Source organism: Acinetobacter nosocomialis NIPH 2119 (assembly GCF_000368085.1).
Classification (GTDB): Bacteria; Pseudomonadota; Gammaproteobacteria; order Pseudomonadales; family Moraxellaceae; genus Acinetobacter; species Acinetobacter nosocomialis.
In genome coordinates this window covers 2,225,749-2,283,419 of the sequence record NZ_KB849239.1, presented here as the reverse complement: position 1 = coordinate 2,283,419, position 57,671 = coordinate 2,225,749, and the positions used below count along the sequence as shown (strand labels likewise).

Here is a 57,671-nt window from a genome sequence, read left to right as displayed (position 1 = left end):
GGTCGAACATCACTGGTTAAGTGATAATCTAGTCCACAGGCAACCAGAATCAAGAACTCTGCAAAAAGTAAGTGGAAGATAATTCGTTCGCGTGAAAAAGTCAGTGCACTAAATAATGTTCCGCTTAAAATCCCGATGAATATCACAACATAAAGAGGTACAAACTGATCAGGCCCCATTCCCATGGCTTTTAAGAAGTTAACAGCAGCATAGCTTTGCTCTGACATTAGAAGCCGAATCGCAAAAGCACCAAAAATAAAACGTAGTGTCGAAGCAGTACCTAACCAACGTGTCATAATTAATGGATTGGCACGGTAGTGTTCGTAAAGTAAACCTAAAACAACTAAGCTAAAACCTGCAATTAATATATAAGCAAGCCATTCGCTATTAAACCACCACAGAATTGGGCCTTGTGTAAGCACAATACATAAGCATGCAAAACCAGGAGCCAGTAAAGCAAAGGTAAAGAAATCCTGCTTCTCAAACACATAAATACGTAAGCTGCGTGGTAGTTTCAATGAAACAACCATGGCTAAACAACAAAGTGCTAAACCAAGCTCAAAGGTATATAGAACAGACCAACTGTCTGTACTAACAAGAAATGGAGAAATAATCCAAGCGAGAGGAACACCTAACTGCTGAAAACCAAAGGCAATGTATATACCTTTTGCCATGTCAGCTTTTTTAAAAGCTTGCATGGTGTAATACATACCTAAGGAGCTTAGTGGTGCACCTGCTAAACCAGCTACAACCCGTGCGAACAGCGCCATTTCATAGGTATGTACAAAAATATGTAAAACAAGAACCGCAATAAAAATGACGAGACCTATTTCTGAAAATACTCTCAGGCCATATTGTTGACGGGCCTTAAACAAAATCAGGTTTGAACTGACATTTGCCATAACATATGCAGCAGGCAGCCATGCAGCTTCGGAAGGGGTTAGACCATACTCACCTTGAATTAAAGGCAAATTTGCCGTGATAAAGCCATTACTTAAGCTTGCCGAAAGAGCAACGAATAGGCCAATGAAAAAATAGATAAAACGTTTAGGTACAGAATGTGCAATCGCTGCTGGTGAACCAGGTAGAGTCGGTTGTTCCTCTGGTGTCCAGTCGGGTGGTGTTTCTAAATAACGAGGCGTTTTACTCATTCTATCCCTCGAATTTTTTGTATTTGAATACCATTAAATAGTAATTCAATTGCTCGTTTTGCTAAGCGAGTCTGTTCTTCTGGCTCATGTCCTTGAAATGAAGAACCTAACATTGCAGTGACCATTGCATAGTCATTAGCAGTCAGATCAGCTCGACACAATTTTTGTTCTATCGCATTTTCAATCAGTGGTTTAAGTGCATTATTTCGCCTTTCATAAATTTTTAACATAATTGGATCTTGTCGATCAATCACTCTCCAAAAATCTTGCAAAATTGCGAGTTTGGGAAGCTGTGCAATATGTCCTTCAATTAAACGAAATAATCCATCCTCGAATTGTTGAAAATGAGCAGCTTTTTGCTCTAGCTGTGTAATCGCGCGCTCTAAAAGGGCGCTAATTAAAGCCTTTCGATCACAAAAGTTTCGATAAAAGGTTGCTCTACCTACACCTGCATGGTCAATGACAACTTGTAAAGGCACATTAATGCCATGAATACGGAAACATTCTTCGGCTGCAGTGAGTAATTCATCCCGATTATGGGCTGCAATTTTTTGACGCTTACTCATGTCATGGATTGGGGGAGATTTAAAGATGATATATTTAACGGACATTTTTGTCCGTTGTGAAGAGATAAATTGTAAAAACATGAAAATTCAATTTTTATCATTTATATTTTTCCATTTTTATATGTGTCATAAAAAGCTGCTAGAATATCGCCAAATTGCATGATGCTAGGTCAATACAATGTTTGAGTCCCTTATTCCTCTTTTTTCAATTGCGATGGCATTGATGCTTGGAGCAATAAGCCCTGGGCCGAGCTTTATTTATGTAGCACAAAATTCAATTTCTAAATCACGTAAACATGGTTTGTTTACTGCTTTAGGTACAGGTACGGGGGCTGCTCTTTTTGGTTTTTTAGCTGTCATGGGATTGCAGGCAGTTTTGTTGGCAGTGCCTTCAGCTTATCTAATTTTAAAAATTGGTGGTGGACTGTATTTACTTTGGCTTGCTTTTAAAATTATCAAACATGCCAAAGAACCAATTGCCATGGAAAATGATGGCAAATCAAAAATGACCTATAAACAGGCATATCGATATGGCCTGATTACACAGTTAAGTAACCCGAAAATTGCTGTTGTATTGGCGAGTGTATTTACTGCTTTATTGCCCAAAGAAATCCCAAATTATTACTATGTTGCATTGCCAGTGATTTGTTTTATGATCGATGCGGGTTGGTATTCATGTGTTGCAATGCTGCTATCTTCAGAGAAGCCAAGAACAATGTACCTAAAAGCAAAAACTGGCGTTGACCGGGTAGCTGGAAGTATTGTGAGTATATTGGGCTTAAAGTTAATTTTCTTCAAATGATAAGTCTTTAATTAAAATATCTAAAAAATGCAGAGCCAGCTATTTATAGACTGGCTTTATTTTTGAGTAAAATATATACAAATTGAAATATCTTTTTTAGTTCTTAACCATTTAAAAAGTGGTAACTTAATAAATAAAACAAAAAGAAATGAGGGTCACGCTATGAAAAAATTAATAGTGAGCATTTCTGTAGCTTTTCTTATCTTAACGACAGGATGTGAGATGAGAACAATGAGCAAGCAACAGCCAGCCAATGAGCGGACTATGAGCATAATTGGTACTCCTGTTCATGAAAAAGATTACAAAATTTCTGATTTACAAGCCAACAATCATGAGCAATCTAACTATTAAGTTACTCATAGGCTGCATCACTTACTGCATTTTAAATGTAGTAAGTGCCTGTGAGCCTGCATCTTTAGATTGGAAGCTTTTTCAGGAAAAATATGATGTAAATCATGATGGTTTGTACAGCTTAAAAGAGTTTCAACAGGTACAAGATTTCTATCCTTATCGTTGGCCTACGGATAAGCGTTTTCAGGGAGAGAATAAGCAAACAGAACTATTTCATTATTTAGATAAAAATAAGAATGGTTATTTAACAAATGAGGAATTGGGGAATATACACGTTTTACTTAGTAACCCTTGTGAAGGGCGGCCATGGACATAATTTAAATCTTCTTATAGATGTTTCTAGAAAATTTATAGTTAAAAAAAGCTCCCAAATTAGGGAGCTTTTTTATGAAGGCAAATTAAGACACTTTATCGCCAGGTTTTGCACCACTATCTGGAGAAATAATGAAAATACCTTCACCATTTCCAGCAGCAAGTACCATACCGTTTGAAATACCAAAACGCATTTTACGTGGTGCGAGATTAGCAACCATCACGACTAATTTGCCTTTGAGGTCTTCTGGAGCATATTGGCTACGAATACCACTAAATACATTACGTGGTTCAGCTTCACCTACGTCTAACGTCAGTTGTAGCAATTTATCTGAACCCTCAACTGTACCTGCTTCAATGACTTGAGCAACACGTAAGTCAACTTGCAAGAAATCTTCAATACCGATAATTTCAGCTTCACCCACTGCTGGAGTAGGAGCTGCCTTTTTCTCGGCAGATTTCTCTTTTTTTGCTGTTGCTTTAGTTGCTTGTGGAGCAGGAGCACCTAAAGACTCTTTCGAAGCATCAACCATAGCCGCAACAGCTTTTGGATCAACACGCTGCATAAGAGGTTGGAACTGCGCAATCTCATGACTTACAAGAATTTGTTTGCGTGACTCGAAATCGAAGCTTTCAAGTTTTAAGAAATCTTGAACTTGCTTTGCCAAAGTTGGAAGAACTGGCGCCAAGTACACTGCGAGTTGACGGAATAAGTTGATACCAACAGAGCAGACATCAAGAACTTGTTGTTCTTGACCTTCTTGTTTAGCAAGAGCCCAAGGCTTTTTCTCATCAATATATTGGTTTGCGCGGTCAGCAAGCGCCATAATTTCACGAATGGCTGTAGAGAATTCACGTGCTTCATATGCTTTAGCAATTGAATCACCAGCATCAATAAAGCTTTGTACTAAGTCAGATTCTGCACATTTAGCAGATAACGTATTGTTAAAGCTACTATTAATGAACTTCGCACAGCGACTTGCAATATTGACGACTTTACCAACTAGATCTGAATTTACTTTCTGAACAAAGTCATCAAGGTTCAAGTCAGAGTCTTCAACTTTATCTGAAAGTTTAGAAGCGAAGTAGTAACGTAAATACTCTGGGTTTAAATGCTGTAAATATGTCTCGGCCTTAATGAAAGTACCGCGAGACTTAGACATTTTTTGTCCATTTACAGTCAAGAAACCATTTACGAACAAGCCTGTTGGAGTGCGATAGTTCGCACCTTCAAGCATTGCAGGCCAGAATAAAGCATGGAAGTAAACAATATCTTTACCAATAAAATGGTAAACCTCATTTTGACTATCTTTTTTCCAGAAATCATCAAAGTTTAAGTCTGGACGTTTAGTTTTGATATAGTTTTCAAAACTAGACATATAGCCGATTGGGGCGTCTACCCACACATAGAAATATTTATTTGGGGCGTCTGGAATTTCAAAGCCAAAATATGGTGCATCACGAGAAATGTCCCAGTCTGCTAAACCCGCTTCAAACCATTCGTCTAATTTATTGGCAATTGAAAGAGGTAGACGACCTTCATCACGCGTCCATTTCTGTAAATATTCAGAGAAGTTTGGTAGTTTAAAGAAATAGTGATCTGATGATTTTTCAACAGGTGTTGCACCACTTAAAGTCGAACGTGGGTTAAGTAATTCGGTTGCGTTATAAGTTGTACCACACACTTCACATGAGTCGCCGTATTGATCTTCTGATTTACATTTCGGGCATGTACCTTTAATGAAACGGTCAGACAAGAACATACCTTTTTCTGGATCAAATAATTGAGTTACAGGGCGAACTGCAATATTTCCAGCTTCACGGTTTTTAATATAGATATCTGTTGAACGAGCTTTGTTTGCATCACTATGAGTTGAATCATAATGATCGAAATGTACGCCAAAACCGTCAAAATCACGAATGTGCTCTTTTTGAACATTCGCAATTTGCTCTTCTGGGCTAATACCATTTGCTTCGGCACGTAGCATAATCGCTGTACCATGAGCATCATCCGCACATACATAAGTCACGTCATGACCCATTGCCCGCATGGCACGAACCCAGATGTCTGCCTGGATATAACCGAGTAAATGACCCATATGAATTGGGCCATTGGCATAAGGGAGGGCATTGGTGACTAAAATTTTACGCACGGATCTCATTCTCTCATTCGTATTTATAAGGTGGAAGATTTTAACTGATGCAGGGAGATAAGCAAAGATTAATAATCTTTGTCTAAACATAAGAGGTAGCTACAGAAATGGGCATAAAGCCAGAAAGGATTTCTCTTTAGAACAGATAAACAAATCAAAAAATATTTGAATCTTCCTGTATTGTCTTTGTTTCAAATTGCAGTTACGGTCAGAAAACAAGCCATAACGATGTATAACTAATAACTTATTCAGGTAATTTTTTTAATTAACGATGAGGATAACAACGATGACTACTGAAAATAAATTAGATGAATTAAAGGCAAAAGCGGCTGATGCAAAAGTACAAGGTGAAAAAGCTTTGGAAGATTTAAAAGAAAATGTAAAAGAGAAACAAGCTGCTGGCAAAGAAGCAGTTGAAGATAAAGTAGATGAATTGAAAGCGAAAGCAGCAGATGCAAAAGCACAAGGTGAAAAAGCCTTGGAAGATTTAAAAGAAAATGTAAAAGAGAAACAGGCCGCTGGTAAAGAAGCAGTTGAAGATAAAGTAGATGAACTAAAGGCAAAAGCAGCAGATGCAAAAGCCCAAGGTGAAAAAGCCTTAGATAATTTGAAGGATAATGTAAAAGAGAAACAGGCGACTGCAAAAGAAGCAGTGGAAGAGAAAGCCAGTGATTTGAAGAGCAAACTTGATGATGCTCAGCATAGTCTGCAAGACAAATTTGATCACCTGCGAACTGAAGCAGCTCATAAACTTGATGATGCTAAAGCAAAAGCAGCAGAATTAAAGGAAGAGGCTGCATCAAAATTAGATGAGTTAAAAACTCAAGCAACTGCAAAGTTTGATGAATTGAAGAAAACGGCAACAGATAAACTCAATAAATTGAAAAATCACGATTCTGCTGAATAAGCTGATTTAAACAAAAATTCGTGCTCCTCACTCAAATGATGAGGCTTTAAAATTAGCAATTATTCATTTCGAGTTGAGCGAGTGCGGATCAATACTGTTACACTAGCTCCAACAAGCTGTAATGATCTGTTTTTGGAGTAAACAATATGTCTTGGCTTTCTTCATTAAAGTCTGTTTTTTCACCCGCACAAGAAGTGAAAGAAGATGAAATCCAAACCGTACTCCAAAACTATTTACTACCCCATTCAAAAGATGCCTTAAAAGAGCGCATTAGTCAGCTTCAGGTACAAGGCCGAGTTTTACAACTCACCATTAATACCTTTCCAGATGAAAAAGAGTATTTGCAACAAGTTCATGATGATTTGGCTGGAGCTTTGCAAAAGTGTGGTATTGAAGAACTTAACTTACATGTAGTTCAACAAAAGCGTCCTGCTCAAGAAATTTCAGGCCAAGGCTGCTCATCTAAAGCACCTAAAGAAAGTGCGAACTTACCCCCTGTGCTTGATGCCTCACCTAAATCTGAACCTGATCCAAACAATCCTCCGATTCAAAAAGCTGCTCCACAACAAAGAGATGTTCCACTTCATCCTCGGATTAAAAACGTCATTTTAGTTTCATCGGGGAAAGGTGGAGTTGGTAAGTCAACAACTACTGTCAATTTAGCACTTGCCTTACAGAAAATGGGGCTTAAGGTTGGGGTATTAGATGCCGATATCTATGGCCCAAGTATTCCAACCATGCTGGGTAATGCAGGCAAAACACCTCTTATTGAAAGTGAAAATTTTGTACCTTTGGAGGCATATGGTATGGCTGTGCTTTCTATTGGACATTTAACAGGCGACAACAATACTCCTGTTGCATGGCGTGGACCAAAAGCAACCGGTGCTTTAATGCAATTGTTTAACCAAACACTTTGGCCAGATTTAGATGTACTCATGATTGATATGCCGCCGGGTACCGGTGATATTCAACTTACGCTTGCACAGCGTATTCCGGTTACAGGATCAATTATTGTCACTACACCACAAAATGTTGCTTTACTGGATGCGACCAAAGGAATTGAGCTGTTTAATAAAGTTGGCATACCTGTATTGGGTGTAGTTGAAAATATGTCGACTCATATTTGCTCGAATTGTGGACATGAAGAACAAATTTTCGGCATTGGTGGTGGTGATAAGCTTTCCGAGCAATACCATATTCCATTATTAGGTCGTTTGCCTTTAAATGCTCAAATACGTGAACATGCTGATGAGGGTAAACCAAGTGTTATAGCAATGGATGACGCAGCCGATAGCTACATTGATATTGCGAAAGCTGTGTGGCAACAAATTGAAAAAATTCCTCAACGCACGCGTGATGATAAACGAATCTTTTGATTCAACTGACCCAGCTTTAAGCTGGGTTTTTTATTGGTTGGTTAAAAGAAAAAATTAAATTACTGAATCTAAATAACAAAGCTGAACTTGAAATTGGCATATAGATTGCTACTTTACGCTTTTAAAAAGAAATAGGTGAGAAATGCAATTTAAATATACTTTTGGCGTTATCAGTTTATGTAGCGCTTTATTTTTTGTTGGATGCAACGATGATCATTCAACAGTGTCCCAAACAACGCCAGTTGAAGAGCAAAAACAGAAATTACAGCCGATTATTATTCAAGGCGCCTTACCTGTAGAGTCAAAACAGATGGCTTCTAAATTACAGAATGTGACTGTTGAAACAGTAGGTGGGTGGACGTTCTGGAAAGGAACCTACAATGGTTACCCAATGGTGATTTCTAAAACACGCATGGGCATGAGTAACTCTGCTGCTGCAACAGCTTTGGCCATTGAGCGCTATAAGCCGATTGCAATTATTAATCAGGGGACGGCAGGTGGTCATGACCCAGATTTACACGTTTATGACATTGTTTTAGGAAAATATGCAACTAATATTGGTGCGTTTAGAACGCCTAAAGAGCCATTAGGTGGCGGTTCAAACTCACTTACATGGGTTGAGGCCTTTGATGTTTTGCCAACAGATGAATCTGACCCAGAACCGATCGCAATACGCAAATTTGAAGGTGACCAAGAGCTCTTAATGGCGGCGCATAAAGTCCGTTATGATAAAGGTGAGGTAGTCGAAGGAACGATTGGCTCGGCAGATGTTTGGAATAATGAGCTTGACCGAATTCAATTTTTCCATCAGCGTTATAGTACTTCTGTTGAGGAAATGGAAGCAGCATCTGTTGCACAAATCGCAAGTCAGTTTAATGTTCCTTTCTTAGGAATTCGGATTTTATCTAATAATATTACTAATAATGGAGCGTATGATCCTGGTACAGGAGAGGCTTGCCAAGACTATGTGCTTAATGTGGCAGAAGAATATATGAAATCTAAACTACCAAAATAATAATTTAACTATAGGCAAGAAGATGGGTTCTTATAGGGCATCTTCTTGTCTTTTATGACCAGGTCTACTTTTCCAATTTCGGATGACCATCCAACGCCAGAAAATTTCAGTCACTATGTACAGTATCATTGCAAAGACAAAAGCTTCAACTATAAGCCCGGTCATTAAAATTTTAGCGAGGCTGAAATCTATATGACCATGACCCAAATGAGTAATCCATCTAGAAATCTGATGAAGTACGCCTAGGAGCATCTTTTTATTGATCATATGTACATGATAAATATGCGAACCAAACCAGAATCCAACATATAAAATAGGAACTAATGTGAGAGGGTTACTAAGCCAAGCAAGCATTAGGCTGATGGGTAAATTCACCTCAAACAGCAATACGGCCATCACAATAAAAACGCTATGAAATGGAATAGGCAGTAAACCAAAAAATGTTCCTACAAAAACCGCTCTTGTAATCGATTTACGGTTGACATACCAAAGCACTGGATTAAGGGTTTTTTGCCCAAAAATCCTTAAAAATTTCATATTTGAAACTTTCTCTGGAGAAGGAAGCCAAGACTGAAAAAATTGCTTTGCCATAATCATAGAATAGTAGAGTCTGGTGACTCATATAAACACAAAAAAACAATATATTAATTGAAACTTATTAAAAGCTTAAAAATTAAACTTACTGCTGTAATAATTCATTATAGATCTTTTCAACTTAAAAATAGATTTAAAATAAAAATACTTATATTACTTAATACAATTTGGCACGCAAAGCTCGACAACTGACTCTAAAGTTTTTTAGCTTAAGCTTCTTTACTTTTTTGTATCTATTTGTTTAATAATAATATTTACTTTTACCGTGTTAGTGTTTTAAAAAATCGTCTTACAATTAGATTTTGCCTTCATAAAAGATATCTATTAATCTGAGATGACTACATTGTGAGGTCATTCAATGATTTCATGGCTTTTTATTGGCTTAGTTGCCACAATTTTACTTACCCCAGGCCCAACCAATACTTTACTGACATCATCTGGTGTACAAGTTGGTTTTAGGAAGTCTGCTAAGTTAATTCCAGCAGAAGTTCTTGGATATATAATTTCTATTTCAGCTTGGGGCATGTTAATCGGGAAAGTTTCTTCAACACTTCCTTTCTTACCTCCTATGCTTAAATTGCTAAGTGCTTGTTACATTATTTTTTTAGCGATTAAGTTATGGCACACAGCAAATCAACAATTTGAGTTAGATCAGCCAACTATTCGACCACGTGAATTGTTTTGTGCAACTCTATTGAACCCTAAAGCATTACTTTTTGCTTCTGCAATTTTTCCTGTTACAGCATGGACTGATTTTCATATTTATCTCATTCATATGCTGGCTTATTTGGCTTTAATTACACCGATTGCTTTATTTTGGATTTTTTTAGGATCAATCTTGGCGGCTAATAAAGTAAGTTGGTTAAATCAGACGAATTTACAAAAAACAGCTTCGCTGGTTTTGGTCAGCTTCTCAATTCCGATTAGCTATTCTGCTTTATTAAACCTTTAAAAGTCTTGCTGGGCTATTCTTGTCACGAAGAGTAGCCACCATTGTTTTCATAATTGCTTTTTTACGTTAAAGTACGTCGCAATCAATGAAATTACCTTTTGGATAGAAAATACATGGCTATTAAGTCTGATCGTTGGATTCGCGAAATGAGCGAAAAACACGGCATGATTGAACCTTATGCAGAGAATCAAGTCCGTTTTGATAAGAATGGCGAAAAATTGATTTCGTACGGGGTCTCTAGCTATGGTTATGACGTACGCTGTGCACGTGAATTTAAAGTTTTCACCAACGTACATTCTGCAATTGTTGATCCGAAAAATTTCGATGAAAAAAGTTTTATCGACATTGAGTCTGACGTTTGTATTATTCCGCCAAACTCATTTGCCTTGGCGCGCACAATTGAATATTTCCGCATTCCACGTAATGTTTTAACTGTATGCTTGGGTAAATCAACTTATGCACGCTGCGGTATTATTGTAAATGTGACGCCTTTGGAACCAGAGTGGGAAGGTCACGTTACTTTAGAGTTTTCAAATACGACGAACTTACCTGCACGTATTTATGCGGGTGAAGGTGTTGCACAAATGTTGTTCTTTGAAAGCGATGAAGTTTGTGAAACATCTTATAAAGACCGTGGTGGTAAATACCAAGGACAAACTGGCGTTACGCTTCCTAAAACCTAAGTTGTTTTAAATTAGATTAAATTCTAAAAAATGGGTCACTTGAAGTGGCCCATTTTTGTTGAAAAATAAAGAAAGTGGCATTCATCGGAATATTTATAAATGGACGTTTTCTTTTGTAAAAAATGATATAAAATGATCAATAATTGATTTGTTTCTTTGAGTTGTATCACACAATTTAAATGGACTTAAATCATAAAAATCAGATATCGGCATTTCTTTGTTTATTCAATTTAAGATTAGATTAAAGAAAGGGAAGCCAAATAAAAAGAAATTAAATTAGATTATGCCCCCAAGGATACGGAGGTCGGTCATGCGACAGTTTAAGTCTCTTCATTTAGCTATTCTAGCACTTGGAAGTTTATGCTTTTCTTCAGCTTATGCTACGTCTACCTTAGTTCCAATGTCTGATGCTGAACTATCTGCAACCCGTGGCCAAGCGTTAATGAGTATGTCTTATATTGCACCTACTGATTCGGCAAACTTGGAGAAACTACGCGATAACAGCAGTAATATTGGTTTTTATAAATTAGGAATGGAAGCCCAGTTAGAAATCAATACTAATATTCGAAAACTTCAGTTGGGCTGCGGTGGTGTAAATGGGGCTGGTGGTTGTGATATCGATATTGATAATTTAAGTTTAAGTGGACAAAATTTTGATACCAATGGGAACCCATTGCCCATGTCTAATGAAGATCGTGCCTCATCTTCTGCAGTATTAACGAATCCATTCATTGAATTTGCTGTTAAGAACCCAACCTCAGCTTCAACACGTGAAGTAGTTGGTTTAAGGCTAAGTGCTGAAAAATTTATTGGTTTATTAACGGCAGGTACTGAAAATACAACGACCCCGAATGGGATCAACTCCATTTCTGGTTATATGAAGGTTCAGTCTGACAGTAGTGGTTTGATTAAAGGTTATGCTACAACTTCGGCTACTCGAGATAATTTATATGGAGCAAATGCAGTAACAGGCCGATTGCAGGCTTTGGGGTTGGGGGGTGCTGCTGAGGTAAGTTTTATTACTTCTGATGGTGGATTTAATATTCCAGGTATTCAAAATAACTATTTTGAAATCGCGCCCATTCAAGTTAATGGTAATCGGGTTACCTCAAAAGTTTTATCTGCTCCAGTAAAAGTGCCTAATATTTATGTAGGACATAGCAGTTCTTATCCAGTGGATGGTACTGTGCAATATAATGCAGCAGGCCCACATGATCCAGCTTATCCTGAACCAACAGGCATTTACACTCAAGGCGGTAGAGTAGAAGCTACAGTAACAGACTGTAGCTTATTAGCATGTGTCATTGCGGGTAAAGGTGCTAAATTTCCGAATGTGTATATGAATGGTACCATTTCAAATATTACTGCAAATTTAAATTTAACCCAGTCATTGGGTCTTATTCATAATTTACCAATTAACTCGCCAATGTATCTGGCACTGCAAAATCAAATGTTGCAGTGGCCTGGAGCAAAAGCAGATGACGTAGCCCAAAAGGGCTGGTGGATGTCTTTTGCAAATCCAGTTAATGTAGGTAATATCATTCCGCAAGATGCAATTGATATTTCACCATTATTCCCGCAAATTTCAACTGCTGTTTCTGCATATTTACAAGCTAATCCTGCTCAAACTTCTGACTTGGGAGGTTTGTTAAAACTAGGGGATCTGGATGTAAATATTGGTACGATTGATTTAAAAAATAGCCCACTTACACTAAATTTAAGTAATTTACAGTTAACGAATCAAAACTTTAAACCAAACTGTCATGGTACGAATTTAACCTTTTGTTAATTGTGAGAAATTAGGTTGATCTGATTTTCATTCATCGGAAAATTAGCTTTTTATGCGCTTTCTTTTGCATTTGTGCAAATATTCCGCATAATAGAAATGTGGAAAAGTTGGCAATATCTATTTAGATTTGCCTTCTGGTCTAAGGTGAAAAGGATATATTCACCTAGCATCAAGGATTGTTAAAGAAAAATAAATATGGTGCACGGCATCGTATAAAACAGGAAGGTCAAGATGACTACACTTAATTATACGGTAAGGTTTCAAAAAACCGTTTTGGCAAGTTTAATTGGTCTTTTCATAAGCCAATCGAGTTTCGCTCTTGAAGAACTTTCTGATGCCGGTTTAAGTGAAACTACTGGTGAAGGTATCGCTATTTTACCTCAAAATACTTATATGGTATTTCGTGGGGCAGGTGCGAACGAAACCGCAAGTCAAATTTTAACTGACCGTACTAAAGATACAGGTTATATCAATTATGTACCTGTTGGGCCGTTAAGTATGACGGCGGCAGATACCAATAAAAATGGTACGATTGATTCTGGTGACCGTGCAGTAGGTAAAGCTGATATTTTTCTTTATGGTTTAGCTCTTTCTAAATCTGATAACGATACTAATAGCCGTCTTGCATCTACCGATACTGCGGCCGCGATTTCGAGCTGGGGTACTGCTGTTAATCCATGGATATTCAAAGTCGCTACTCAGAACCTTGTACCTAATTTTAGTGCTGCTACATGTAGTGGCGCGAGTGATTCTTCTTGCCAAGTAACGTATTTAGCCTTAGAAGCACCTTTATACGAGGTAGGAACAAGAGATACGGCAGGGCTTGATGCATATAAACTTAAATTAGGTTTATGGTCAGATATTTTTGTTCGCAATCCAAATAAAATTAATGGTGCGACAGATCAGTTTAATTATGGCGACTCAAATGGTTTGATTGGTACGAGTACTGATGCAAGTCGCGCGAATCGGTTACGTTTACAAGGTATCTGGAATAATTTTAGTTTAAATGGTAGTCGTCTACAGCTCTTCCAAACTTTGGGAGGTGCGACATCTGCAAATGGATTGAGTCCATTTTATAATAATACTCTAGGCTTCGCAGGTGTTGTGCGTTTAAATAGTGGTGATGCCTCTAATTTGAGAGCAACAATTACTTCAAATACTCCAACAACGACAGTAGGCCCATGGGTAAATCGTTATAGTACTCAATATACTGGTGCTCCTAGCAATAGTTCACCAAGTTCAGATTGGTTATATCGTATTCGCAGCCAGACTACTACTGTTACTTCAACTGGATCATGGACTGCTCCAACAGATAGTGCAATGGATAATGTACTGCGGTTGAGTACTCGTGAATCTGGCACTGGGCAAGGTAATCTCATTACTCCTGCTATTAATGGTGGGCTTGCACCAACCTTCGATGCTAATGAAGGTCTATATCTTTATAATCCGAATATTAATCTTGTGTTAGGTTCTTTATATCAACCACTCGTTTTAAGCTCAGATGGTAAAAACTTTAGTTTAGAGCTTGCACGTATTCCGAATAAGCCAGAAATTTATAAGAAAATCTATACTGATTACACTGGAACAGATAGTACTTACCTTGGTTCTACCTGTAATGTTTATCAATGCGGTACCAATGTAACCTTAGGTGGAAAAACTTATCAAGGTTCTAGTGCAACGCATAGTAGTATTTCTATCGGTTCAACTGTTTATAACTCGACAAATAATACATTAGAAGCCTTTAAAGGGAACAATACTCAAGATGCAGTTGGTATTTCATTTGGGAAACTACCAACAGGAACGATTGCTGCTGTAACACAAGTTAAAAATTTCTATCAATTACAAAATCAGGAACGACGTGGAGGCAGCTATAATTGTGGATTTTTAAACTTAGGAACTTGTTATGATACATGGCAATACCGTACAGCATCAGGTTGGACGGGAAATGCTGGCTCAGGCTTAAGATTTGACTCTCAAGGAGCAAACTGGGCGAATATTGATAGTACCTCTTATTATAACCCGACAACCAACACGACAGGGTATACCACTACCGATGCAGGGAATGGGGCTCAGTTTGTAGTACCAAATGGTACACCTTTACCTGATGCACTTTACAATAATGGACGTTGGTATACGACTACACCAAATGCAGATTTAAACACCTATAAATTATCAGGAGCACAAATTAGCTCTTCAATTAGCAATAATATGGGTTCAGCAGTCATTGATGGTGTTTTAATCCAACATTTAAAACTCACCACAAAAGGTCTATAAGAGGAGGATAATGCGATGAAAAAAATAACTGCTTTACTCCTCCTTACTCTTTGGGCAACTGCGACTCATGCAGAATTACAAACTTTGGACAACGACGCTTTACAGGCGATTAATGGTCAAGCTGGTGCTGATTTGTCTTTAATGCTTAATTTAAACCAGACCAGTAACGGTATATTTGATAATGGTAGTGGCGGCGTTTGTGAAAACGTAGAGTTCTGCCACATTGGTTTAGCAATTAATAAACGTTTTGTGCAAGCAGATGCAACTAAGCCAAGTGGTTGGGCTGAAAATAGTGATAGCGGTAATAAGCTTTGGTTGGTGTTTAAAGGTGTACAAGGAACTTTAAACATCCAAAAAATGGGTTTGGATGGTGCTGATTTGAAGTATCTTGATAAAACCAATACCGAAATTATAAAACCTGCTATTCAACTTAGTTTTAGTGCAGCACAACCGATTTTAATTCGTAACTTTGGTTTTAATGCTTTATCCATTGAGCAAGATAACTTTACAAGTTCAACAACGACCCAAGGTTCGAGTACGAATATGTATGATTATGCATATTTCAAAAAACCAACGTATGCTGCAACTGCAAACAGTGCGACTCAGCAAGTGGCCACAGCAACGCCTTCAGCCTATGACTATGGACGTGAAACAGGTTTTATGGGTTTAATGATGAACGGCAACTTGGCTATTCAAGGAAAAGTCATGGTGTTTAGCTGTGATGGTAGCCATCCCCGTTGTTAACGGTTAATGTAGATTTCAAAGGAACTGAAGTGATGAACAAAAATAAAGAAAGTCACGGCTCAAAGTTTATTTTAAATACATTAACAGCCAGTATGTTGTTAGTGAGTGGACAAGTTTTTGCTTTAGAAGCTTTAACCGATGCCGATCTGAGTGCAGTCAATGGTCAAGATGGGATCTCAATTCAAACGACTTTCAACGAAATTAATGTTGATAATGCTTATTGGGATGATCATGCGGGCACGCCAACAAGTGCTGATCAGGTTTTAAGAGCTCAAGCGAGCGGTGTAAAAATACAAAAAAGTAATGCCTCTACACAATCTTTAGGAACGAACTACCGTTTAGATGTGGGGAGTAATACGACTACAGGTAAAGCTGGGGTCGATTTTTCTATGCAAAGTAGTCCATCCCTCATTACGGTAAATAGCGTGAAGGTTTGTAATAGTTCTGCTACATGCTCACCTACGTTAGGGCAGTTGGCTATCCAAACAACATCACCTTTAAATCTAGCATTGACTACTCAAGATGGCCTGTTTACTCCAAATAGCCAGTCAAATATGACATTGGGTATAAATAACGCAAATATTTATTTAGGACAGTTAGATGCTCGTAGTCAACTCAACCAACTAATTTTAAAGAATTTTAACTTTAATTTTGTGGGTAAAGGTGTCATGTTTATTGACCCTATCCGTGGCTTAGTTTTACAAACTAATACTGGGTCAAATGTGGCTGCTATAGGACAAACACCAAATAGTACGTATGGCTATGTCGACTTTAATCGGGTGGCAGACTCAGCTTCGGGTTTAACGGCAGGTACCTATGTTGATAGCAATGGCAAAGTGACTAATTCAGGTCTGAACATTGAAGTAATGCTCAGTTCTAATGTAGATAAAACCAATCCTTATGGGCTAGATGCTACGAATACACCGCAAAATTCAAAAGGTTTAATTCGTGTAGGCGCAAGCGGACGTATGGTAAATAGTTATTTACAAGTCCGTGGTATGGATGGCTCTTCGGACACGACAACCTTAGGTACAGCAAATACTGCCTCAGGCACCACCTCAAGTAATAGTATTTTGGGTAATACTGGAATTGCCTTTCGTATGAAAGGTGAGTTCACTAAAGATAACGATTCTATGCTAGGCGCCGATGGCAAAGCCACGACTTTAGAAATTGGTGGGGCAGGGCTGAATGCTTATGGTTTTGAGTTTGGTAATTTAACTGGGCTGAACTCAGCTACACGTGGTTACTTTGATAGCGGGAATATTTATCTAAATCTTGCTGATACAAAAACTTTATTAATGCCGAATAACGCAACGTTAAATGCAATTCGTTTAGGATCTGGCACTTTAACAACCGCTGCCGATTATCAACATAATATTCACCGGGATACGGTGACTAATCCATTTAGTCTAATTCTTGCGATGCGTGGAGCAGAGTTTCAGGCATTTTCTAGACGTGGTCGCTTTACTACCAGTGCCAATGTCGCTGCAGCTAATCAATTTGCAGATAATGGCTTAAGTAACCAATGGGGCTTGGCTTTACCTTTTTATAACTTAAATGCCAATGCCGCAGTTTATGGGGTAGATGCACCAGCGAATAGTGCTTTTTACTATACAAAAGATGCTAATGGTAGACCTGTTCAGAATGCTGTAGGTACCTCGGGAACGACTTCGCGTTTAGGATTTGGTGTTGCTGTTGGCACAACAGGACGTGACTCAGGCGGTACAAAAACAACTTCAATTTTATTAATTGATGGTTCTCCAAATGCCAATAATGCGGGTAATCCTACCGACTACTATATGGGCTTACGTAATATCGATATGTTCTTAAAAGGTAATGGCACTATCGGTTTAGAAAATGGCAGTTTAAATATCGGTTTAAAAGATATGTTACTTGCCTTATCAACTGAAATTGCAGCGGGTTATTTACCTGGGGCTAAATATAAATCTTGTCCAGCAACAGGATCTTGTACCTCACCAATTGATAACTTTGCTCGAAATAACGATGTTTTATTTGGTTTAAAGCTGCGTTTAGGCGGAGATCTTAATTTATCAATAGTGCCAAACAGTTCAATTGCCGATGGTAGTGCGCTCACTGTTTTGGGTGATTTTACAATGCCTGCCACAGCAACCGGAAACTCAGTTCAAATTAGTGACCCGATTGATGGCTCTGCAATTGGTCTGGAGAACATGACTGGAAAGCTTGCGTTCAATACAGCATTAGTTGTTGGAAAAGACAGTGCGAGCGGACTAGGCAAAGTGGGTGTAAATACCGCAGTGTACTTTAACCCTGATAAGAACATTGATGGTGCTTTACGTGTTAAAGATATTAATTTCTATCCACCTTCAACAGGGGCGGGCGCACGTTTAGGTGAACTTGCAATTACTGGTGGACGTTTAAATAGTAACTTTAGCATTGTGCCGAGAAATGGTGCTTTTAACTAATAAATAAAAGTGGAGATATCGCCACTTTTTTTAAATTTAATTTTTGAATGTGATTGGATTTGCATTCGTCGGGTTATAGGGATAATTGTTTTGTACTCATCTATTATTCTGATAATCTGAACAAATAATAAACGTTTGTCTCTTAAGGATTAGAGCAACATGAAAAATAAAAATATAGCCTGCTGGTTATTATTTGCCAGTAGTTCAAGTGTTTTTGCGATGCAGCCTTTAGATGACCAAAGTCTGTCAGCGACGACGGGTCAAAATGGTTTAACGCTAGGCATTCAGGCAGATAAAGTTAAATTTAATCAAGTCGCCTTGATTGATACCAATGGTATTGCGTCTACGTCTTACAACAGCAAAGCTGGTCTCGTCATTGCGGGGAACTCTACTAATCCTGTTCCAAGTATAGAATTTATTAAAGCAGCTGTATCGACCAATCCGTCTTTCAATATTGCTATAGATACCGATGCAGGTGCAGGTAAGCCTTTTGTGAACTTGGCTGTCACAATGGGAAGTGACGTCAATGGTATTCGGCTTACACCATTTTCAGTTTATTTAGCGCCTAATACATCAGTTTCTAGTCCTTCGGATTATGCGGTGACTAGTTATGCACCAAAATCAATTTTCAGTTCGGGAACAACGGTAAATACAGGAGTGAAAGAACTTATTCGCTCTACCGGAAATTTAGATATTAACTTTGTACAGACCAATAAACCTCGTTTAAACATTCAATTGGGGCATGCTGCCCAGTCTGTCATGGTCAAATTTGGTGGAGCTATTCAATCGATTTGTTCTGCTGCATCTGGTTGTCCAATTACTTTAGTTTCTGATAATACCGGTGCGAATTTTGGATTTAAATTTGCGGGAACAAATACATCTACAGGATTTGTTCTTGATGGGTTTTATGCTGGAGTTGACCCAACAGGGCTAACTTTTGGCAATACAGGTGTCTCTAGTAAATTTGATGCATCACTTAACAATATAACTTTAGGAAATGCGGGAATACAAAGTCCAACAACGTTTAATAATTTACCTAATGGGTCGATGGGAAGTTTTGGAGTCACGGGTGCTTCGGTAACCGACTTTAAAATGAAAGTAAGTGGTTTTTAAAAATAATCACTGAACCTGAAATACAAAAAAGAGGGTGGTTGTCTAAACAGCCACCCCCTTTTATAAATTTTAAGTAATTAGTTATGTGATGAACTGGTTTGTTGTAACTGTTGAACAATTTCATCTAAAGCTTTAATACGTTTTACTTGGTCCCATAATTCTTTCGCTTGTGGATAGGCTTTGGTCATCATACCTAACCATTGCTTATAACGACCCACCATTCCAATTTCTGTTTTTGCTTGTCCGTTTAAAAATCGAATTTGTAAGTCAACCAGTTGCTCCCAACTAAATAATGCCTCATCCATATTATTACGAATGCATTGTGTTAAATCTGGAGTCGTCACAGCACCACGGCCAATCATTAAATCTTCACAACCAGATTGTTGTTGGCAGGCTTTGGCATCGGCATTGGTCCAGATTTCGCCGTTAGCAATCACATTAATTTTTAAAGCTTCTTTAATCGGTAGAATTTTTTCCCAATAAGCTGGTGGCGTATAGCCATCTGCTTTCGTTCGCGCATGTACTGTTAGCCAGCTTGCGCCAGCATCTTCGACCGCATGCGCATTTTCCATGGTGTGGTTTTCATCAAGATAACCCAAACGCATTTTTGCTGAGACCGGAATATGTGCTGGTACTGCATCGCGAACAGCTTTAATGAGCATATGTACCACGTCTGGTTCATCAAGAAGTACCGAACCACCTCTATGACGATTAACTGTTTTGGCTGGACAACCAAAATTAAGGTCGATCGCTGGAGCACCTAGTTCAACCACTTTTGCTGCATTTGCAGCCAGCATATCTGGATTGTTCCCTAAGAACTGAACATGCACAGGTGTTCCAGCAGCTGTTTTACCATCATTTTTAAGTTCAGGGCAAAAGCTATAGTAAATGTGGTCTGGCAAAATACTGTCTGTAACGCGAATAAACTCGGTTACACACCAGTCGAAGTGACCAACAGATGTGAGTGTATCCCGCATGATCGGGTCAGTTAAACCTTCCATTGGAGCGAGTATGAGTTTCACAGCCTGAGTCACCTGAGCAAAACAAAAACAGCGTTATACGGGATATGTATAACGCTGTCTAGTAGTGCTGAAATTTTAATTATTTTATCGGCCCAATATCATCTCAAGCACAAATTTACTGCCAATAAAACCAATCGCTAATAATGCAAAACCAATTAAAGTAAAACGAATCGCTTTTTGACCGCGCCAGCCAAGTTTGTAATGGCCAATGAGTAATGAGCCATAAATAATCCATGAAATGATACTAAATACGGTTTTATGAGCGAGATGCTGAGCAAAGAAACTATCAACTGTTAAGAAGCCAAATGCCAGAGCAATGGTTAATAAAATAAAACCGGTAATAATTAAATCAAATAACAAGGACTCCATGGCCTGAATGGGCGGGAGTAAATTGACCCAGAAGCGTTTTTTTTGTTTCTTTTTGAGTTCACGGTTTTGGAACCATATCAAGATTGCATGTATGGTTGCCATGAGTAGAACCGCATAGGCCGAAAGTGAAAGAATAATATGCGTATCTAAGCCTAATGAGTGTTGTTCAATAAACTGATTTGGTTTACTAAATGCAAAACCTAAAATAAGACCAATGGCCGCTACAGGAATGCCTAATAAGTTTAAAGGTACAATCGGACGAAAAGTACTAAAAATTAAACTTAACAACAACATAAGCCATGATGTAAAAGAGACTAAATTAAAAACATCATAGTTAATTCCTAAAGGCGTGAGCATTGCATGGCATAGAACTGTGCCGTGCAGTAGCAGAGCTAAGGTCGTAACAAGAGCAAATAACCATGGGTTTGGTTCACGTTTTGACATTAAACGTATGAACAGATACCAGAAAGAAGTGGTATATGCGATGAGTGCCAAAATTGTGTAAACCAAGGGGAGGCTAATCATGTCAAACCTTTTTCAGGATTAATTCATCTAGATAAGATATAAATTCGCTGCGAACTAAAGTATCCTATAGCATTCTATGCATAAATTTTCTATTTCGAGAAAGATTTTTTTGCAACTAGCCATTTTAAGCGGATTTTGCAATGTTTGATACCTTAACAGAACGACTCACGCAGAGTTTAAGAAATGTTACTGGCTCAGGGCAGCTGACCGAAGACAATATTAAAGATACCTTACGTGAAGTACGTATGGCTCTTCTTGAAGCCGATGTCGCGTTACCTGTAACTCGTGAATTTATCGCGAAAGTTAAGGAAGAGGCATTGGGCCAAGAAGTGATGACCCAGTTATCTCCAGGCCAGGCATTTGTAAAAATTGTCTATGACGAACTCACCAAGATGATGGGTGAGGCAAATGAAACACTGGATTTAAGTGCTAAGCCTCCAGTTGTTGTATTGCTTGCTGGTTTACAAGGTGCAGGTAAAACTACAACTGCTGCCAAGCTGGCACGTTTTTTAAAAGAACGTCAAAAGAAAAAAGTAATGACCGTTTCTGCCGACGTTTACCGTCCGGCAGCGATCAAACAGTTAGAAACTGTATCAGCAGAAGTTGGTGCAGGCTTTATTCCTTCAGATCCTTCTGAAAAGCCTATTGATATCGTTAACCGTGCAATTGAACAGGCAAAAATCCAGTTTGCCGATGTGTTGATTGTCGATACAGCAGGTCGTTTACATGTCGATGAAGACATGATGGACGAAATTAAAGAATTGCATGCAGCAGTTAAGCCGACTGAAACTCTGTTCGTGGTTGATGCTATGACAGGTCAGGATGCTGCAAATACTGCTAAAGCATTTAACGATGCTTTGGCACTTACGGGCGTGATTCTTACTAAAACTGATGGTGATGCACGTGGTGGTGCAGCGCTTTCTGTTCGTGCTATTACTGGTAAGCCAATCAAGTTCTTGGGTATGGGCGAAAAGCTTGATGCCTTAGAGCCATTCCATCCGGATCGTGTTGCTCAACGTATTTTAGGTATGGGTGACGTACTTTCTTTAGTCGAAGAAGTTGAACGTAAAATCGACAAAGAAAAAGCCGAAAAAATGGCGAAAAAATTGCAAAAAGGCGGTAGCTTCAACTTTGAAGATATGCTGATGCAATTTGAGCAAATGAAAAAAATGGGCGGCATGATGGGCTTCTTAGACAAGTTGCCTGGCATGAGCGGTGCAGGAATCCAGCAAGCGATTGAGCAAGCGAATCCTGAAAAACAAGTCAAAAAAATGGAAGCAATTATCCAGTCGATGACTGTTAAAGAACGCCGTAACCCAGACTTGATGAACCCAAGTCGTAAAAAACGTATTGCGGCAGGTTGTGGTATGGATGTTGCTGAAGTGAATAAGCTTATTAAGCAACAAGCGCAAATGGCTAAAATGATGAAGAAGTTTGCGAATCCATCTGGTATGAGCAAAATGATGCGTTCATTAGGCAATATGCAAAAACAATTTGGCGGTGGTGGCGGTATGGGACCACTGTTTGGTAACAACGACCAAAAGAAATAAAACCATAAAATAAAAGGCGCTTAGAGCGCCTTTTATTTTGTTCTGTATTTTAGTCTTTAGGATAATGAGCAATATATTGTTGTAGCCCTTTAAGTAAAAGATCTTTTTCAACAGTTGGCTGGTACTTCTGTAGAAATTTAGCAAAAAGAGGAGCATCTCCACCTGTGAGGAGCAGCTTTTTAGGAGATTGCTGCATGATGCTTTCAATTGTACTAATCAGGCCTAACAAAATACCGTGGTGTACTGCATCGACTGTGTTATTGCCCGGGTTTAGATTATCAAAAGCTGAATCGGGAATTTTAATACCTTTAGTATTTTGAATGAGTGCATCGCGCTGCAAATAAAGGTTTGGCAGAATATAACCGCCTAAATGCTGTTTGCCCTTGGTTAAATCAATAGTAAGCGCTGTTCCGCAACCAATAATACAATAGTTTTCTTTTTCCTCAGCAACAGCCAATACTTGTAACCAGCGGTCAATCCCGAGCTGACTCGGGACTTCATAGCCACATTGTAAGCCTGCATATTCCGAATGAACTTTGGCAAAAACAACAGGAATTTCAAGCCATTTTAAAATCTGCTGAATACGCTGATTGTTTTCGGTATCGAGAACCGAAGAAATCCCAATACGATGTAAACCTTGATGCTTAAAGTGTTGGATTAATCCAAGTAATAAATCGGCAGGCGACTGCAAATGTAACTCAGCTGCATGCTCAATAATTTGCTGATTTTCAGTAATCCAGTATTTTAAACGGGTGTTTCCGATATCAAGCCATAAACTTTTCATGGGAAAAATACCTGATTACTGAGTGGTTTGTGGTCTTAGACGACCTTGATAAAACTGCTGTGGTTCAGGAGTTTCAAGAATCACCGCACCTTCATTAGAGATTCCAACGAAACGGCCATATATCAGTCCTTGACTATGTTCGAACTGAACTAACTGATTAAGCCATGCTGCATGGTGGTTAAAACGGCCTGCCAAGTTGTAGCAACCATGATCAAACCAGCGAGCTGCATTTTGAATTGCAACATAAAGTTCTGAAATTAACTCAAGACGACCCATTTGTTCTAGACCTAAATCTTCTAGAGACGTGATCGATTGATCGCTATCAGTTACTGGAGGTGTTTTTAAATTAATACCTACACCCACAATAGCCTGATGCTGGGAAAGTGGTTCGACCAAAATTCCGCCCCATTTTCCTTGCGTACTGTACAAATCATTCGGCCATTTTACTTGTAAGCTTAAAGGCTGTAACTGTGGAATTTGCAGAATATTTAGAGCAACTTCAAGTGCTAAGCGACCATCTAAGGGTGTTCGAGTTTGCACCAATGTGCTTAAATAAATGTTTCCTTCAGGTGAAATCCATTGCCGTTGATGTTGACCTCGCCCTTGAGTTTGTTGAGCACTGCAAACCAAGCCTGTTGTAATGCCTTTTTGGGCAATTTCACGAATATCATCATTGGTCGAAGTTGTGGTTGCTTTTAATAAAACCACTTCTGGAAGCTGGTTTTTTGCGCTTAAAAGTTGTTGTAGTTGGCGAGTCTCTAAATCCATGTTGAATATGAGCAGAGTGGTAAAACATTTATGGAGTTAATCATATATTTACTCATTGGCGCAATTGCTGGTTTTACTGCCGGATTGTTTGGAGTTGGCGGTGGACTAATTATTGTACCAATCCTCTATGTCGTTTTTACCCAGTTGCACTATGATCCGGCAGTAATCATGCATATTGCAGTCGGAACCTCCTTAGCAACCATTATTGTGACGTCTTTTAGTTCTGTTTCTGCCCATCATAAAAAAGGTGCAGTTCTTTGGCCTGTTTTTCGTAATCTAGCACCCGGTCTTGTTCTAGGCTCATTTTTAGGCGCAGGCATTGCCGATCTTTTATCTGGTCAGCATTTACAGCTTCTGATTGGTGTTTTTGCAGTTGTGATGGCCTATCGCATGTTTAAAGGCGCAAATGTGGTTGTTGACCCAACACGTCAGCTTCCTTCAACACCTATGCAATTTATGGCAGGTGGTGGTATTGGTATTGCCTCTGCAATTTTTGGTATTGGAGGCGGTAGCTTAACTGTTCCATATTTAAACCGTCATGGTGTAGTCATGCAAAAAGCAGTCGCGACTTCTGCCGCTTGTGGTTTACCTATTGCTGTAGCGGGTGCAATTGGCTTTATGTGGTTTGGTGCTAAAGAGCACATTTCTGTACCTAATACGATTGGGTATGTGCACATCTATGCTTTTATTGGTATTAGTGTCATGAGTTTTGTGACCGCTAAACTTGGGGCCAAGGTTGCACACGCATTGTCACCACAAATGCTAAAAAAATGCTTTGCTTGTTTGTTAGTCGTGGTAGGCAGTTATTTTATTTATAAAGGTTTTATGAATTAAAAACGTTTTATTAAAAAATATAGAAAAGGAAGCTTAGACTCTCACAGTTTAAGCTTTTTTTATTTGAAGATTTAAACAGACTAAAGCTGAGTTTTTCATCCGATTTCTGTATGGATTTTGGGCGGGTTGGCTTAAAATGCAATAAAATTGTCAGACAATGACATAGTTTTTAATGGATGGGATCAGTTAAAAACAAGGATGCGAAAGAAAAGCATGGATTAATGCATATAAAAAGTAGCGGGTGATTTATGAATCTCGAAGAGACAGAGAGTCTTTCTGAGCAAATTGTCAAATATATTAGCGAACAGATTATTAGCGGCGAATTGGTCGAAGGCGAACGCATACAAGAGCTTCGTATTGCGAAAGAGCTTGATGTAAGCAGGGGGTCAGTTCGTGAAGCATTATTATTGCTTGAACGTACGCATCTCATTGAAATTTTTCCACGTCGGGGTGCAATTGTTTCAGAAATGTCGGCACAACAGGTTAAAGCGTTATTTGATACAAATATGATGTTATTGGGGCATATTGTACAACGCATCAGTGAAACATGGCGCGCCCATGAAGCTGATCAATTACAGCTCTTGTTAGAACAGCTTCTTGAGCATGTAAAAGCAGGCGATATCGAAAAATTCTACGATGCCATTTTCCAATATCTGGCTGAACAGCAAGATATGGTCGGTAATCCTTATTTAATGAAATTTTATAAAGAATTATTACCTTCGCTACGTCGTAGTTATTTTTTGACGCTAAATACCTCTAAAAGGGAACTGCAAGAAGCGTTTGCATTATTTAAACTCGTGACTGATGCAATTTTGATCCGAAAATCACAACAAGCCGCTTTATTTATGGAAGATTTTTGTCGACACTTACGTAACCTTGTGTTGGAATCGCTGACACGAATGAAACAGATTGAATTGGCTTGGGCGAGACGCTCACGCCGTTAGTTAGGGCATTATGCGTTTAAGCAGTTTAAAACTTTCCGGCTTTAAATCTTTTGCAGATAGTACAACTTTAAATTTTAAGGCGAACCGCACAGCAGTGGTTGGTCCAAATGGTTGTGGCAAATCCAATGTTATTGATGCGATCCGCTGGGTGATGGGGGAGTCAAACGCTCGTCAGCTGCGTGGTGGTAGCATGCAAGATGTTATTTTTACCGGAACATCCAAGCGTAAGCCAGTGGGTGTTGCCAGTGTAGAACTGCGTTTTGACAATACCTATGGCAAATTAGGCGGAGCTTATAACGCTTATAATGAGCTCGCTGTTCGTCGTCAGGTGACTCGAGAAGGTAAATCTGAATATTTCTTAAATGGTACACGTTGCCGTCGCCGTGATATTACTGACATTTTCTTGGGAACGGGTTTAGGGCCACGCTCTTACGCAGTCATTGAACAGGGCATGATTAATCGTTTGGTTGATGCCAAGCCTGAAGAAATGCGTATTTTCATTGAAGAGGCAGCGGGTGTTTCCCGTTATCAGGCACGTCGCCGCGAAACCTTGCAGCACCTTGAACATACGGAGCAAAACCTTTCACGCTTGGAAGATATTGCGCTTGAGTTAAAATCTCAGCTTAAAACACTTAAGCGTCAGTCAGAAGCTGCGGTTCAATATAAAACATTAGAAAGCCAGATTCGTACACTCAAAATTGAAATTTTGTCTTTCCAGGCAGAGAAAAGTGTACGCCTACAAGAAGAATATACAGTTCAAATGAATGAACTGGGCGAAACTTTTAAATTAGTTCGCTCTGAGCTAAGTACGATTGAACATGATTTAGAATCTACCAGTGCTTTATTTCAGCGACTTATTCAGCAATCTTCACCACTACAACAAGAGTGGCAGCAAGCTGAAAAAAAATTATCTGAACTTAAAATGACTCTAGAACAAAAACAGAGTTTATTTCAGCAAAACAGTACAACTCTTGTTCAATTAGAACAACAAAAAGCTCAGACGAAAGAGCGTTTACAACTTTCCGAACTACAGCTTGAAACACTGAATAGTCAGTTAGAAGAACAAACTGAAGCTTTAACGGCAATTGAGCATACAGCAGCTGAAGCAGAGCAAAATTTTGCCGGTTTACAATCACAGCAGCGGCAAGCGCAGCAACAATTTGAGCAAGTAAAAGCTCAGGTTGAAAAACAACAGCAGCAAAAAATGCAAATGTCTGCTCAAATCGAGCAATTAGGCAAAAATGTTCAGCGCATTGAACAGCAAAAAGAAACACTGCAACATCAAGCCAACCAGATCCAATCGAAAGTACATGAAGATGAACAAGGCGAGCTTGAGCAATTGCAACAGCAGCTTAGTCGTGAAATCTCGACCTTAGAGGCTGATATTGAGCAGTATGTGCAGCGTATTGAACAAGCTCAACAAGTGCATCAAGCAAATAAAAACCAGCAGCAAACGTTAAAAACAGAAATACAGGTTTTATTATCTGAGCAGAAAAACTTAAGCCAGCTTGTTGCTAAACAAAGTCCAAAGCAAAACCAAGATACGCTACGTTTAATGCAGGCTCTAGAGTTAACGGAGCAGGGTAAGCCACATGCACAGATTATTGAAAAGTTTTTAGCAAAATGGTTGCAGGCACATATTGTTGAAACTGAACAAGCCTTTCAGGAAGGAATTGCTCGCCAGTTAAAACCTTCAGAGCAATCAAGCAAATTTAAGGGCAACCTGACTTGCTTGAATGATTGGATTGCGTCACCACAGCTTTCAATATTTTCCAATGTGGCGATTGCACAAGATTTATCTCATGCTTTAAATGAACAAAAGCAATTGCAACATGGCCAGTCTATTTTGACTTTAGATGGTTATCATGTTGGGCAAGATTGGGTAATTGCTCTTATGTATGATGACGAAAGTCAAAGTGCGCAAGGTATGCTCAGTCATCGTATTCGTCTAGACGAAATTGAACAAGTTCTTCACAAGCAGCAACCTGAACTACAAGCATTAGATGAAACGGTAGTTCAGGAAAAAGAAAAACTTACACAGCTACAAGCTGACTTACAGCAGAAACAACAAACCATTAAACAAAAGCAAAAAGACTTGCAACAGCTAGATGTTCAAATTGCTAAACAGCAAACCGCAGCACAAGCATTTTTATTACAAAAACAACAATTGAAAGATCAACTCGCTCAGTTAGATATGCAGCTTGAAGAAGATGCAATGCAAAAAGACGATCTTGAAATTGATTTGCATGCATTAGCAATGAAGCTTGAAACCATTTTACCTGACTATAAAACTTTGCAATTTCAGGTAGAAGAATTAACAGAGCAGCTTGAAGAACAGCAACAAGTCTTACAACAGCAACAACAAGAACGTGAGATTTTACGCCGTAATAGTACGCAGACAACTCAACAGATTGAACTACTTGAAAAAGATATTTCGTTCTTGCAGAGCCAATATCAACAAATTGCAGCGCAAATGGAACAGGCGAAAAAGTTTGTTGACCCTATTCAGTTAGAGTTGCCAAATCTTGAGTCGGAGTTTCAACAACAATTTGCTCAAACCGAGAAGTTGCAAAAGACATGGAATGAATGGCAGATTGAGCTTAATAGTGTTCAAGAGAAGCAACAAACGCTTACAGACCAACGTCATCAATACCAACAGCAAGATGAAAAGCTTAGAGAGCAGCTTGAAGCCAAGCGTTTAGCATGGCAAGCAGCTAAGTCTGATCGTGAGCACTATCAAGAACAGCTCAAAGAGTTAAATGCCGAGCTTCAAACGGGCTTGAAAATAGATTTAACTGAACACCAGCAAAAACTGGAAAAAGTACAGAAACAGTTTGAAAAAATCGGTGCAGTTAACTTAGCTGCTTCACAAGAGTTTGAAGAAGTTTCTCAGCGTTTTGATGAGTTGAGCCACCAGATTCAAGACTTGGAAAATACGGTAACTCAGTTAAAAGATGCAATGAAGAGCATTGACCAAGAAACCCGTAAGTTGTTTATGTCGACTTTTGATCAGATTAATCAAGAGTTACAAAATCTATTTCCAAAAGTTTTTAATGGTGGTGAAGCCAGCTTAAGTCTTGAGGATGATTGGCAATCTGGGGTTAAGCTCATGGCGAGACCACCGGGTAAGAAAAACAGTTCTCTAGCATTACTTTCCGGTGGAGAAAAAGCGTTAACAGCGTTAGCATTAGTATTTGCTATTTTCAGGTTAAATCCGGCACCGTTTTGTGTACTCGATGAAGTGGACGCTCCACTCGACGATGCGAATGTACAGAGATATTGTAATTTGGTAAAAGAGCTTTCTGAACATGTACAATTCATTTACATTACACATAATAAGCTGGCGATGACCATGGCAACTGACTTGTTAGGTGTAACCATGCCTGAACCAGGTACATCAAAATTAGTCACTGTCAATTTAGAACAGGCAAAAGAATACGGGTTAGTTTCGGAGTCATAGAATGGAAATCAATACGATTATTGGCATCGTTGTTGCCATTATTATCATGCTAATTGGCTTAAGAATGATTTTAAAAAAGCCGAACCATGCTGAACCCTCGCTAGACAGTGATTTACATATTAATCCTGAAAGTAATCAACCAGTTATCCCTCGTCATGTACGAGATCAACTTGAACAGCCAGAAGTTGCTGTTACGTCAGCAGCCGTTGCTGAACGCGTAGAACCAACTTTAAGCGATCAGGAACAGCCAAAAGAAAAGGAAACAAAAGAAGTAGAACAGGCTTCCCAAGCTCAAACAGTCCAGACACAAGTACCCGTTGAAAATACGCCAGTAGAAGTAGAAGAAGTTAAAGCTGAAGAAAATACTGTTAGCCCAACTCTAAGTGAAAATAGTTCAGTTGAGTTAGTCGATACCGTTTCTGCTGAACCAGAAGTTGTTGGCTCATCAGAACAAAAAGTTGCAGAAGAGCAACCGAAAATTGAGCCGGAATTAAGCTTAAACCCAAATATTGAAACGGCTGAAATTGCTGAGTTTGAAGGTGAAAGTAATATTCTGGATGTACATCTACATGAGCAACAACGTTTTGACGACGAAAGTGCGTTGGCAATGGCTGAACAGATTATTGCATTAAATGTTTATCCAAATCCGCGCCGTGCATTATCGGGTGATAAAGCACTGAAAGTACTTTTAAAATATGGTCTACGTTACGGTGAAATGTCTTGTTTCCATCGTTATGAAAATACAGATGAACCAAGTGCACTCATGTTCTCTGTACTTCGTATGACCGATAATGGTCCTGCTGGTTTCGATTTAGAAACTTTATCTGCTGAACAAGTTCAAGGTTTGGCATTTTTCCTTGCACTTCCAAACAGTAAAGCCGTGACAGGTTTTGACATGATGACCAGTATTGCAGGCCTTATTGCTCGTGAAATTGATGGTAAGGTTTATGATGAAAATAACCTTGAATTTACGCCACAGTTAAAAGAACATTGGCGCCATCATGTGATTGATTATCGTCCAGCACAGGCAACAGCCTAGTTTAAATTTTTGGTATAGGTTGCGATAATTGCAATATATCTAGTCGCAGCTCAGGGTGGAGAAATTTCCACCCTTTTTTATGGTGAATAAAATAATGGCAATAACTTCCGTGATCGAACAGATGCGTCAGCTTATTCAACTGATTGCAAAGCATAACCATGCCTACTATGTCATGGATCAGCCGACAATCTCGGACAGTGAATATGATCATTTATTTCATCAGTTAAAAGCTTTAGAAGAGCAATATCCGGAACTTGTACAAACCGATTCACCAACTACGAAAGTAGGTGGTCAAGCGCTTTCAAAATTCGAAAGTGTGACGCATGTGGTGCCAATGCTTTCACTTGGTAACGTATTTAATCAAGAAGATTTATTTGCATTTGCACGCCGTGTAGAAGAGCGACTACCAAACCAGAAAGTACAATATGAAGTTGAGTTAAAACTTGATGGTCTTGCAATTTCACTATGGTATGAAAATGGCGTACTGGTTCGTGGTGTAACTCGTGGGGATGGTGAAACTGGCGAAGATATTACTCAAAACGTTAAAACCATTCGTAACTTACCTAAAGTTCTGCATTCAGAAAAATACGAAATTCCGCGCTTGCTCGAAGTACGGGGTGAAGTACTCATGCCGAAGTCTGGTTTTGAAAAACTCAATGCCGATCAGGAAGCAAAAGGGGAAAAAACTTTCGCTAACCCTCGAAACGCAGCTGCAGGAAGTTTAAGACAACTTGATCCAAATATTGCTGCTGGTCGACCTTTGGCATTTTACGCGTATGGAATTGCACAATGTGAACCAAATCATGGCCTCACCACTATGCATGATAGCTTGCAATGGTTAACGGAACTTGGATTCCAAATTGCTGAGCGTCAGTACTTGTGTAATTCAATTCAAGAAGTACAGCAGCGTTATGAGCAAATTCAGCAAGAACGTCCAAGCCTCCAAGTTGAAATTGATGGCATGGTCGTAAAGGTCGATGACTTAAAACAACAACAGCAGCTTGGTTTCTTAAGCCGAGAACCACGCTGGGCAACCGCTTATAAATTCCCTGCACAAGCCGCTCTTACGACTGTTGAGCAAATTGACTGGCAAGTAGGGCGTACAGGGACTTTAACGCCTGTAGCACGCTTAAACCCTGTTTTTGTGGGTGGTGTGACTGTCTCTAACGTGACTTTGCATAATATTGGAGAAATTCACCGTCTAGATGTACGCGTTGGAGATACTGTAAGTGTTTACCGTACGGGTGACGTAATTCCTAAAGTAGAAAAAGTTTGGCCAGAGTTCCGTCCTGTTGAAGCAGAAGTTGTTCATTTACCAGAGTCTTGCCCAGTATGTGCATCTCCTGTAGTGATGCCTGAAGGTGAGGCTCTCGCACGTTGTTCAGGCGGTTTATATTGTGCTGCACAGCGTATTGAAGCCATTCGCCACTTCGTATCGCGTAAAGCGATGGATATCGAGGGCTTGGGAGATCGTTGGGTAGAATCTTTATTACGTCTCGATTTACTTAAAGATGTGGCTGATATTTACCATTTGCATGAACACAGAGAAACACTGTTGGGCATTGAAAAAATGGGAGAAAAGTCAGTACAGAACTTAATAGATGCGATCGAAGCAAGTAAGAAAACAACTCTAGCACGTTTTATTTATGCCTTAGGTATTCGTGGAGTAGGTGAAACAACGGCTAGAATGTTAGCAAATACCTTCCAAACGCTTGAGGCCCTTAAAGCTGCGAATGTAGAAGCTTTAAAGAAAACCCCAGATGTTGGTGATATTACAGCTGAATGGATTGCTGATTTCTTCTTGGCACCGCATAACATTGAAGTACTTGATCGTTTAATTGCCGCGGGTATTCATTGGGATGCGCCAACTGCACCAACACGCCAGCCCTTAAATGGTGAAAGCTGGGTACTTACAGGCACATTAGAGCAAATGACCCGTGATCAGGCCACTCAAATGCTACAAGCATTAGGGGCGCGCGTAAGCGGTAGCGTATCAAGCAAAACGAAGTGTGTGGTTGCAGGTGAAAAGGCCGGTTCAAAATTAGAAAAAGCTGCGAAATTAGGTATTCCTGTCATGAATGAAACAGATTTCTTATCACTCATGGCGAGTTATGGGCAGACTTTGAGCTAAAATACTTAGAGAAATAAGAACCATTGATTTTAGTTACAAATTTATAAATTGATGGTTTATGCCATATTTGAACGCTTGTCTGAGCTTATAAATCCGACAAGCGTTTCTTTTTGCAAAGGAAATTTAAATAACTTAAACTGCAAATGCGTATGTTTCTCATTTTAATTTGATAAAAATCATAAACTTAACTATTTTTTATTTTGCAATCATTTTTAAGATTGCCCATAATAGACTCATACGATAGGAGATTTATTATGCGTGGCAATCCAGAAGTCATAGACTATTTAAATATGCTCATTGGCGGAGAGTTGGCTGCCCGTGATCAATATTTAATCCATTCTCGTATGTATGAAGATTGGGGTCTAAACAAGATTTATGAGCGTATTGACCATGAGATGCAAGAAGAAGCTTCTCACGCCGATGCAATCATTCGTCGTGTATTGTTTTTAGGTGCTAAACCAAATATGCACCGTGAAGATATCAATGTTGGTACAGACGTTGTATCTTGCTTAAAAGCTGATTTAGCACTTGAATATCATGTGCGTGAAAAATTAGCGACAGGTATTAAACTTTGTGAAGAAAAAGGCGACTACATTAGTCGTGACATGTTACGTCAACAATTATCAGATACTGAAGAAGACCATACTTATTGGCTTGAAAAACAGTTGCGTTTAATTGAACTGATAGGCCTGCAAAATTATATTCAGTCTCAAATTTAATGATGTGAAAAACCCAGCTTAAGCTGGGTTTTTTATTTGCTTATTTTAATAAAATGAAGTCAATGATTAGATGTTAATAATGTCAAATTGAATATATTCAAAGCCTTACTATATAAGGCTTTGGCAGTTACAAAAAAGTCAGAAAATTTGTATCAGACCCCATGTTTTTTTTGTGGAATTGGATATAATTTCGCCAACAAAAACCCTTGCCTGGAACTTAATAAGGCAGGGGTTTTTCTATGGGGAATCGGTTGGTATGGATCGCCAATGGTTTTATGGTGAGCTTCGCGTATATGTTATTTTCCAAACCTGCTGTTTTAGATACAGCTACTCTCTTAAGCACACAACGATTAGCAACTCGTCTTAGCTTTTTTAGCTTGGGCTTTGCGATATCTGCTTGGGCACCACTCATTCCTTATGCACAGCAACGTTTAAACCTAAATCATGCAAATTTTGGTTTATTGCTGCTTTGTATGGGAATCGGCTCAATGATTGCTATGCCTGCGACAGGGGCTTTAGTTAAGCGTTGGGGATGTCGTCCATTAATTGCTGTGGCGACCATACTATTAATGGTATTACTACCAAGTTTAACGATCTGGCATAGTCTTGTATCGATGGCTGTGGCGTTATTTATTTTTGGTACAGCAGCAGGCAGCCTTGGCGTTGCTATTAATTTGCAGGCAGTTGTGGTGGAAAAACACAGCTTACGTGCGCTTATGTCTAGTTTCCATGGTATGTGCAGCCTTGGTGGTTTAATAGGCGCCATGCTCATCACCACGCTACTAGCAATTGGCCTTTCACCACTCATGAGTACGCTATCTGTGGTCATGATTTTAATGGTCGTGAGCTTTGTTGCTATTCCATCTGCTTTAACAACATTTGAGCAAGATGAACAAGGTGCAGCTGAAATAACTGACGCACCTAAAAAAACTTCGCGCCCGAATGGTGCGATCCTGTTGATTGGAATGATGTGTTTTATTGCTTTCTTGTCAGAAGGTGCAGCAATGGACTGGGGTGGTATTTATTTGACCAGTAAATATCATCTTAACCCTGCTTTTGCTGGGCTGGCCTATACTTTCTTCGCGCTTAGTATGACAAGTGGTCGTTTTGCAGGGCATCTCTTGTTAAAACAATGGGGTGAGAAAACTATTGTGACTTATAGTGCAATTGTTGCAGCCCTTGCTATGGTTACTATTGTGATGGCACCTGTTTGGCAAGTTGTCGTATTGGGTTATGCACTTTTGGGTTTAGGCTGTTCTAATATTGTACCAGTCATGTTCTCTCGTGTTGGACGCCAAAATGATATGCCGAAGGCTGCGGCACTATCTTTAGTGTCAACGATTGCTTATACAGGTTCATTAAGTGGTCCTGCCTTAATTGGCTTGATTGGCCAGTGGACCAGTCTAACCACAGTGTTATCTGGGGTAGCGGTTTTATTAACTATGATTGCCATACTCAATCGCTTTACTCTTGTAAAGGCAAAATAACTTAAGTCAATTTACCAACCGATAGAACATCGAGAAAAACTTCTCGATGTTCTATAAGCTTAAATCATTACCAAACATGATAGATGGGTTGGTACTTGTCTTGTAATGACAACTTAGTCTTCGTAAAGGTTGGAGCATTTTCAAGATCTTTCAAGAAATTATTTCTCCAATCGCTAAGGTCAGTGGCTGCCAGACCTTCTATTAACTGTTCATAACGATTAATACGTTCAGCTTTAGGCATCTCTAGAGCGGTTTTTAGAGTATCCATCATCGCTGCCCGATCTAATGGGTCAACAATTAAGGCCTGAGTCATTTGCTCAGCAGCACCGGCATATTTAGATAAGATCAGCACACCTGGGTTCTCTGGATCTTGAGCCGCGATATATTCTTTTGCGACCAAGTTCATACCATCCCGTAATGAGCTAATCCAGCAAATGTCAGAACGACGATAAATATGCATCAAACTGTCATGTTGAACAGTGTCGTAGCAACAATCAATTGGACGCCAGTCTTCGTGTGCAAACTCTTCATTAATCAGTTCTAACTTGGTTTTAAATCGTTGGTATAAGCGTTGATAAGCCGGAATATCTGTACGTGAAGGTGTTGCAACTTGAAGGTGGCGTACCAGTCCATGATATTCGGGGTTAGTTTCCAAGAAGGTCGCAAATGCATTGAAGCGTTCAAGCAGACCTTTTGAATAATCAATCCGGTCAACGCCAATAATGGTTTTTTGACGTGGTATATCTTCAAAGTTAAATACATAGGGAGTATGAAATGCCTGTTGTGCTTGGCGCTGAATAAGTTCTGGTTGCACGCCAATAGGGTAGGACTTTATGAGTACTTGACGTTTTTTATAGCTGATTCGGTCACTTAGTATTTTTTGAGCTTCAAGTAAGCCCATACACGTTTGCATACAGGTGTTTTGATCGGCTTGGGTTTGTAGGCCAACTACATCATATTGGCAAAGGTCTTGTACCAACTGCAGTGCAACTGGAATTTTGCGCCAAATGTTTAAGCTTGCGAAAGGAATATGCAAAAAGAAACCGATTTTATTTTGCATACCTAATTCACGACAATGACGAGCTACACTAAAAAAGTGATAGTCATGTACCCAAATCAGATCATCAGGCTGAGCAATCTCTTTTAATTTTTCAGCAAATAAACGGTTAACCCTTTGGTAAGTATTATATTCTTCAGCATCATATTCGATCAGTTCATCTCGATCATGCATGGCAGGCCATAAAACTTTGTTAGCAAAACCGCAGTAGTACTGTGCATATTGCTGATGTGTAAGAGGGCAGGTAATGTAGTCAATTCCATGAGAATATGCCTGATCGAATTCAGGCGCTTCAGTATCGGTAATTTGCTGACCGTTCCAGCCTAACCAAATGCCGTTACTATCATTTAATGCATCTTGTACAGCTACTGCAAGGCCACCTGCGGAGGCCTTACCTGATGGCATACTTATTCGATTCGATAACACGATTAATTTAGACATATTTGTTCTCCATTCTGATCTTGACTATTTTTGACGTATAACTTTTTTATTTTTTCTAGAAAGAAAAAAAGAAAATTAGAAACGCTGTTAATATCTTTTAATCTATAGTGAGCTTCTGTTTCACCAGAACCTACTTTAATTGAAGTGCCAAATTGTTGATTAATAAAAGTGAAACCCGATTCATCCGTTAAATCATCTCCAATAAATATTGGGTGAATTAATGGTAAATCAAGATGGTCTAATATTGTTTGAATTGCTTTACCTTTATCTGCCTGTTTAGGTAATAACTCAATGACAAATTTACCTTTATTTAATTTTAATTGAGGATGGAAATATTTAATTTGTTGCATAATATAAATTGCATTATCTTCTAATTCTGGTTTTTTTCGATAATGTAAAGCAATAGAATGTCCTTTATCCTCAATTAATAAATCGGGATATTTTTCACAAGATTTTATAATATCTTCTTTTAATTTTTTGAAATTAATATTGCTTAAATCTGGACGAATATAATTGTCGGAATCAAAATAAATATCTAAACCATGTAAGCCAGCTATAGGAATTTCAATAGACTGAAATAGCTTACTAGCTGTTTCAACATCACGTCCTGTTACAGCAATCACTGGTATATTTAATTCAATAATTTTTTTTATAACTTCTAATGTAGTATTAGGTATAAAACTATGCTCAGGATGAATTTGAAATGGAGCTAATGTTCCATCAATATCCAGAAATAAACAATAATTTTTATCTATAGGTAAGGTGTTTATAATATCGTTGGGTGTAACAAAATATGTATCTTTTTCTCTCCCGTCAGATATTTCACTTTGAGTATTCATATTAATCCGCCCCTTATTTTGATCATTAATTAATCTTCTAACATTAAAATGAATTGATGAGTCATTTTTTTTAATAAAAAAACATAAGTATTAACATTAATTACATTGCACAATGGATTTATGGGGGAAGTGTGGATTATGTTGTTTTTTGATTTGCTTCAATGTTTAGATAATTAAAATTTTGTATATTTAATATAAATATTTTAGCTCTTGTATATCAATATATTTCAGAATATTTATCTACTATAAATGACTGATTTTACTTTTTGAAATTCAAGCGTTCTGTTGATTTTAAAAGATATTTAGAATTGAACTTCATATATAATCTTCCTAAAGTTGACTGTGGATAGGCACATGAAGTTACAAAATAAAATTTTATTGATTACAGGGTGGGGAGTAGGTATAGAACCTTTGCAATCGTTAAAATTGGGTTTAAATAAATTTGGCTATGGCACACAACTGATTAATATTTTTAATGTTTTAGATAGTAGCTTTCAAGCACAGCTTGATTTAGTGGCTGAAGTTGATGTGGTAATAGGCTGGTCCTTAGGTGGGCAATTAGCAACTCAACTGGTTGATATTTTTTACAAGCAAACAGGGCAAACAAAAATATTAATTACGCTCGCGTCGAATCCTTGTTTTGTTGCTCATGATAATTGGCAAACCGCAATGCCTGCTGATGTATTTAGTCAATTTAAAGGGTCTTTTTTACAGAACCCACAAGCCACTTTAAAGCGTTTTTATTATTTGATTACACTTGGCTCATCTCAAGCGAAACAAGATTGGATGAGCGTACAAAACATCGCAAATCCACCCGCACAGGAAATACTGGTAGACGGTTTAAAAATGCTAGAACAGTTAAACTTGGTAGATAACTTGAAAAATTATCCAGGTCTACAGCTTCACCTGTTTGCTGAACAAGATAATGTCATTCCTTGCAAAATTATCGATAATTTTAAGGATTTCGCTACAGAAAACATGACTTATAAGTTGCTAAAAGACACTACGCACGCTTTTCCTTACTTGCAGGCTGAAAGAACAATTGAAGAAATCTGCCAATTTTTAACAATTCATCAGCAAAGTTCATAAGCTTTGGTTGATCTCGCAATTTTCTTTCATTCTTAACAGGTTTAACATGTGTTAAATGAAAGATTTGATTGCTGTAAAAGGGTATAGAGGATGACCGATAATTTTGATTTGGAACATATTTGGCATCCATATACTTCAATGACCCAACCTTTACCCACATTTAAAGTGAAGCGTGCCTATGGGGCAACGATTGAACTTGATGATGGTAGAACTTTAATTGATGGTATGTCGTCTTGGTGGTGTGCAATACATGGTTATAACCACCCTGAACTTAATCAAGCAGTGACCGATCAACTACAAAACATGTCACATATCATGTTCGGTGGTTTGACTCACGATCCTGCTATTGAGCTTGGTAAAATTCTTTTAAAAATTACCCCACCAAGTCTCGATAAAATTTTCTATGCAGATTCAGGTTCGGTCGCTGTTGAGGTTGCTTTAAAAATGGCTGTGCAATTCTGGACAGCACAGGGAAAACCACAAAAAACAAACTTTATTACCACACGGTCCGGTTACCACGGCGATACATGGAATGCGATGTCTGTGTGTGATCCTGTGACAGGTATGCATCAGATTTTTGGTACCAGCTTACCGAATCGTCTTTTTGTAGCAGCACCAAAAACTAAATTTAATGAAGAATGGAACCAAGAAGATATTGCCGAGCTAGAGCAAGCTATTCAGCAAAATCATGAAAACCTTGCTGCACTCATTATTGAGCCGATTGTTCAAGGTGCAGGGGGCATGCGCTTTTATCATCCTGAATATTTACGTCAGGCTAAAGCGCTTTGTGAAAAATATCATCTGTTGTTAATTTTCGATGAAATTGCTACCGGTTTTGGTCGTACAGGTAAGCTTTTTGCTTGGGAACATGCTCAAGTCGAGCCAGATATTATGTGTCTAGGTAAAGGGCTAACGGGCGGTTATTTGACTTTGTCTGCGACTTTAACGACAAAGCATGTTGCTGAAACCATTAGTCGCGGTGAGGCTGGGGTATTTATGCACGGCCCAACTTTTATGGCCAATCCACTCGCTTGTGCCGTTGCTTTAAAAAGTACGCAATTATTAATTGAGCAAGATTGGCAGGCCAATATTAAGCGAATTGAGCAACAACTTAGCCAATATTTAACGCCTTTAAATCAGCTTGACTATGTTGCTGATGTACGAGTGCTCGGTGCAATTGGTGTGGTAGAACTCACCTTTAATGTCGATATGAAAACTTTACAGCAACAATTTGTAGAGCGTGGAATCTGGATTCGTCCTTTTGGCAAACTGGTTTATGTGATGCCACCTTATGTTATTACTCAACAAGAGTTAAGTGACTTGCTTGAACAGTTGGTTGAAGTAGTTAAAACGATGCAGGGGGCACATTAAAATGTCATTGCTCGATCATTTTGCTACCGAGTTAGATGAGTTAAAACAACAAGGTAACTTCAGACAATTTACCCAAAATGTGCAGCATGGTCGTTTTATTACAATTAAAAATAAAACAATGCTCAACTTAGCTTCAAATGACTATCTTGGACTGGCGGCTAATCTTAATCTTCGCCAAGAGTTTTTAGATAGCTTACCGTTAGAACGCAGCTATTTTAGTTCTTCATCGGCTCGTTTATTGACGGGTAATTTTGATGAATATGAACAGTTGGAAAATAGCCTAAGCCAAGCATTTGGTGGGCGGGCAGCTCTGTTATTCAATAGTGGCTACCATATGAATATTGGTATTTTGCCTGCTGTTGCTGATAGTAAAACTTTAATTTTGGCAGATAAGTTAGTTCATGCCAGTATGATTGATGGGATCCGTTTGTCTGGTGCCCAGTATGTGCGGTATCGACATAATGATTTAGAGCACTTAGAACAGCTTCTACAAAAGTATCATGATGATGACAAGATTGAACGAATCATTGTGGTCACAGAAAGTATTTTTAGTATGGATGGTGATGAAACGGATTTAGCTGCATTAGTCCAGCTTAAAAAACGTTTTGCTAAAACCATGCTTTATGTCGATGAGGCACACTCAATTGGTGTACGTGGTCAGCAAGGTTTGGGGTGTGCTGAACAATATAATGTAATTCAGGAAATTGATTTTCTAGTTGGTACCTTAGGTAAAGCATTAGCAGCTGTCGGTGGTTATATTATTTGCCATCCAATTATTAAAGATTATCTCATTAACAAAATGCGCCCGCTTATTTTTAGTACCGCTCAACCTCCGATTGTTATGGCTTGGGCAAATTTTATTTTTCAAAAAGTATTAGTGGCTCAACCTCAGCGTGAACACTTAAAAAATATTAGCCAATATCTTCAACAAGCAGTGGTACAAAAGGGTTATCTGAGTCCATCGACCAGCCATATTATTCCAGTGATTGTGGGAGAAAGTCAGGCTGCTATCGATAAGGCGAAACAGGTTCAGGAAAGCGGCTTTTATGCCATGCCTGTACGCCCACCAACAGTACCTAAAAATAGTTCGCGTTTACGTATTTCTTTAACGTCAATGGTCGAGCAACACGAGCTTGAAGCACTGGTGAGTTTTCTGTGAGTCTGAATAAAAATTTAGTTGCCGAGCGTTTTGCTAAAGCAGGTCAAAGCTATTCAGAGCACGCAGTTGTTCAAAAACAAATTTGTCAAAATTTAACAAGCTTACTCAAGCAGTTTTGCCCAAGCAAGATACGACGTGTTTTTGAAATTGGTTGTGGTTCTGGTAATTTAACTCGTCTGCTTGTTGAAGCTTTTCAAATTGAAGATTTAATTTTGAATGATCTGTACTCAGAGGTGCAGGAGCACTTCAATCATGAAGAGCATTTAAAATGGTTAATTGGAGATGTTGAAACCTTAGAACTCCCTCAGCAGCTCGATATGATTGTTTCAGGTTCTGCCTTGCAATGGATGCAGGATTTGCCACTTTTGCTTAAGCGTTGTAATGATGTTTTAACTGACAGTGGTTGGCTATGCTTTTCAACATTTGGTCCTAAGAACCTAATTGAAATTAAAGAGCTAACCGGACAAGGTTTAAATTATTGGAATCTTGAAAGTTGGAACAGTGCCTTAACTCAGGCTGGTTTTGAAGTTCTGTATCTATCTGAGTCAGAAACTCAGCTCTATTTCGATTTACCTAAAGCTGTATTACAACATTTAAAAGCGACTGGTGTAACAGCGACAGCGCAGCACCGTTGGACCAAGCAAACTTTACAGCAGTTTTATCAAGATTATGATCGGTATAAGCACGCCGAGGGATATGCCCTAACATATCACCCAATTTATTGTATTGCCCGGAGAATGAAGTAAATGAGTGGTCAGATCTATTTTGTCAGTGGGATTGATACCGAAATTGGAAAAACCTACGCGACAGGTTTTTTAGCAAAATTATGGACTGAGCAGGGTAAAAAAGTAATTACCCAAAAACTCATTCAAACAGGTAATGTTGATATTTCTGAAGATATTGAAAAGCATCGTGAAATTATGGGGCAAGGTTGGTTTCAAGAAGATCACGATAAGCTGACTATGCCCGAAATCTTTAGTTATCCTGCTTCACCTCATTTAGCAACGCGTCTTGATAATCGAGAAATCGATTTTCAAAAAATTGAAAATGCGACTCAAACATTAGCTGAGCGTTTTGAAATTGTATTATTAGAAGGGGCGGGTGGCTTAATGGTGCCCTTAACCACCAGTTTACTCACCATTGATTATGTTGCTCAGCATCAGTTTCCTGTTATTTTAGTGACATCTGGTCGTCTAGGAAGTATTAATCATACTTTGCTTAGTCTCGAGGCACTTAAGTCACGCGGTCTGAAATTAAAAGCTTTGGTTTATAACTTAAAAGATGAATCAAAAGATCCATTAATTTCGCAGGATACTTCAAATTATTTAAAGAACTATTTAGCCATTCATTTTCCAGAAGCTGAGTGGATTGAACTAGCAAAAATGAATTAATTGAAATTAAATAATAAAAAACCGCTCTAAAGTGAGCGGTTTTTTTGATTTAAAAGTTTTACTTAGAACTTTTTAAATCCACGGTTAAAACCAGTCGATTTACGCTGATTACCTGTGTTAGCTGGTGCTTCTTTTTCATCATCACGACGTTGTTGACGTAAATAACCACCACGACGTGCTGCCATTGGTTTTTCTGTCATACGATCAGTACGACGTTTTGCCATACCAAATAAACCTGTACCTTGACGTGGTTTCAACTCAACAGATTTAGCTAAGTTGTCGATATCAGTTTTATCGAGTTCCATCCAACGGCCAGTACGTAATTCGCGTGGTAAAATAACAGTACCGTAGCGAGTACGTAATAAGCGGCTTACTTTAAGACCTTGCGATTCGAAAATACGGCGAACCTCACGGTTACGGCCTTCTTTCACTACAACTTGATACCAGCGGTTAATACCTTCACCACCAATTTCAGAGAAAGATTCGAACTTGGCTGGGCCATCTTCAAGCTCTACACCATTGACCATGTTTTGGCGTAATTGTGGTGTTACTTCACCCATTACACGTACAGCGTATTCACGTTCAATTTCATTAGATGGATGCATTAAGCGGTTAGCAAGCTCACCATCGTTTGTAAATAGTAATAAACCTGTACTGTTAATATCCAGACGACCTACCATTACCCAACGGTCATTTGCAATTTGTGGCAAATGATCAAATACAGTTGGGCGTTTTTCTGGGTCATTACGTGAACAGATCTCACCCTCTGGTTTATAATAAATCAGTACACGACGACGAATTTCATCTTCGATCTGGAACTGAACTTTACGGCCATCAATGCGTAATTCATCGCCTGGTTCAATGCGCTCACCCACTTGGGCAACGCGGCCGTTTACACTCACGCGTCCTGCGGCAATAACCTCTTCCATATATCGGCGAGAACCTAATCCGATTCGCGCTAATACTTTTTGCAATTTTTCACTCATGACAGCACAACCTTAGACATAATGATCAACAGTCCACCTCTTTATGATTTCGGTGCATTCGCATCGAGAGCCATAAATGCTTCCTTGGCGTTCTGTAGGGGAGGCAATTGGCCTAAAGAGGCTAGACCAAAAGCATTCAGAAATTGAGGCGTTGTAATTAGCAACGCAGGTCTTCCGGGTAAATCTCTAAAACCGGCTTCTTTAATCCAGTTCCAGTCAAATAGCGTTCTGAGAATCTGACTATTATTAGATACACCACGAATTTGTTCAATATCAGCACGCGTGACTGGTTGATGATACGCAATGACAGCCAAGGTTTCTAGTAAAGATGGCGACAGTTTTGTTGGTCGCTCTGGCCAAATCTGCGCAATAATATTGCGATATTTGGATCTTACCTGAAAACGGAAGCCTTGCGCGGTTTCAATCAACTCAATAGAGCGGCCATGTTGTAAGAGGGCAAGTTGTTGTAAAAGCTGACGAAGCTGTTGTTTGTTATATTGATTATTAAAAGCTTCTTTTAAACGAGCAATTGAAACAGGTGCTTCACTGGCAAAAATAATCGCTTCAAGTTGCAATAAAACTTCGTGATGAATGTCAGCTAATGACAAATCATTATTATTTTGTTCAAAACTCATGCTGCAGACCCTTGAATAGCCAATGGAGCTTCAACACCTGTAGCAATAATTTTAATCTTTTGTTGTCGGGTCAATTCTAAAACAGCCATAAAAGTTACAACCATTCCCATACGGCCTTGTTGGGGATTAAGTAATTCTTTAAAACTTAACACGTCGCCTGACTCTAATTTCTCTTCAATATAAGCAATACGTTCTTCTAACAGTACAGGCTCTTGCGCAATTGTGTGTGTTACGGGTTCAGGACGATTAAATACGCAAAACAAAGCATCATGTAATGCTGAAACATCATAACCTTCATAAACAGGCGCGATATGACCTAAGCTTACATTGGCACTAAATGTATCACGGTCAAGAACTGGCATTTGACCTAAACGTTCAGCCGCTTGTTTAATGCGTAAATAAGTTTCTAGTCGATCAATAAGATCCTGTTTAGGATCTTTTTCGATACTCACTACTGTAGGTTTAGGTAAGAGTAAGCGAGATTTCAAATCAGCCAATAGAGCAGCCATAACCATATAGTCGGCAGTCAACTCAATATTTAAGGATTTCATGCTATCCATATAAGCTAAATATTGAGTTGCAATAGGTGCAATATCGAGCTGAATTAAATCAAAACCGTTTTTCTGAATCAGATAAATTAAAAAGTCGAGTGGTCCTTCAAACTGTTCGAGTAAAATCTCAAAAGCAGCCGGAGGAATATAAAGATCTTCAGGAATTGTGTCGTGCCACTCATCTAAAACACGGATGTGTGGAACGTCTTCCATGGATTGATGAAGTGATTGGTTCATTACGATTATAAGCCACGCGAATTTTCAAAAGCATGAGACTTGTTTTTCAAGTCAATAAGAGCTGTAGCAGAAGAACAGCAGATAGTGAAAAACATTCTAAAGGAATTGTGACTTTTAATAAATTGCTTAACGACTAAAGTGTATAAAAAATCCAAACTAAATAAAGAGTATTTTTTTTCTTGATAATACTTTTTTTTTAACTATTGGTAAAAAGGAGAATAAGTGCTTATTCGAAAGCACTTACATCTCCAGCACCGTGACGTATAATTTCCGGATGTTCACCCGATAAATCAACAATACTAGTTGTTGTTAAAGTACCAAAACCCCCATCGATAAAGACATCAATACGTTTAGACAACTGACTTTCAATATCGTAAGGATCATCAAGTGGGTCTTCTTGTCCGGGTAAAATTAATGTACTTGTAAGTAAAGGCTCACCAAGTTCTTTTAATAAAGCCTGACAAATCGGGTTACTTGGAATGCGTAAACCAATCGTTTTCTTTTTAGGATGCATTAACCTGCGTGGAACTTCACTTGTTGCAGGTAAAATGAAAGTCGTAATGGCAGGTGTATTTGCTTTTAATAACCGATACGTCGCATTATCAACTTTTGCATAAGTCGCGATATCTGATAAATCACAACACATAATTGCGTATTGATGCTTAGGGCCTAAATCACGAATCTGGGCAATGCGTTCCATCGCATTCTTATTACCAATCTGACATCCGATTGCATAGGCAGCATCGGTCGGGTAGACCACAACATCGCCTGCACGAATACGCTCAACTGCTTGATCAATGAGGCGTTGCTGTGGATTTTCAGGATGTACATGTAAATGCAACATATTTTAGAGACTCCATCACGCCAGTATTAAAAATAGTATTAGACTTTTCAAACTTCGGAAGCAAGTAACTTACGTAGTTTTTTTGTCATTTAATCAAGGAGTTCACGTTTAAATTCATCTAATTGTAACGCTGTACCTGCTCGTGTACATTGGCAAATACATTCAATGAATCTTGCTGCATCAACAGGTAGTTTAGCTTCACCAGAAAAGTAACGTTGAACTTGGATATAAACATTATCTTTAAACTTTTTGCCATCTCCGCCATCACCTGTCAGGTTATCTAGAGATACTCTAAATTTTCTGCCAAAAGATTGGGCAAATAACCATTCAATGGCTTGAGGTTTGATTTCTACTTGTTCAAATAAATCCTGCTGTTCTTTAGTTCGGCCATCTGGCGCATACCAATAACCTAAATCGGGCAACAGACGTCGTTTTGCACCTGCAATTGTCCAATGGCTAATTTCATGCAAAGCGCTATTGAAAAAACCATGAGCAAATTGGATTTTAGCTGGTTCATGTTCATTTGCTGGGAAATATTCTGGTTCAAATTCTCCACGAACTAATGTCACATTATGGTGGGAAAACCAGTGATTAAAGTGTAAAATAAGCCAATCAACTTGCTCAGACTCTAATTTTGAGCTTGGCCATGGTGAGAGTTGCACCACGTCAGGTAAAAGAGTGTTTTGGTGAGTTGAATGGGTGCAAACGAGTAATGAAGTGTTAACTTCAGGTTGCGGCTGCAACAGGTGCATTGCTTAATTTACCCCGAGTTCTGTCTAAAGAAGTACAAAATTGTATCTTAATCTTTGACAGAGTACCGATGAATTTGTAGAATTGCCGCCTTAATTATGTCAGCAAATACCTTTCCGGCACAGATTGAGCCGTTTAAATGGGCTGAACAAGGCTTTACATGGTCAGGTCAACTGCCATTGTCTCGTCTTGCTCGTATTGCTCGTGAAGCTGTTGGGTCAATTGATAACCAATTGATCAACATAGACTGTAAGCTATCAATGGATGCCTATCATCGCATTGTGTGGTTAGATGGTCACATGGAAACAAAAGTTCCAATGGAGTGCCAACGTTGTTTGGAACCTGTTGAAATGCCAATTGTTTCTGACTTTCATATTGCACTTGTAGATGATGAGTCACTGATAGAGCGCTTGGATGAGGATGCTGATTTCATCGTTTTAGGTGAAAGTGAGTCTTCGACAAAAGGTGATTTTGATACACCTGCTTCGATTAACTTACTCGCATTACTAGAAGATGAACTGTTATTGTTGATGCCTTTATCTCCCAAGCATGATGCTTGTGAACATAAACATCAACCTACCATTCAGAACGTTGTCGAAGAGAAACGGGATAACCCGTTTGATGTTTTGGCAGGTTTGAAGGGTAAACTTAACTCATAATTTGTGTTATGATTATGAGATAAGACAACTGAATTTGTTCTGATCCATTTTTTCGATCTTTGTAAGGAGCCATCATGGCCGTTCAGCAAAACCGTAAAAGTCGCTCTCGCCGTGACATGCGCCGTTCACATGACGCTTTAACCGAGAATGCATTAACAGTAGACCAAGCAACTGGTGAAACTCATCGTCGTCACCACGTGACTAAAGACGGTTTCTACCGTGGTCGCCAATTATTCGCTAAAGCAGCTGATGCTGAATAATTGCATGATATGCATTAAGCGTGATGCTTAAGTATAGAAAAAATGGGAGCGAAAGCTCCCTTTTTTTGTTGTTTTTCGCAATTATAAATATACAAATTAAATGTTAAATTTCCGCTCCAGAGAAATGAGTGAAAACCCAAAAAGGATTTCTTATGTCTGCTAAACGTCTTGAACAAGTAGCTTTAGCCACAAAAACTGCATTTGTGTTTCCAGGTCAAGGTTCACAAAAAGTTGGTATGCTCGCTGAACTCGCAGAACAGTTTAGTGGAGTTGGGCAAACTTTTGCCGAAGCTTCAGACGCGCTAGGATTTGATCTTTGGCACATTGCACAAAGTGGTGAAGGTTTAGACCAAACAGAAAATACCCAACCTGTATTATTAACTGCCAGTATTGCTTTATGGCGTTTATGGTTAGATTTAGGTGGTTTAGCCCCTAAATACCTTGCAGGTCACTCTTTAGGTGAATACAGCGCTTTAGTTGCAGCAGGTTCAATGAGTTTGGCGGATGCAGTTAAATTAGTTAATTTGCGTGGAAAACTCATGCAAAATGCTGTTCCTCAAGGGGAAGGCGCTATGGCTGCTATTCTTGGTTTAGCTGATGATAAAGTAGTTGAATTGTGCCAGAGCGTGAGTGCATCAGGTCAAGGTTCAGTTGAAGCAGCAAACTATAATTCACAAGGTCAGGTTGTAATTGCGGGTAGTACTGCATCTGTACAGCAAGTTATGGCATTGGCAAAAGAACAATCTGCTAAAGCAATTGCTTTACCGGTTTCTGTTCCATCACATTGTTCATTGATGAAGCCGGCAGCAGAAAAATTTGCAGAAGCTTTGGAACAAACTGCCATTGAGCTACCTACCATTCCTGTAATACAAAATGTCAACGCGGGAATTGCTACCGATGTTGCTCAATTACGTCAGGCTTTAACAGCACAATTGTACCAGTCTGTACAATGGACACGTACCATGCAGTCTCTACAAGACCAAGGTATTCAGTACATTGTTGAGTGTGGCCCAGGTACAGTATTGAGTAATCTCGCAAAGCGTTTACCAAATATTGAAAAAGCTTTTTCTATTGATAGTAAGAGCAAAATGGAAGATGCCCTAAATGCTGTTTTAGTGGCAGAAGGAAAAATTGCATGACACAAGAACGCAAAGTTGCATTAGTAACGGGCGCGAGTCGGGGCATTGGCGCTGCAATTGCCCAGCAACTTATTCAAGACGGTTATTTTGTCGTAGGTACTGCGACTTCTGAATCTGGTGCACAAAAGCTAACTGATAGCTTTGGTGAACAAGGTGCAGGTTTGGCTCTCGATGTGCGTAATCTCGATGAGATTGAAGCAGTCGTGTCTCATATTGAACAGAACTATGGTCCTGTACTTGTTCTCGTTAACAATGCAGGTATTACGAAAGACAATTTGTTGCTTCGTATGTCTGAAGATGATTGGGATGACATTCTCAATATCCACCTTAAAGCCGTTTATCGTTTATCTAAACGCGTACTTAAGGGTATGACAAAAGCACGTTTTGGTCGAATTATTAATATCAGTTCTGTTGTTGCTCATTTTGCAAACCCAGGCCAAGCAAACTACTCTGCTGCTAAAGCAGGTATTGAAGCATTTAGCCGCAGCCTTGCAAAAGAGATGGGTAGCCGCCAAATTACTGTAAATAGTGTGGCACCAGGTTTTATTGCAACAGAAATGACAGATGCACTTAGTGAAGACATTCGCAAAAAAATGAGTGATCAAGTGGCTTTAAATCGCTTAGGCGAGCCACAAGATATCGCAAATGCGGTGAGTTTCCTTGCAAGTGATAAAGCAGGTTACATTACCGGTACGGTATTACATGTAAATGGTGGTTTATACATGGCCTAACGCCGATGTATAAACTTTTAAAAATTTTTATATTCAATTAAACTAGTGGCAAATCAAACGCCACAAGCAATGAGGAGAATTCCTGTGAGCGATATCGAACAACGCGTTAAACAAGCGGTTGCAGAACAACTTGGTCTTAAAGCTGAAGAGATTAAAAACGAAGCATCTTTCATGGATGACTTGGGTGCTGACTCTTTAGATTTAGTTGAACTTGTTATGTCTTTCGAAAATGACTTCGACATCACTATCCCTGATGAAGATTCAAACGAAATCACTACAGTTCAATCTGCAATTGACTATGTAACTAAAAAACTTGGTTAATTCGCATATTGCTGATTAAAAAGAAGGCCACCGTAAGGTGGCTTTTTTTATTTGAGTAAAATAATTGAGAGAGATACATATTTTTACAAGATCAACCTCAATTGATAGCAGAGGTATCTCTTTTTTCAAGTATAACAATAAGGGTCAGTTTAATGACTTTACTATAAACAATAAGATGAGGACTAAAAATGGGTCTTTTTGATTTTGTAAAAGGTATTGGTAAGAAAAATACCGCACCAGCAGAACCACAACCAGCTCCAGCAACGCCAGCAGAACCTTCTGCACAAGAAGTAGCGAATAAATTATTAGGATTAATTAAAAGTTTAGGCCTCGGGGTGGAAGGTTTATCTGTAACATATAATGGTTCAACTGATACTGCGACTATTAATGGTCAAGTACAAAGCCAAGCGGATAAAGAAAAGATTATTCTTATTGTTGGTAACGTCGATCATGTTGCACATGTAGATGACCAGATGACCGTTGCTACGCCTGAACCGGAAAGCAAATTTTATACGGTAAAATCTGGTGATAATCTTTCAAAAATTGCGAAAGAGTTTTATGGTGATGCCAACCAGTATCCGAAAATCTTTGAAGCAAATAAACCAATGCTCAAAGATCCGGATGAGATTTTCCCTGGGCAAGTTTTACGTATTCCACAGTAATTGGAATAAATAAAAAGGCGCTTTAAGCGCCTTTTTATTTGGTTGTTAAAATCGTTTTGGAATCTTTTGTCCATGAGGTACAGGTGTTTCGGCATTTTTTAAAACACCAAATAACCATGTTTCTGCATGCTGTACTGCAATTTTTAGAGAATCACCTAAAGCTAAGCGACCTGCAATAAAACTTGCTAATGAACACCCTGAGCCATGATATTCACCTTCAAGGCGAGGGCAAGTACTACTCGCTGCAAGTTCACCATCAATATATAAACTATTTTTAATGAAGTTAGGGGTATCTTCATGTCCCCCCTTTACTAATACAGCTTTAGCACCCATTTCAAAGAGCTTATGAGTCGCTTCTTCTAAGTCATCAATACCTGTTAATGCACGTAATTCAACTGTATTTGGCGTAATAAGTGTCGCTAGGGGAATCAGCTCAACAAATGCTTTAACTAAAGTTGCCTGATCTCCTAAAGAACCACCGCTATTAGCAACTAATACTGGGTCTAATACATACTGATAGTCAGGATGGGCACGTAAAAATTCGGCTAGAGCCGCAATATTATCTGTTGTGCCAAGCATGCCGGACTTAACACATTTAATCGGTAAATCGCCTACAACAGCATTTGCTTGGGCTAATAATAGTTCTTTTGAGGTTGCTTCAAAGCCAAATACTTGTTGTGAGTTTTGAATGGTAAGAGCTGTACACGCAATTGCTGCATGGGCACCACTTTGTCCAATCGCTTCAATATCGGCTTGTAAACCTGCACCACCTGAAGGGTCTAAACCCGAGAAACAAAGTACGGTTGGACGCACGGTTATTTCCTTTTCAATTTAAATTTACGTTAGTATAAGAGAGTTTAATTAAACTCTCGACCAATTGAATTAAATACTTTACTGGGTTAGTGATTGAATGGCTATAAAACATATTTTGATTGATTTAGATGGAACCTTAACAGACCCTAAAGTTGGCATCCATACATCAATTCGTTATGCAATGGAGAAGCTTGGTTATCCTTTAGCTGCCGATTTAAATATTGATTGGACAATTGGACCGCCATTAAAAGCATCATTAGCAAAATTATTAGCTACCCAAGATGATGCTCTAGCTGAGCAAGCTTTACTTGCTTACCGTGAGCGTTTTTCGGTGATTGGCTTATTTGAAAATGAAGTATATCCATCTGTTGCAGAAACCCTTAAAGCTTTAAAAGCAGAAGGATATCGTTTGTTCGTTGCTACTGCTAAACCAACGATTTATGCAAAACGAATTTTAGACCATTTTGAATTAAGCCAGTATTTTGTACATATTTATGGCAGTGAATTAACGGGTGAACGCACCAATAAAGCTGAGCTTATCCATTATATTCTTGAACGTGAGCAATTAAATCCAGAAGAGTGTTTAATGGTGGGTGATCGTCAATATGATATTTTAGGTGCTCGCCACAATGGTATTGAGGCGGTAGCTGTGACTTATGGTTATGGAACAGCAGAGGAACTTGCTCAAGCACAGCCAAAAGCAATGATTAATCAATTCTCTGAACTTTTGGACTATGTTGAAGAACTGGCAGCACAAAAGAAAGTTTCTTAAATATAAGTAAGTTTTAATTTATAGGTTTGGCTCTGATCTGATCTAAAGCCAAACCTTTTTTATTTAAATACCGTGTTGTTGACGGTATTGAACAAGTTCTTCAATTGTAATCACTGTTAAGTGATGAGTTTGTGCATAAGCCAAAACTTGAATGCCGGATGCCATAGTGCCATCCGGATTAGTTAATTCACATAACACACCAGCAGGTTTTAAACCCGCTAATCTTGCTAAATCAATTGTTCCCTCAGTATGACCACGTCGAGTAAGCACGCCGCCATTACGTGCACGTAATGGGAAAACGTGACCAGGACGATTTAAGTCACTTGCAACAGCACCATCTTTAATAGCAGTTTTAATCGTTGTTACACGGTCTTTTGCAGAAACACCAGTGGTAACACCTTGAGCAGCTTCAATGGTCACTGTAAATGCAGTGTGAAACTGACTTGAGTTTTGAGAAACCATTGGTGGAAGATCTAAATGATCTGCTAATTCTTCTGTCAGGCATAAACATACAATACCTGAGCCATCACGAATCATACGTGCCATGGTCTCAACAGTTAGGGTTTCGGCTGCAACAATTAAATCTGCTTCATTTTCACGATCAAAGTCATCCATCACCAATACAGGTTTACCTTGACGGATATCTTCTAATGCTTGTTGAATGCGCTGTTCTGCAGGAGAGAGGGCTGAGAAAAAAAGTTCTGGTTGAATTAAGCTAGACATAATGAAACGCTCTCGTAAAAATACGGTTGAACATTTCAGGACTGATGTAAAAACAGGCTGGCGCTGAAATAAAACGGATTTATCCCAGTTCGTCGTCTTCTTTCATCCGGACTATACCGTCGGCTTTGGAGTTTCACCAAATCTGCTCAAATTAAATAATTTAAGCTCGTGGGCTTGTTAATTTATATATGAAAATTAACTTTACCACCGGTGGGGAATTACACCCCGCCCTGAAGCGATGAGTTTTATTATAGCGCGCTTGGGAAAATTGGCTAGATGCTTTTGTAGAATGCTAAGTCTCATTATGAATAAGCATTTTCATAAAATGAAATAGGTTTTTTAACAAGCGCTTACTTGTTGGCTTTAAAAGGGAATGCTATGTTTTTTATAGAAAATTATAAATAAAACAGGTGTTTCATGCAGATAAGAGACTATTATCCATTTAGGAATACTTTATTTATTCAGCATCTCCATATTTTCAGTTATGTATTTATGGCGCTCAGTATTCTTTATTTAATTGCTGCTAATTGGTTGATGCTTCCTGATAGCATTCAACTCATTATTCCACCTGTTATATTGCTTATCACAGCTTGGATGAGCATAAACGATACCTTAAGCGAGGGAATACGGCAGACTTTACATGGTACTTGCGGCTTAATGATCGGTTTGAGTTTGGCTGTAATTGGACAAGTTTATCAAACTGGTGCAGACAGTTATTTACTTTTCTTGATTTGGACTTTGCTTTTATTGCCGTGGCTATATCGACCAAATATTGGAATCTTTGCTTTAATTTGTATTACAAGCCAACTCGCCCTATTTTTATTTTTTAAACAGACTTTCTGGGCAGAAAAGTTTCCTTATCTTTATCTTTTTGCTCTAAATTTATTAAGTCTTGTACAGTTCTGGATCTGTCAAAAGAAATATACAGCCTTACGTTTTGTTTTTATTGCTTGGTTTGCTGTTATTTCAATAACAGGGATGATTCAATTCTTATCAAGTGAAAATTTACCCTATCTGATCTCGGCGTTCTTACTAGGAATTATTGCTTTTTATTATTTCTTCAAAAAGAATGATCAGCTATGTGCCAGTTTAATGGCTGCTGTTCTTGGCGTGACAGCTACAATATGGCTTGTTGATGGTATTAATCATCTATTTAAAGATTCTAATGAATTCATTTTCTTATTGATTGCGGGCATTATTTTTATTTGGTTTGCACTCATTAGTTATTTCTTAATAAGAATTTTTCGCCAAAGCCGTTTTTATATCATTCCTTTAGCAATTGGTGCTTGGCTTGCTGGCTTAGCACTTGCAGCATTTACTTTAGTATTTTGGGAAACTATTTCCTTAGTTATTGGAATCATCTTTGTTGCTATAGCTATAACTTTACTAACAAAATCGCAAAGCTATTTCATTCGGCAATTTGCATATTGTTTATTTGTGAGTGGACAGACTGCTTTTTTATTTCATCTTGGTTCTGAAACAAATCAAATTTTATGGGTATTGATTGCCCAGATTTTTATTCTATGCGTCAGTTATTTTCTTAAGCCTCATTGGTTCTTTGTTTTAATTCAAATGCTCGCAACTTATGGCATAGCATTTATCTACATACTGCAACTAGACCATTCATTGTGGTCGGTACATTCTACTCAAACTTATTTCAATTTAACTTTACTTAACTATTTGATTTTTAGCTTGATACTACTGATAGGGAGTAAAGCGGTTATATCGTATGAGCGGAGTATTTTTTTATGTGTACTTAGTGTCATTTTTGTGAGCTCATTCTTTGACAATTTTATGGGGCTTGCGTTGATTGATTCTGCTGATCAGCCATTATGGTTTATCTATATTTTTCCAAGTCTATGGTTATTGTGCTTTAGCCTTTTCTATTTATATAGGCAGCTTCAAGCTCTCACTTTCGTTGCTTTTTTAATTTTTGGCATAGCACTTATTGCACTCGGCTATTTTGATGTATTCATTCTATTTGTAATTTTGACATGGGCTTTAAAAAATCAAGATCGCATTGTTTATGGTGTTACGCTCATAGTATTTACCTTTGTGCTTTGGCAACTTTATTACAGTTTACAATTAAGTTTTTTAGCTAAAAGTGCATCAATCTTGGTGTCGGGCATTATATTGCTGGCTCTATATGGGCTACTTATAAAAGAAGCTAAAATGAATTTTATTGAGGGGGAAAAGTAATGAAAAAGTATTTCTCCCTTATGCTTGCAGTAGCCACTGTATTATTTTTTGCAGGTTTGGTTGCGAAAAATGAATGGCACCTGCATCAGAGTAAAAATATTTTTATTAAGCTTAAGCCGGTTGACCCTCGCTCTATTTTACAGGGGGACTATATGGCGTTGGCATATGAATTAAATTTACAATCTCTCAAAGCGCTTTCGGGAAGTGAAAGTGAGGCTTTAGATCAAGTGATTTTTAATCATGCTTCTGTTCCAGCAAAAGTTATTTTAGATTCACAAAATCGAGTAGTTCGTACCATTTTAGATACTCACAATTCATTTGCTGGGCAGCGTTTAATTTTAAAAAATCCTGAAAATCGTTTACAGGCTTTATATCCAGCTTCTCGAAGCTTCTTATTTGCCGAAGGTCTAGCTCAATGCTATGGGAAAGCAAAGTATGCTGAATTTAAAGTAAATACAAAAGGAGAGGCGATTTTATTTGATTTACGTGGAGAAGAGCTACAGCCTTTAAACTGTAAGCAACAGCACAGTTGGTGGAAGGGGACTGCTAGAAGTTTATAAAGGCGTATAAAAAAGCCCGTATTTACGGGCTTTTTTACTTTTAAATCTTTAATTAGGCAACTTGCACAGGAATGCAGTTCGCTGTGTGGTTGACTGTATTGTCTGGGTTTGCATATACCAAACGTGGTTTGTGAGCATTTGCTTCAGCTTCGGTGAAATCACCAAAAGTAGCAATAATTACAAGATCGCCAACATCTGCTTGGTGAGCAGCACCACCATTTACTGAAATAATGCCAGAGTTATCTTCACCACGAATCGCGTAAGTTGTGAAGCGCTTGCCATTAGTTACGTTCCAAACGTGGATTTCTTCGTATTCACGAATACCAGCTAAATCCATTAATACGCCATCAATTGCACAAGAACCTTCATAGTGAAGTTCAGCATGGGTTACAACTGCACGGTGAATTTTGCATTTTAATAAACGAGATAGCATGGCTAGCGTCTCCTGAGTAGACCTAAGAAGATCTTATAGTGAAATCTTTTGCCCTTGCCGTTCTGGCAATGTGGCTGATGCGCATTTTGCTCCTAAAAAAGCAAGATAGCAAGCTTGATTGTTCAACAATTTAAGCTGGTTTATACGCATTAATTTGGTTCATGGCCTGTGATACTTGTCCTTGAACAAGTAACTTCACTTTAGAAAGAGCGTGATCAATTGCTCCATCCATCAGGCTTTGTTCACTACTTGGCGCTTTTCCGAGTACATGCCCAGAAACTCTTTCTTTTGAACCTGGATGTCCAATACCAATTCGTAAACGATGAAAATTTGGACCAATATGTGGGACAATATCACGTAAACCGTTATGACCGCCGTGCCCACCGCCTGTTTTAAGACGAATTACACCAGGGTTCATATCAAGTTCATCATGAGCAATCAGAATTGCTTCAGGAGCAATTTGATAGAACTTTGAGAAAGGAACAACACTTTGTCCGGAACGATTCATATAAGTCGTTGGTAGAAGTAAACGAACATCGTGCCCTTCTATATTACCACGACCACTAATTCCGTGAAATTTTGGATCATTTTTTAATGTAATGCCATATTTATCTGCAAGCTGTTCAACGAACCAAAAACCTGCATTATGGCGGGTTTGGGCATATTCTGAACCAGGATTGCCCAAACCAACAATTAGCGAAATATTTGACACTAATTTACGCCTTTAAACACTTATGCGCGTTTGAAGTCAGCGTGCATAGGAGTGTTTTTAGATGGATGACGTTGTAACGCTTGGATTTTAACGTTTTCAACTTTATCGCCCACTTTGATTTCTACAACTTCTTCAAAGAAAGCATTGCTTTCTAAAGCTTTTACAAGCTCACGAAGTTCTAAAGTAACACTTACAGGTTCAGCGTTACCACCGTAGATGATAGCTGGAACTAAAGATTCGCGACGAAGGCGGCGGCTCGCACCTTTCCCTTGTTTGTCTTCAGCACGCGCTTGAGCGTTGAATACGAAGTTTGCCATGAGATAAATCCTCATTAAAGATTAAATAAACTAAACTTGCGACCAGTTTAGTGATAGAAAACCCCAGCCAAGGCCAGGGTTAAGAAAAAGCTGCAATATTATAAACTATCGAACATCGCGCTGATAGACTCTTCGTTATTAATACGACGAATCGTTTCAGCAACCATGCTAGCAACAGAAACTTGACGGATTTTGCCCAAGTTCAATGCTTCTTCAGAAAGAGGAATTGTGTCAGTTACGACTAACTCATCAATTACTGAGTTACGTAAGTTCTCAATTGCTTTACCTGAAAGTACAGGGTGAGTTGCATATGCAACAACACGACGTGCACCGAATTGCTTAAGTGCATCAGCTGCTTTACACAATGTACCAGCAGTATCAACCATGTCATCTACAATAACGCAATCACGATCTTTTACATCACCAATCAAATGCATAACTTGCGATTCGTTGGCTTTTTGACGACGTTTGTCGATAATTGCTAAATCGATGTCACCCATCTGTTTGGCAACAGCACGAGCACGTACTACACCACCAACGTCAGGAGAAACCACCATAAGGTTATCATGTTGTTGTTGACGTAAGTCAGCAAGCAAAGCAGGAGTACCGTAGATGTTGTCGACTGGAATATCGAAGAAACCTTGGATTTGGTCAGCATGTAAATCAATCATTACGACACGATCAATACCAACAGTGGTAAGCATGTCTGCAACAACTTTAGCTGTAATCGGCACACGTGCAGAACGTGGACGACGGTCTTGGCGAGCATAACCAAAATAAGGAATAACAGCGGTAATACGACCAGCACTTGCACGACGCAAAGCATCTGCCATAACCAAGATTTCCATAAGGTTATCATTGGTAGGCGCACAAGTAGGCTGAACGATAAATACGTCTTTACCACGAACATTTTCAGTAATTTCTACTGAAATTTCTCCATCAGAAAAGTGACCGACTGATGCAGCACCTAGAGGGATATGTAAGTGACTTACGACTTTTTGAGCGAACTGTGGATGAGCATTTCCACTAAAAACGACAAGATTGGGCATGAAGCACCCTTGGCGGTTGGTATGTAATGAAATAGATGGCAGGGGCGGCTGGATTCGAACCAACGGATGGCGAGATCAAAACCCGCTGCCTTACCACTTGGCGACGCCCCTAA

Annotated in this window: 56 protein-coding genes, 1 tRNA gene and 1 riboswitch (1 of these 58 running past the window's edge); of the genes, 35 read left to right on the top strand and 22 right to left on the bottom strand. The window is 38.8% G+C overall.

Annotation, left to right across the window (positions count from 1 at the left end):
• Together F984_RS14515 and F984_RS14510 are read right to left on the bottom strand one after the other, a co-directional pair.
• Positions 1-1,151: the 5' portion of an MFS transporter gene (locus F984_RS14515; RefSeq protein ID WP_002050275.1), read on the bottom strand. It extends 493 nt beyond the left edge of the window; 1,151 of the gene's 1,644 nt are visible here — the first part of the coding sequence; it begins with the start codon at positions 1,149-1,151; its stop codon lies off the left edge, out of view.
• On the bottom strand, positions 1,148-1,717 hold the full coding sequence (locus tag F984_RS14510; protein ID WP_022575897.1) for a TetR/AcrR family transcriptional regulator: 570 nt from the start codon (positions 1,715-1,717) through the stop codon (positions 1,148-1,150). Before F984_RS14510 ends, F984_RS14515 begins: the two co-directional genes overlap by 4 nt.
• Before the next feature lie 178 nt (positions 1,718-1,895).
• Between F984_RS14510 and F984_RS14505 the strand changes: the two genes are divergently transcribed.
• The 3 genes from F984_RS14505 (at position 1,896) to F984_RS14500 (ending at position 3,186) form a co-directional block, all read left to right on the top strand.
• Positions 1,896-2,519 (top strand): LysE family translocator, encoded by a 624-nt coding sequence (locus F984_RS14505; protein ID WP_002050276.1) that lies wholly within the window; start codon positions 1,896-1,898, stop codon positions 2,517-2,519.
• A gap of 162 nt (positions 2,520-2,681) precedes the next feature.
• Positions 2,682-2,870 carry an NF038215 family lipoprotein gene (locus F984_RS22950; protein ID WP_004710363.1) on the top strand — a complete coding sequence of 63 codons (189 nt, stop codon included), beginning with the start codon at positions 2,682-2,684 and terminating at the stop codon, positions 2,868-2,870.
• Entirely contained in the window at positions 2,851-3,186 is a 336-nt protein-coding gene (locus F984_RS14500; RefSeq protein WP_002050345.1) for an EF-hand domain-containing protein, read from the top strand. Before F984_RS22950 ends, F984_RS14500 begins: the two co-directional genes overlap by 20 nt.
• 82 nt (positions 3,187-3,268) lie before the next feature.
• Here the strand turns inward: F984_RS14500 and metG are convergent, their stop codons facing one another.
• Positions 3,269-5,335, bottom strand: coding sequence for a methionine--tRNA ligase (gene metG, locus F984_RS14495; RefSeq protein WP_004710360.1), 2,067 nt, complete (start codon positions 5,333-5,335; stop codon positions 3,269-3,271).
• Positions 5,336-5,693: 358 nt separating this feature from the next.
• Between metG and F984_RS0103970 the strand changes: the two genes are divergently transcribed.
• The 3 genes from F984_RS0103970 (at position 5,694) to F984_RS14485 (ending at position 8,633) form a co-directional block, all read left to right on the top strand.
• Complete coding sequence (locus F984_RS0103970) at positions 5,694-6,242, top strand: hypothetical protein (protein WP_043969019.1); 549 nt, start codon at positions 5,694-5,696, stop codon at positions 6,240-6,242.
• A 146-nt stretch (positions 6,243-6,388) separates the two neighbouring features.
• Positions 6,389-7,618 carry an iron-sulfur cluster carrier protein ApbC gene (gene apbC, locus F984_RS14490; RefSeq protein WP_004710356.1) on the top strand — a complete coding sequence of 410 codons (1,230 nt, stop codon included), beginning with the start codon at positions 6,389-6,391 and terminating at the stop codon, positions 7,616-7,618.
• A 142-nt stretch (positions 7,619-7,760) separates the two neighbouring features.
• On the top strand, positions 7,761-8,633 hold the full coding sequence (locus F984_RS14485; protein ID WP_004710355.1) for a 5'-methylthioadenosine/S-adenosylhomocysteine nucleosidase: 873 nt from the start codon (positions 7,761-7,763) through the stop codon (positions 8,631-8,633).
• A gap of 30 nt (positions 8,634-8,663) precedes the next feature.
• Here F984_RS14485 and F984_RS14480 read toward each other — a convergent pair whose 3' ends face one another.
• Positions 8,664-9,230, bottom strand: coding sequence for a DUF2062 domain-containing protein (locus F984_RS14480; RefSeq protein WP_004710354.1), 567 nt, complete (start codon positions 9,228-9,230; stop codon positions 8,664-8,666).
• 355 nt (positions 9,231-9,585) lie between these two features.
• On the opposite strand from F984_RS14480, the gene F984_RS14475 reads away from it, so the two are divergent.
• The 7 genes from F984_RS14475 to F984_RS14445 all read left to right on the top strand — a co-directional run bounded on the left by F984_RS14475 (position 9,586) and on the right by F984_RS14445 (position 19,226).
• Positions 9,586-10,179, top strand: coding sequence for a LysE family translocator (locus F984_RS14475; protein ID WP_004710352.1), 594 nt, complete (start codon positions 9,586-9,588; stop codon positions 10,177-10,179).
• Positions 10,180-10,292: 113 nt separating this feature from the next.
• The gene (gene dcd, locus F984_RS14470) at positions 10,293-10,862 is read left to right on the top strand and encodes a dCTP deaminase (protein WP_000985728.1); all 570 of its coding nucleotides are present in this window, start codon (positions 10,293-10,295) and stop codon (positions 10,860-10,862) included.
• A gap of 310 nt (positions 10,863-11,172) precedes the next feature.
• Entirely contained in the window at positions 11,173-12,651 is a 1,479-nt protein-coding gene (locus F984_RS14465; protein ID WP_004710349.1) for a hypothetical protein, read from the top strand.
• Positions 12,652-12,882: 231 nt separating this feature from the next.
• Complete coding sequence (locus F984_RS14460) at positions 12,883-14,925, top strand: hypothetical protein (RefSeq protein ID WP_004710347.1); 2,043 nt, start codon at positions 12,883-12,885, stop codon at positions 14,923-14,925.
• Positions 14,926-14,940: 15 nt separating this feature from the next.
• Entirely contained in the window at positions 14,941-15,669 is a 729-nt protein-coding gene (locus F984_RS14455; protein ID WP_004710345.1) for a DUF6160 family protein, read from the top strand.
• 32 nt (positions 15,670-15,701) lie between these two features.
• Complete coding sequence (locus tag F984_RS14450) at positions 15,702-18,113, top strand: DUF6160 family protein (RefSeq protein WP_004710343.1); 2,412 nt, start codon at positions 15,702-15,704, stop codon at positions 18,111-18,113.
• A gap of 159 nt (positions 18,114-18,272) precedes the next feature.
• Entirely contained in the window at positions 18,273-19,226 is a 954-nt protein-coding gene (locus F984_RS14445) for a DUF6160 family protein (protein WP_002050373.1), read from the top strand.
• Between the two features lie 77 nt (positions 19,227-19,303).
• Here the strand turns inward: F984_RS14445 and F984_RS14440 are convergent, their stop codons facing one another.
• Positions 19,304-20,248, bottom strand: a complete 945-nt coding sequence (locus F984_RS14440; protein ID WP_002050334.1) for a tRNA dihydrouridine synthase — start codon at positions 20,246-20,248, stop codon at positions 19,304-19,306.
• Between the two features lie 84 nt (positions 20,249-20,332).
• Positions 20,333-21,142, bottom strand: a complete 810-nt coding sequence (locus F984_RS14435; RefSeq protein WP_000624644.1) for a cytochrome C assembly family protein — start codon at positions 21,140-21,142, stop codon at positions 20,333-20,335.
• A gap of 140 nt (positions 21,143-21,282) precedes the next feature.
• Here F984_RS14435 and ffh point away from each other — a divergent pair, with 140 nt between their 5' ends.
• Entirely contained in the window at positions 21,283-22,692 is a 1,410-nt protein-coding gene (ffh, locus tag F984_RS14430) for a signal recognition particle protein (protein WP_000460622.1), read from the top strand.
• 49 nt (positions 22,693-22,741) lie between these two features.
• On the opposite strand, the gene F984_RS14425 is transcribed toward ffh, so the two are convergent.
• Both F984_RS14425 and F984_RS14420 read right to left on the bottom strand, forming a co-directional pair.
• On the bottom strand, positions 22,742-23,476 hold the full coding sequence (locus tag F984_RS14425; protein WP_004710340.1) for a pantothenate kinase: 735 nt from the start codon (positions 23,474-23,476) through the stop codon (positions 22,742-22,744).
• Between the two features lie 15 nt (positions 23,477-23,491).
• Positions 23,492-24,244 carry a biotin--[acetyl-CoA-carboxylase] ligase gene (locus F984_RS14420; RefSeq protein ID WP_004710337.1) on the bottom strand — a complete coding sequence of 251 codons (753 nt, stop codon included), beginning with the start codon at positions 24,242-24,244 and terminating at the stop codon, positions 23,492-23,494.
• A 30-nt stretch (positions 24,245-24,274) separates the two neighbouring features.
• On the opposite strand from F984_RS14420, the gene F984_RS14415 reads away from it, so the two are divergent.
• From F984_RS14415 to F984_RS14385, 7 genes are all read left to right on the top strand, one after another.
• The gene (locus tag F984_RS14415; RefSeq protein WP_004710335.1) at positions 24,275-25,078 is read left to right on the top strand and encodes a sulfite exporter TauE/SafE family protein; all 804 of its coding nucleotides are present in this window, start codon (positions 24,275-24,277) and stop codon (positions 25,076-25,078) included.
• 248 nt (positions 25,079-25,326) lie between these two features.
• Positions 25,327-26,022, top strand: a complete 696-nt coding sequence (locus F984_RS14410) for a GntR family transcriptional regulator (protein ID WP_001047228.1) — start codon at positions 25,327-25,329, stop codon at positions 26,020-26,022.
• Between the two features lie 10 nt (positions 26,023-26,032).
• A complete protein-coding gene (gene smc / locus F984_RS14405; RefSeq protein WP_004710332.1) occupies positions 26,033-29,482 on the top strand; it encodes a chromosome segregation protein SMC in 3,450 nt (1,149 codons plus the stop codon).
• Position 29,483: 1 nt separating this feature from the next.
• Entirely contained in the window at positions 29,484-30,521 is a 1,038-nt protein-coding gene (locus F984_RS14400) for a cell division protein ZipA C-terminal FtsZ-binding domain-containing protein (RefSeq protein ID WP_004710330.1), read from the top strand.
• 94 nt (positions 30,522-30,615) lie between these two features.
• On the top strand, positions 30,616-32,652 hold the full coding sequence (gene ligA / locus F984_RS14395) for an NAD-dependent DNA ligase LigA (RefSeq protein ID WP_025469339.1): 2,037 nt from the start codon (positions 30,616-30,618) through the stop codon (positions 32,650-32,652).
• Between the two features lie 254 nt (positions 32,653-32,906).
• On the top strand, positions 32,907-33,371 hold the full coding sequence (gene ftn / locus F984_RS14390; protein WP_001214863.1) for a heteropolymeric bacterioferritin subunit Ftn: 465 nt from the start codon (positions 32,907-32,909) through the stop codon (positions 33,369-33,371).
• A 293-nt stretch (positions 33,372-33,664) separates the two neighbouring features.
• Positions 33,665-34,858 (top strand): MFS transporter, encoded by a 1,194-nt coding sequence (locus F984_RS14385; protein ID WP_080631648.1) that lies wholly within the window; start codon positions 33,665-33,667, stop codon positions 34,856-34,858.
• 67 nt (positions 34,859-34,925) lie between these two features.
• Here F984_RS14385 and F984_RS14380 read toward each other — a convergent pair whose 3' ends face one another.
• Positions 34,926-36,356, bottom strand: a complete 1,431-nt coding sequence (locus tag F984_RS14380) for an alpha,alpha-trehalose-phosphate synthase (UDP-forming) (RefSeq protein ID WP_004710325.1) — start codon at positions 36,354-36,356, stop codon at positions 34,926-34,928.
• Entirely contained in the window at positions 36,344-37,195 is an 852-nt protein-coding gene (otsB, locus tag F984_RS14375; protein ID WP_004710323.1) for a trehalose-phosphatase, read from the bottom strand. Before otsB ends, F984_RS14380 begins: the two co-directional genes overlap by 13 nt.
• Before the next feature lie 354 nt (positions 37,196-37,549).
• Between otsB and F984_RS14370 the strand changes: the two genes are divergently transcribed.
• The 5 genes from F984_RS14370 (at position 37,550) to bioD (ending at position 42,205) form a co-directional block, all read left to right on the top strand.
• Positions 37,550-38,284 (top strand): alpha/beta fold hydrolase, encoded by a 735-nt coding sequence (locus F984_RS14370; protein WP_004710321.1) that lies wholly within the window; start codon positions 37,550-37,552, stop codon positions 38,282-38,284.
• Positions 38,285-38,374: 90 nt separating this feature from the next.
• The gene (gene bioA, locus F984_RS14365) at positions 38,375-39,655 is read left to right on the top strand and encodes an adenosylmethionine--8-amino-7-oxononanoate transaminase (protein WP_004710320.1); all 1,281 of its coding nucleotides are present in this window, start codon (positions 38,375-38,377) and stop codon (positions 39,653-39,655) included.
• Position 39,656: 1 nt separating this feature from the next.
• Positions 39,657-40,814 (top strand): 8-amino-7-oxononanoate synthase, encoded by a 1,158-nt coding sequence (locus F984_RS14360; protein ID WP_004710317.1) that lies wholly within the window; start codon positions 39,657-39,659, stop codon positions 40,812-40,814.
• Entirely contained in the window at positions 40,811-41,560 is a 750-nt protein-coding gene (gene bioC, locus F984_RS14355; protein WP_002050352.1) for a malonyl-ACP O-methyltransferase BioC, read from the top strand. Before F984_RS14360 ends, bioC begins: the two co-directional genes overlap by 4 nt.
• On the top strand, positions 41,561-42,205 hold the full coding sequence (gene bioD, locus F984_RS14350; RefSeq protein ID WP_004710315.1) for a dethiobiotin synthase: 645 nt from the start codon (positions 41,561-41,563) through the stop codon (positions 42,203-42,205).
• 62 nt (positions 42,206-42,267) lie between these two features.
• Here the strand turns inward: bioD and rluB are convergent, their stop codons facing one another.
• The 5 genes from rluB to F984_RS14325 all read right to left on the bottom strand — a co-directional run bounded on the left by rluB (position 42,268) and on the right by F984_RS14325 (position 46,210).
• Positions 42,268-43,191, bottom strand: coding sequence for a 23S rRNA pseudouridine(2605) synthase RluB (gene rluB / locus F984_RS14345; protein ID WP_004710314.1), 924 nt, complete (start codon positions 43,189-43,191; stop codon positions 42,268-42,270).
• 41 nt (positions 43,192-43,232) lie between these two features.
• Positions 43,233-43,826: an SMC-Scp complex subunit ScpB gene (gene scpB, locus F984_RS14340; RefSeq protein WP_002050325.1), complete on the bottom strand. Its 594-nt coding sequence runs from the start codon at positions 43,824-43,826 to the stop codon at positions 43,233-43,235.
• Complete coding sequence (locus F984_RS14335; RefSeq protein WP_016805462.1) at positions 43,823-44,614, bottom strand: segregation and condensation protein A; 792 nt, start codon at positions 44,612-44,614, stop codon at positions 43,823-43,825. Before F984_RS14335 ends, scpB begins: the two co-directional genes overlap by 4 nt.
• Positions 44,615-44,840: 226 nt before the next feature.
• Entirely contained in the window at positions 44,841-45,458 is a 618-nt protein-coding gene (locus tag F984_RS14330) for an L-threonylcarbamoyladenylate synthase (protein ID WP_002050309.1), read from the bottom strand.
• 89 nt (positions 45,459-45,547) lie between these two features.
• A complete protein-coding gene (locus tag F984_RS14325; RefSeq protein ID WP_004710311.1) occupies positions 45,548-46,210 on the bottom strand; it encodes an elongation factor P hydroxylase in 663 nt (220 codons plus the stop codon).
• 96 nt (positions 46,211-46,306) lie between these two features.
• Here F984_RS14325 and F984_RS14320 point away from each other — a divergent pair, with 96 nt between their 5' ends.
• The 6 genes from F984_RS14320 (at position 46,307) to lysM (ending at position 49,980) form a co-directional block, all read left to right on the top strand.
• Positions 46,307-46,867 (top strand): YceD family protein, encoded by a 561-nt coding sequence (locus F984_RS14320; protein ID WP_002050389.1) that lies wholly within the window; start codon positions 46,307-46,309, stop codon positions 46,865-46,867.
• Positions 46,868-46,941: 74 nt separating this feature from the next.
• A complete protein-coding gene (gene rpmF / locus F984_RS14315; RefSeq protein WP_000290730.1) occupies positions 46,942-47,127 on the top strand; it encodes a 50S ribosomal protein L32 in 186 nt (61 codons plus the stop codon).
• Positions 47,128-47,279: 152 nt separating this feature from the next.
• On the top strand, positions 47,280-48,266 hold the full coding sequence (gene fabD, locus F984_RS14310) for an ACP S-malonyltransferase (RefSeq protein ID WP_001274818.1): 987 nt from the start codon (positions 47,280-47,282) through the stop codon (positions 48,264-48,266).
• Complete coding sequence (gene fabG / locus F984_RS14305; RefSeq protein ID WP_000191300.1) at positions 48,263-48,997, top strand: 3-oxoacyl-ACP reductase FabG; 735 nt, start codon at positions 48,263-48,265, stop codon at positions 48,995-48,997. Before fabD ends, fabG begins: the two co-directional genes overlap by 4 nt.
• 84 nt (positions 48,998-49,081) lie before the next feature.
• Positions 49,082-49,318 carry an acyl carrier protein gene (acpP, locus tag F984_RS14300; RefSeq protein WP_001279871.1) on the top strand — a complete coding sequence of 79 codons (237 nt, stop codon included), beginning with the start codon at positions 49,082-49,084 and terminating at the stop codon, positions 49,316-49,318.
• Between the two features lie 188 nt (positions 49,319-49,506).
• Complete coding sequence (lysM, locus tag F984_RS14295) at positions 49,507-49,980, top strand: peptidoglycan-binding protein LysM (RefSeq protein ID WP_002050305.1); 474 nt, start codon at positions 49,507-49,509, stop codon at positions 49,978-49,980.
• Between the two features lie 45 nt (positions 49,981-50,025).
• Here lysM and F984_RS14290 read toward each other — a convergent pair whose 3' ends face one another.
• Positions 50,026-50,793 (bottom strand): hydroxymethylpyrimidine/phosphomethylpyrimidine kinase, encoded by a 768-nt coding sequence (locus tag F984_RS14290; RefSeq protein WP_004710304.1) that lies wholly within the window; start codon positions 50,791-50,793, stop codon positions 50,026-50,028.
• A 97-nt stretch (positions 50,794-50,890) separates the two neighbouring features.
• Between F984_RS14290 and F984_RS14285 the strand changes: the two genes are divergently transcribed.
• Entirely contained in the window at positions 50,891-51,565 is a 675-nt protein-coding gene (locus F984_RS14285; protein WP_004710302.1) for an HAD-IA family hydrolase, read from the top strand.
• Positions 51,566-51,628: 63 nt separating this feature from the next.
• On the opposite strand, the gene ribB is transcribed toward F984_RS14285, so the two are convergent.
• Complete coding sequence (gene ribB, locus F984_RS14280; protein WP_004710300.1) at positions 51,629-52,288, bottom strand: 3,4-dihydroxy-2-butanone-4-phosphate synthase; 660 nt, start codon at positions 52,286-52,288, stop codon at positions 51,629-51,631.
• Positions 52,289-52,378: 90 nt separating this feature from the next.
• A riboswitch (FMN riboswitch) is annotated at positions 52,379-52,529 on the bottom strand.
• Between the two features lie 176 nt (positions 52,530-52,705).
• Here ribB and F984_RS14275 point away from each other — a divergent pair.
• Positions 52,706-54,487, top strand: coding sequence for a DUF2157 domain-containing protein (locus F984_RS14275; RefSeq protein ID WP_004710298.1), 1,782 nt, complete (start codon positions 52,706-52,708; stop codon positions 54,485-54,487).
• The gene (locus F984_RS14270; protein ID WP_004710296.1) at positions 54,487-55,047 is read left to right on the top strand and encodes a GDYXXLXY domain-containing protein; all 561 of its coding nucleotides are present in this window, start codon (positions 54,487-54,489) and stop codon (positions 55,045-55,047) included. Before F984_RS14275 ends, F984_RS14270 begins: the two co-directional genes overlap by 1 nt.
• Positions 55,048-55,099: 52 nt before the next feature.
• Here F984_RS14270 and panD read toward each other — a convergent pair whose 3' ends face one another.
• The 5 genes from panD to F984_RS14245 form a co-directional block, all read right to left on the bottom strand.
• On the bottom strand, positions 55,100-55,480 hold the full coding sequence (gene panD / locus F984_RS14265) for an aspartate 1-decarboxylase (protein WP_000952664.1): 381 nt from the start codon (positions 55,478-55,480) through the stop codon (positions 55,100-55,102).
• Positions 55,481-55,610: 130 nt separating this feature from the next.
• Positions 55,611-56,192 carry an aminoacyl-tRNA hydrolase gene (gene pth, locus F984_RS14260; RefSeq protein WP_002050315.1) on the bottom strand — a complete coding sequence of 194 codons (582 nt, stop codon included), beginning with the start codon at positions 56,190-56,192 and terminating at the stop codon, positions 55,611-55,613.
• A gap of 20 nt (positions 56,193-56,212) precedes the next feature.
• Positions 56,213-56,509, bottom strand: coding sequence for a 50S ribosomal protein L25 (rplY, locus tag F984_RS14255; protein WP_002050375.1), 297 nt, complete (start codon positions 56,507-56,509; stop codon positions 56,213-56,215).
• A gap of 98 nt (positions 56,510-56,607) precedes the next feature.
• Positions 56,608-57,558 carry a ribose-phosphate pyrophosphokinase gene (locus F984_RS14250; RefSeq protein ID WP_002050293.1) on the bottom strand — a complete coding sequence of 317 codons (951 nt, stop codon included), beginning with the start codon at positions 57,556-57,558 and terminating at the stop codon, positions 56,608-56,610.
• 36 nt (positions 57,559-57,594) lie between these two features.
• A tRNA-Gln gene (locus F984_RS14245) sits at positions 57,595-57,669 on the bottom strand.
• Positions 57,670-57,671: the final 2 nt, after the last annotated feature.

What these genes read in the sequence shown, in the direction of transcription:
- F984_RS14510 (WP_022575897.1), bottom strand. Translation starts at nt 1,717, where the DNA reads ATGAGTAAGCGTCAAAAAATTGCAGCCCATAATCGGGATGAATTACTC.
- F984_RS14505 (WP_002050276.1), top strand. Translation starts at nt 1,896, where the DNA reads ATGTTTGAGTCCCTTATTCCTCTTTTTTCAATTGCGATGGCATTGATG.
- F984_RS22950 (WP_004710363.1), top strand. Translation starts at nt 2,682, where the DNA reads ATGAAAAAATTAATAGTGAGCATTTCTGTAGCTTTTCTTATCTTAACG.
- F984_RS14500 (WP_002050345.1), top strand. Translation starts at nt 2,851, where the DNA reads ATGAGCAATCTAACTATTAAGTTACTCATAGGCTGCATCACTTACTGC.
- apbC (WP_004710356.1), top strand. Translation starts at nt 6,389, where the DNA reads ATGTCTTGGCTTTCTTCATTAAAGTCTGTTTTTTCACCCGCACAAGAA.
- F984_RS14485 (WP_004710355.1), top strand. Translation starts at nt 7,761, where the DNA reads ATGCAATTTAAATATACTTTTGGCGTTATCAGTTTATGTAGCGCTTTA.
- F984_RS14480 (WP_004710354.1), bottom strand. Translation starts at nt 9,230, where the DNA reads ATGATTATGGCAAAGCAATTTTTTCAGTCTTGGCTTCCTTCTCCAGAG.
- F984_RS14475 (WP_004710352.1), top strand. Translation starts at nt 9,586, where the DNA reads ATGATTTCATGGCTTTTTATTGGCTTAGTTGCCACAATTTTACTTACC.
- dcd (WP_000985728.1), top strand. Translation starts at nt 10,293, where the DNA reads ATGGCTATTAAGTCTGATCGTTGGATTCGCGAAATGAGCGAAAAACAC.
- F984_RS14465 (WP_004710349.1), top strand. Translation starts at nt 11,173, where the DNA reads ATGCGACAGTTTAAGTCTCTTCATTTAGCTATTCTAGCACTTGGAAGT.
- F984_RS14460 (WP_004710347.1), top strand. Translation starts at nt 12,883, where the DNA reads ATGACTACACTTAATTATACGGTAAGGTTTCAAAAAACCGTTTTGGCA.
- F984_RS14455 (WP_004710345.1), top strand. Translation starts at nt 14,941, where the DNA reads ATGAAAAAAATAACTGCTTTACTCCTCCTTACTCTTTGGGCAACTGCG.
- F984_RS14450 (WP_004710343.1), top strand. Translation starts at nt 15,702, where the DNA reads ATGAACAAAAATAAAGAAAGTCACGGCTCAAAGTTTATTTTAAATACA.
- F984_RS14445 (WP_002050373.1), top strand. Translation starts at nt 18,273, where the DNA reads ATGAAAAATAAAAATATAGCCTGCTGGTTATTATTTGCCAGTAGTTCA.
- F984_RS14435 (WP_000624644.1), bottom strand. Translation starts at nt 21,142, where the DNA reads ATGATTAGCCTCCCCTTGGTTTACACAATTTTGGCACTCATCGCATAT.
- ffh (WP_000460622.1), top strand. Translation starts at nt 21,283, where the DNA reads ATGTTTGATACCTTAACAGAACGACTCACGCAGAGTTTAAGAAATGTT.
- F984_RS14425 (WP_004710340.1), bottom strand. Translation starts at nt 23,476, where the DNA reads ATGAAAAGTTTATGGCTTGATATCGGAAACACCCGTTTAAAATACTGG.
- F984_RS14420 (WP_004710337.1), bottom strand. Translation starts at nt 24,244, where the DNA reads ATGGATTTAGAGACTCGCCAACTACAACAACTTTTAAGCGCAAAAAAC.
- F984_RS14415 (WP_004710335.1), top strand. Translation starts at nt 24,275, where the DNA reads ATGGAGTTAATCATATATTTACTCATTGGCGCAATTGCTGGTTTTACT.
- F984_RS14410 (WP_001047228.1), top strand. Translation starts at nt 25,327, where the DNA reads ATGAATCTCGAAGAGACAGAGAGTCTTTCTGAGCAAATTGTCAAATAT.
- smc (WP_004710332.1), top strand. Translation starts at nt 26,033, where the DNA reads ATGCGTTTAAGCAGTTTAAAACTTTCCGGCTTTAAATCTTTTGCAGAT.
- F984_RS14400 (WP_004710330.1), top strand. Translation starts at nt 29,484, where the DNA reads ATGGAAATCAATACGATTATTGGCATCGTTGTTGCCATTATTATCATG.
- ligA (WP_025469339.1), top strand. Translation starts at nt 30,616, where the DNA reads ATGGCAATAACTTCCGTGATCGAACAGATGCGTCAGCTTATTCAACTG.
- ftn (WP_001214863.1), top strand. Translation starts at nt 32,907, where the DNA reads ATGCGTGGCAATCCAGAAGTCATAGACTATTTAAATATGCTCATTGGC.
- F984_RS14385 (WP_080631648.1), top strand. Translation starts at nt 33,665, where the DNA reads ATGTTATTTTCCAAACCTGCTGTTTTAGATACAGCTACTCTCTTAAGC.
- F984_RS14380 (WP_004710325.1), bottom strand. Translation starts at nt 36,356, where the DNA reads ATGTCTAAATTAATCGTGTTATCGAATCGAATAAGTATGCCATCAGGT.
- otsB (WP_004710323.1), bottom strand. Translation starts at nt 37,195, where the DNA reads ATGAATACTCAAAGTGAAATATCTGACGGGAGAGAAAAAGATACATAT.
- F984_RS14370 (WP_004710321.1), top strand. Translation starts at nt 37,550, where the DNA reads ATGAAGTTACAAAATAAAATTTTATTGATTACAGGGTGGGGAGTAGGT.
- bioA (WP_004710320.1), top strand. Translation starts at nt 38,375, where the DNA reads ATGACCGATAATTTTGATTTGGAACATATTTGGCATCCATATACTTCA.
- F984_RS14360 (WP_004710317.1), top strand. Translation starts at nt 39,657, where the DNA reads ATGTCATTGCTCGATCATTTTGCTACCGAGTTAGATGAGTTAAAACAA.
- bioD (WP_004710315.1), top strand. Translation starts at nt 41,561, where the DNA reads ATGAGTGGTCAGATCTATTTTGTCAGTGGGATTGATACCGAAATTGGA.
- rluB (WP_004710314.1), bottom strand. Translation starts at nt 43,191, where the DNA reads ATGAGTGAAAAATTGCAAAAAGTATTAGCGCGAATCGGATTAGGTTCT.
- scpB (WP_002050325.1), bottom strand. Translation starts at nt 43,826, where the DNA reads ATGAGTTTTGAACAAAATAATAATGATTTGTCATTAGCTGACATTCAT.
- F984_RS14335 (WP_016805462.1), bottom strand. Translation starts at nt 44,614, where the DNA reads ATGAACCAATCACTTCATCAATCCATGGAAGACGTTCCACACATCCGT.
- F984_RS14330 (WP_002050309.1), bottom strand. Translation starts at nt 45,458, where the DNA reads ATGTTGCATTTACATGTACATCCTGAAAATCCACAGCAACGCCTCATT.
- F984_RS14325 (WP_004710311.1), bottom strand. Translation starts at nt 46,210, where the DNA reads ATGCACCTGTTGCAGCCGCAACCTGAAGTTAACACTTCATTACTCGTT.
- F984_RS14320 (WP_002050389.1), top strand. Translation starts at nt 46,307, where the DNA reads ATGTCAGCAAATACCTTTCCGGCACAGATTGAGCCGTTTAAATGGGCT.
- rpmF (WP_000290730.1), top strand. Translation starts at nt 46,942, where the DNA reads ATGGCCGTTCAGCAAAACCGTAAAAGTCGCTCTCGCCGTGACATGCGC.
- fabD (WP_001274818.1), top strand. Translation starts at nt 47,280, where the DNA reads ATGTCTGCTAAACGTCTTGAACAAGTAGCTTTAGCCACAAAAACTGCA.
- fabG (WP_000191300.1), top strand. Translation starts at nt 48,263, where the DNA reads ATGACACAAGAACGCAAAGTTGCATTAGTAACGGGCGCGAGTCGGGGC.
- lysM (WP_002050305.1), top strand. Translation starts at nt 49,507, where the DNA reads ATGGGTCTTTTTGATTTTGTAAAAGGTATTGGTAAGAAAAATACCGCA.
- F984_RS14285 (WP_004710302.1), top strand. Translation starts at nt 50,891, where the DNA reads ATGGCTATAAAACATATTTTGATTGATTTAGATGGAACCTTAACAGAC.
- ribB (WP_004710300.1), bottom strand. Translation starts at nt 52,288, where the DNA reads ATGTCTAGCTTAATTCAACCAGAACTTTTTTTCTCAGCCCTCTCTCCT.
- F984_RS14275 (WP_004710298.1), top strand. Translation starts at nt 52,706, where the DNA reads ATGCAGATAAGAGACTATTATCCATTTAGGAATACTTTATTTATTCAG.
- F984_RS14270 (WP_004710296.1), top strand. Translation starts at nt 54,487, where the DNA reads ATGAAAAAGTATTTCTCCCTTATGCTTGCAGTAGCCACTGTATTATTT.
- panD (WP_000952664.1), bottom strand. Translation starts at nt 55,480, where the DNA reads ATGCTATCTCGTTTATTAAAATGCAAAATTCACCGTGCAGTTGTAACC.
- rplY (WP_002050375.1), bottom strand. Translation starts at nt 56,509, where the DNA reads ATGGCAAACTTCGTATTCAACGCTCAAGCGCGTGCTGAAGACAAACAA.
- F984_RS14250 (WP_002050293.1), bottom strand. Translation starts at nt 57,558, where the DNA reads ATGCCCAATCTTGTCGTTTTTAGTGGAAATGCTCATCCACAGTTCGCT.